The following is a 56992-nucleotide window of genomic DNA, read 5'->3' as shown; positions in this document are numbered from 1 at the left end:
AAGGACGTCGCGCCGACGGTGTTCGTGAAGGGTGCGCGCTACGACAGGATGATCGAGGCGTTCGGCGGCATCGGACACCACGCAACGACACCCGAGGAATTGACGAAGGCCCTGCTCGAAGCAATCGCATCAGGCAAGCCGACGCTCATCAACGCAGTGATCGATGAAGCCGCCGGCACCGAAAGCGGTCGTTTGACGAATCTGAATCCGCAAAGCGCGGCAATGAAGAAATAACATCCATTTGGCAATCAGGAGATTTAAAGGTGAGCAAACCCCTCGATGGCATCAAGATCATTGACTTTACTCACGTGCAGGCGGGTCCGGCATGCACGCAGATGCTGGCATGGTTCGGCGCCGACGTAATCAAGGTCGAACGCCCTGGTTCCGGCGACGTCACGCGTAGCCAGTTGCGCGATATCCCGGGCGTCGACGCGCTTTACTTCACGATGCTGAACAGCAACAAGCGTTCACTGACGCTCGACACCAAGAAGCCGGAAGGCAAGGAAGTACTCGAAAAGCTGATCCGCGAATCGGATGTGCTGGTTGAGAACTTCGGCCCGGGCGCACTCGACCGGATGGGTTTTTCGTGGGAACGGCTGAACGAACTGAATCCGAAGATGATCGTTGCTTCGGTGAAGGGTTTCAGCGACGGCCACCACTACGACGACCTGAAGGTTTACGAAAACGTCGCGCAGTGCGCGGGCGGCGCGGCATCGACCACGGGCTTCTGGGACGGTCCGCCGACAATCAGCGCGGCGGCGCTCGGCGACAGCAACACGGGCATGCACCTCGCGATCGGCATCCTGACCGCGCTGATCGGCCGCGACAAGACCGGCAAGGGCCAGAAGGTCGCGGTCTCGATGCAGGACAGCGTGCTGAACCTGTGCCGCGTGAAGCTGCGCGACCAGCAACGTCTCGATCGCGTCGGCTACCTCGAGGAGTATCCGCAATATCCGCACGGTGAATTCAGCGACGTCGTGCCGCGTGGCGGCAACGCCGGCGGCGGCGGCCAGCCGGGCTGGGTGCTCAAGTGCAAGGGCTGGGAAACGGACCCGAACGCGTACATCTACTTCACGGTGCAGGGCCATGCGTGGGAGCCGATCTGCCGCGCAATCGGCCGGCCGGAATGGATCGAGGATCCGGCGTACAAGACTGCTGAAGCGCGCCAGCCGCACATCTTCGAAATCTTCAAGACGATCGAGGAATGGCTTGCCGACAAGACGAAGTTCGAAGCGGTCGACGTCCTGCGCAAGTTCGATATTCCGTGCTCGCCGGTTCTGACGATGAAAGAACTCGCGAACGATCCGTCGCTTCGCGCAAGCGGCACGATCGCCGAAGTGCAGCACAAGGAGCGCGGCAGCTATCTGACGGTGGGCAGCCCGATCAAGTTCTCGGACATGAAGCCTGAAATCACCGGGTCGCCGCTGCTCGGCGAGCATACCGAGGAAGTGCTCGCGGGCCTCGGCTACAACCGGAGCCAGATCGATAATCTGCGAGAATCGAAGGTGGTCTGATTACGCCACAGGGGTCGCACGTGACGTTCGCAGCTTGCTGAAGTGCGAAACGTCAGTGAAACAGCGCCCCCGTGGGCGCTGTTTTCACAATGACACTGGCGGGCGCGATCATCGTGCTCGCCATCAACGGAGATTCGCTCGAACCATGCAGGCAGCCATCGATTATCAGCAACTTGTCACGGCGATCGGAGACGCGGTCGTCATTTCGGGCACCGACGGCAACATCACGCTGTGGAATCCCGCGGCGCAGCGCATGTTTGGCTTCACTGAAGAAGAAGCGCTTGGCAAGTCGCTCGATGTGATCATTCCCGAGCGTCTGCGTGGACGTCACTGGGAGGGTTACCAGAAAACCATGGCAACCGGCGAGACGCGCTACGGCAACGACGTGCTGCGCGTGCCCGCCGTTCACAAGGACGGCCGTGCACTGTCGATCGCCTTCACCGTCGCGCTGCTGTATGCGCCGGACAGGACGCTGACCGGCATCGTCGCCGTGATTCGCGACGAAACGAGCCGCTTCCAGGAGGAACGCGGTCTGCGCAAGCGTCTCGCCGAACTGGAAGCGAAGGCACAGGCGCAGGCAGGCGCATAAGGCTTCGCGGGCTTCAACGACGGGCTCTGTCAGGAGAGATTCGATGCGTGTAGAAACGCTCGGACGTTACCAGCTCGAACTGTCGGCGCGGCAGTTCATCCATAACGGCGGATGGGCCGCGTTCGCCGCGATCAGCACCACGGAAGACGACGCTGCGCCGGTCGACGTGCTGCCGCTGCAACAGGTCATGGAAAACGCGATCTTCGAGAGCGAGGCGGCGGCGATCGCCGCCGCGCGTGGCGTCGTGATCGCGCTGTTGAAGCGGCCGCAACCGCCCGCCACGCCGGCCATCATCTGAACGACGACGGGCGGCCGGCGACCGGCGACGGCGGGCAAGGCGTCAACTGGTCGACGCCTCGCGGGCTGCCCGTAGTTTGATCGCGGGCACGATCGTCACCGAGATCATCACGCCGAGCGAAATCACGAGAATCGACGCAAACGTGAGATGCAGCGACTGGTGCAGGACCAGCCGGGCGGCGTTGTCGCGCATTGTGTCGGCGGTCGAGTCGAGGAGTTGCCGCAACTGGTCGGACGAGACGGCGGCGGTGCCCGCCGAGTGGCTCAACCCGTAGTTGAGCACCGCGCCGAACATCGCTGCGCCGAGCGTGCTACCCAGATTGCGCGAGAAGAGATTCGATGCCGTTGCGCTGCCGCGCTCCGACGGCGTCACGATTTCCTGGATCAGGATCAGCGAGCTGACGCTCACAATGCCCATTCCGAACCCCATCACCAGCGAACCGATGCCCGCGAGAACCGGCGTGCTGCCGGGTGTCAGCGTGGTGAAGAACACGGCGCCAAGCGGCAGGAACACGCTGCCGGCGATCAGCGTGGGGCGCAGTCCGACCCGGTGAAACGTGCGCGCGGCGAGCGTGGCGCCGCTCGGCCAGCCGAGCATCATCATCGTCAGCGCAAGCCCCGCGATGACCGGCGAGCGGTGCAGCACGCCCTGCACGTACATCGGCAGAAACGTCGTCAGTCCCATCAATGCCATGCCCGAGAGCACGGTGGCGGCGTTGCACGCGGCGATCGGCCGGTGGCTCCACAGCGCGAATGAAATCATCGGGTCGGCGGCGCGCCGTTCCTGCACGACGAAGAGGAACCCGCATACGACGAACGCCGCCAGTTCCAGCGTGCCGCGCGAATAGCCCGACGTGCCGAAACCGGTCAGCGCCATCATGAGCGAGGCAATCGCGAGCGTGAACAGCGCCGCGCCCGCGATATCGATCGAGGGCTTGCCGTGCCGCTCGTGTTCGTGCAGATAGCGAACAAAGCCGATTGCCGACAGGATGCCGATCGGCACGTTGATCCAGAAAATCCACGCCCACGAGAGCTCGCGAATGATGAGGCCGCCGAGCATCGGCCCGATCACGGCGGCGATCGCCCATACGCTCGCGAGATACCCCTGAATCTTGCCGCGCTCGCGCGCCGGATACAGGTCACCGACGATCGTCAGCGCAACGGGCTGCATGGCGCCGGCGCCGATACCCTGAATCAGGCGAAACGCGATCATCGCCGGCATCGACCACGCGAAGCCGGCCAGCACCGAGCCCGCCAGGAAAATCGCGATGCCGGTCAGCATGACTGGCTTGCGTCCGTACAGATCGGCAAGCTTGCCGAACACGACGGTCATCGCCGTCTGCGCAAGCAGGAACGACGAGAAGACCCAGCTGTACAGATGCAGTCCGCCGAGTTCGGTCACGATCTGCGGCATCACGGTGGAGACGATGGTGGCCTCGATCGCGACCATCGCCATCGTTGCCATCACCGAGGCAATCACCAGCGGTCGTACGGTTTTTGTGTGTTGTGACATGGGGCTCGTTTCAGGGACCGGCCGGCGGCGTCGGGTCCGCAATGGGCATGGTACGCAGGGTGGTGTGCGTTACTGTGACGCAAGCGCTCGATGTTATCACCGGAGATAAAGCACCGTGCGGTGCGCTCGACGCCTGGAAACGGACGGCGTTCGATCAGGACCTTGCGGTCTCAAGCTGCGCGGGTGCGTGAATGCAGAAGGACAGTGCCGATACCGCCCAGTGCGATCACGCTCATGCCGAGCGCGGTCCACAGATCGGGTATCTGGCTAAACAGCGCCCAGCTGAAGAGTGTGGCGAAGGCGAGCTGCGCGTAACCAAACGGCGTGAGCAGCGCGAGCGGCGCGCGGCGCAGCGCCTGGAGCATCAGCACGTGCCCGAACGTCGCGAGCGATGCCATCAGCAGCACGAGAACCCAGCTTCCAGTCCGGACGCGTCCCATTTCCGGAAGCAGCGTCGCCTGATCTGCCCAGAGCAGAAGCGCAAGCGTGACGGTGGCGACGAGCGCCGTCAGAAAATTCGTGGTGATAGGGTCGCCGCTTTTCGATAGCTTGCTGGATGCGACCTGAAAGCAGGCGAAGGTTGTCGCAGCGCCAATGGGAAAAATCACGGTCCAGCTGAATTGACCGCCGCCGGGGCGCACCACCATCAGCATGCCGATGAAACCCACCACGACCAGCGCCCACTTGCTTCGCGGCACGTCTTCGTTGAGCACGGTTGCAGCGAGGAGGGTGGTGATGAGGGGCGCCATCATCGCGAGCGAGGTCGTGACGGGCAGCGGCAGATAACGCAGGCCGGCGAACGTGCAGGCCGAATTGGACAGCAACAGGAATGCGCGCAGAAACTGCAGCTTCAGCTCGCCGGTGTTGCGAAAGTGCCTGGCGCCGCGCCGTGCCTGCCACACGCCGAGCACGAGCGCCTGGAAGAAGTAGCGCACGAGCAGCAGTGCCAGCAGCGGTACTGCCGTGCCGATCACCTTGACGGTTGCATCGCTGGCCGCGAACGTCGCGGTCGTCGCGACCATGACGAAAATGCCCGCCTCGACGGTGACCGGTAGCGAAAAGCCGCGCATGCGGGCCAGAACGTCCATCGGGCTCTCTTGTTGTGGGCGCGGATTCTTCAGGTTTGCGTTCGAACCCGATTTGCCCTGTTTGTTACGCTGGGGTCAATTATGACTATTAAAGTGAAAGATGAACCCATGCAGGGCAAAAAATGAACGCTGGAGGTCCAGCTGGTCGGGATAGCGCCAGCGAAGCCGAGGCAGAAGCCGGCTGCTGTTCGCAGGGACAAAGTGGAAGGTGAACTTTCTGGTGGTCGTCAAAGCGGATGCGAACTGCCGCCCCGGGCCGTGATGTTCGTCCAGTTGCGGCTGCCGGGTCATGCCACGCGGCGTCAGGGCAACAGCGCGCCCGTGGCAATAACGAAACGGCGATCCGCCTGCCGCGCGCATCGCCTGTTGACTCACATCCTGTTATCGCGGCGTGCCGTCCAGCCGCACGATCCAGTCTTCAGTTTCCCTGCTTTGCGCGGGGAAGCGCCTGAGTACATCGGGATCGTGACCCGGAATGACGTGCTGGGCGGAATCGGCGAGCTGATAGACCGTCTCATAGCCTTCGAGCATGTCCCCGACGTTGTACACGGTTGGAAACGGGCGGCTCTGCTCCATGTTCGCGTACAGATGCGATGCGTCGGACGCGAGCACGACCCAGCCGCGCTCAGTGTGCACACGCACGACCTGCAAGCCGTTTGTGTGGCCGCCGACCCGATGCACGCTCAGACCCGGCGTCAGATGCGACGTGCCGTCATGGAACTGCACGCGGCCTTCGAAAATCCGCCCAACCATCGATTTGACGTCTTCCGCGTCGAATGGATGGTTTAACGCGCCGTGGCACATGCAGCGGCCGGTGCAATACGCCATCTCGCGATCCTGCACGTGATAGCGCGCTTTGGGAAACAGCGAGCGGTTACCGGCATGGTCGTAATGCATGTGCGTGATGATGACGTCTTCGACGGAATCCGCACGGATGCCGATCTTGCCCAGCCCTTCCTCCACTGTCCGCGTGATGATGCGGCGGCGCTTCGCGCCGACTTCCGCGTCGAAGCCCGTATCGACAAGAAACGTGCGGCTTTCACCGATCACCGCCCAGACAAAGTAGTCGAGCGGCATGTTCGTGTCGTGCGGATCGCCGCCTATGAAGTTATCTCGCGCCGGGCGGTCGTGATGTGCGTATTTGATCGCGTAGACCTTGTAGTTCTCGGGTGCAGTCGTCATCTGGCTGTCTCCTTTCATGCCGTATGAGAGCGCTATCATAACAAAGCAGTCCCATCTTGTGTTGCGTGCCTGAAGGTGGGTTGGCGCACGACGGCCGTGCGCTACAATCCAGCGTCGAATTGAACATCTGGATAGACGAGTGAAAAAGCGTGGGGCGCCCGCCGCCGACGGGAAAATCGTACTAACCGAAGGCAAGACGCGTACGGGCGGGCAGGCTGTGCGGATGATCGACGTCGCGAATGCGGCGAACGTATCGTTGATGACCGTGTCGCGCGCCCTGAATGAGCCGTCGAAGCTTTCGGAAGAAACCCGCAAGCTTGTGCTGGACACGGTCCGGCGGATTGGCTACGTGCCGAATCACATCGCGTCCAATCTCGCATCCGCGCGCTCCAACGTGGTCGGGCAGATCGTGCCGAGTATCCAGAATTCGCTGTATTCCCACACGATCCAGGGCAGCTCCGATGTGCTGCGTGCAGCGGGCATGCATCTGCTGCTGGCCGACAGCGGCTATTCGCTCGACGAAGAAGAGGCATTGATCGGTGCGTTTCTCGCGCAGCGTGTGTGCGGACTCGTGCTGCACAACACGGCCCACACACCGCGCGCGGTGCAGATCATTCGCCAGGCCGGCATCCCGATCATCGAAACCGGCGACCTCGTGCACAACCCGCTCGACATGGCGATCAGCTATTCGAACTTCAATGCGTCAAAGGAAATGACGCTCTATCTGGCTGCCCGCGGCTACAAGTCGATCGGTTTCGTCTGCCTCGCGACCCGCAACAACCTGCGCGCGAAAGAGCGCCTGAAAGGTTACAACGCGGCGCTAACCGCACTCGGCCGTGCGCGCAACCCGGCATTGGTGCGCGAGGTGGAGGGAGGACTCACGTCGGGCGCTCATGCGATGACCGACATGATGCAGCGTGCGCCGGAAGTCGACGCGATCTTCTTCGCCGGCGACGTGCTGGCCGTCGGCGCACTGTTCGAAGCACAGCGGCGCAACTGGAAGGTGCCGGAGCGCATCGCGATTGCCGGCTTCGACGATCTCGACATTCTCCGGCATACGGTGCCGCGGCTGACCTGTCTGAACCTGCCGCGCCTCGAAATCGGCCGACGCAGCGCCGAAGCAGTACTGCAACGGCTGCGCAACGACGGACCTGTCATGCCGGGCCGGCTCGATCTGGGCTTCGAAATCATCCAGCGCGAAAGCACCTGAGACGCGCCTGGCAGGAACGGGTGCGGCGCGTCAGCGGTTTCCATCCCCCATTTCGTACCGACGGCGTCGTCCATTGCCGTCACTTGCCGACTGGACGATCCGCGCGCTGCGCATCCGTCGTCGCTGGCGATCGTCCGGCCCCCGTCAGATTCCGCTTTCCCTCCTTGCTTTTCTCCTGGTTCTCGCAACGACCTATGTTGCAGCCGCTAGTCTTTTCAGATAAGTTAGCGCTATCATAGATAACGTGAGAGAGACTTTCCGCGAAAGCGCGCGATGCGCAGAGGCGATCGCGGCAAGACCGTCAACCGCCAGCGCCCTTTTTCAGGGCGGCGTCAGTCAACAGGGAAAATTGCAGAATGAAGGGAAAGACCGCGCTCGTTACAGGTTCCTCGCACGGACTGGGCTTTGCGATGGCCGATGCGCTTGCGCGCGCCGGATATCACGTCGTGTTGCACGGGCTCGAACCGTCATCCGACGTGGAGTCGGCGCGAGCCGCGTTCGAAGCGCGTCATGGACAGCAGACGCACTATCTGCAGGCGGACCTTGCCGGGGCGCGCGCGGTCGAACAGCTTGTCTTCGATACGATCCAGCGCGTTGGCCCGATCGACGTGTTGATCAATAACGCGGTGGTCCGGCATTTCGCGCCGATTGAATCGTTTCCCGCCGACATGTGGGACCGCGCGCTCGCGGTGAACCTGAGCGCCGCGTTCCATGCGATCCGCCTCGCGCTGCCGGGCATGCGCGAGCGCGGCTGGGGACGCATCTTTAACATGACCTCGGTCTATGGCGTGCGTGGCACGGCGAACCGCGTGGACTACGTGACCACCAAATCCGCTCTGCTGGGCCTGACACGCGCGGTAGCCGCCGAAACGATGGGGCAGGGCATCACCTGCAATGCGATTTGCCCCGGTGCGGTTCACACGCCGACCAGCGAGGACCGCATTCAGTCACTAATGGAAGCCAGAGGGCTGGATCGCGAGCCCGCAATCAAGGCATTTCTCGCCGGCAAACAACCCACGGGGCGCTTCGTCGAAGCCGCGCATATCGCTGAACTCGTGGTGTTCATGTGCGGCGCCGCGGCCGGCGAAATAACGGGGGCGATGTTGCCGCTCGAGGGCGGCTGGCTTGCGACCTGAATGAAAGGACCGGCGGCCGGGATATCCCTGACGCGCCACATCGCGAAGAAACACTCGACGGAGACCAATAACGTCTTGCCAGATTGTATGACAGGAATATAATCGTATTCATTGATAGCGCTCCCATAACCTCGGGTCGCCGAACTACGAACGCATCAAGAAAAATCGCCGGAGACAGCCTTATGCAGAGCGAAGCGAGCATCGGATTCCGACTGGACAGGTTGCCACTGTCCGGTTATCACTGGCGGCTGCTTGGCCTGATCGCCGCTGGCATGTATTTCGATTCGTTCGATATCTACATCGCGGGCACGGTGCTTGCAGCGATGATCCACAACGGCGAATCGACGCTCAAGCTGAACGCGATGTTCGTCTCCGTCACATTCCTCGGCATGATGGCGGGTGCCTGGTTGTCCGGGCTGCTGGGCGACCGTTTCGGCCGGCGTTTTTCCTACCAGTTCAATCTGGGCATCTACGGTTTTGCATCGATCGCCGCGGCACTCGCGCCGTCGATCTACTGGCTGATCTTCTTTCGCCTCGTGATGGGCATTGGCATGGGCGCCGAAATCGTGGTCGGCTACGGCACGCTGAGCGAGTTCATTCCCGCCCGGTGGCGCGGCCGTTTCGGCACGATCCTCAATCTGGTCATCAACACGTCGCTGTTCCTGTCGACCTTCCTCGGCTGGCTGATCGTGCCGCAATACGGCTGGCGCTGGATGTTCGCGATTGCCGGCTGCGGCGCGCTCTTCGTCTGGTTCCTGCGCAAGTCGATGCCTGAATCGCCGCGCTGGCTGGCGGCGCGCAATCGCGGCGACGAAGCGAACCAGATTGTGTCGCGTATCGAGGCCGCATGCGGTGTCGATTCCACCACCGCCATCGCCGCCGCCGCGCAGCAGCCTGCCCGTGCGAGCACGGCCGGCAAGGGAAGACTCGCCGATCTGTTCTCGAGTCGCCTGCGTATCCGCACGATCATCGGCATCACGGTGCTGGTCGCACTCTTCACAGTCAATTACGCGTTCGTCAGCTGGATTCCGACGTTTCTCGTCAAGCAGGGTCACAGCGTATCGAACTCGCTTGGCATCACTGCGATCATGTTCGCGGGTGGGCCGATCGGTTCGCTGATCGCGTTCGCGCTTGCCGAACACGTCGGCCGCAAATGGGGCATCGTGCTGTTTTCGCTGATCTGTGCCGGCTTTGGCATCGCATATCCGTTCGCGCAGTCGGCAGTGGCGATCACGGCGCTCGGTTTTGCGATTACCTGCTGCATCTATGTGCTGTCCTCGTTCAGCGTGGCGACGTATGTCCCCGAACTGTTTCCAACCGACTTGCGCCTGCGCGGCTCGGGCGTGTCGAACACGGTGGGTCGCGCGGTCAGTATCGTGGTGCCGTATGTGGTCGCGGCGGCGTTCACCGGCTTCGGCATCACGGGCGTGCTGACGCTGATCGTCGGAACGTTGCTGCTGCAGGCGCTGATCGTCGGCGTACTGGGCCCGGAGACCAGGAACCGTTCGCTCGAGGCAATCGCCGCCGAGGCGGCGGGCGAACCGGGCTGCACGCTCGAACATGATGCTGCCGCGGCGGCGAAGTAATGCGATCTGCCTCACGCGACATGACAGAACGGCAAAAGGGAATAACGAGGGAAATCGCCCGACATGACATTGCCCGCTGAAAACCATCGAACTCACGAAGCCGCCGGCCTGACGCGACGGCTCGCGGATTTCGTCGAGCGCACACGCTGGGCCGATGTGCCCGCCGTGGTGCGTCACGAGGCGAAGCGTTCGCTGGTCAATTACTTTGCGGTCGCGTTGGCCGGTTGCTCGGATCCAGCCATCGACAAGGCCGTCAGCGTGTACGACCGCTTTCGCGCCGGCGACGACGCAGGCGTGATCGGCCGCCGCGAACGCACCGACATCCTGAACGGCGCGGCGCTCAACGCGATGAGCGCCAACGTCTTCGATTTCGACGACACGCATCTGCCCACCATCATCCATCCGACCGCACCGGTCGCCGCTGCGTTGTTCGCGCTCGCCGAAGCGCGGCAATTGAGCGGCGAGGCGCTGCTGCTTGCGTTCGTCGTGGGCGTTGAAGTGGAGTGCCGGATCGGCAACGCGGTGTCGCCGGAACACTATCAGCGCGGCTGGCACATCACGTCGACGTGTGGTGTGTTCGGCGCGGCCGCCGCGGTCGCGAAGGCCGTGGGACTCGACGCGCAGCACATCGTCTGGGCGTTGGGCAACGCGTCCGCGCAGGCATCGGGTCTCGTCGAGACGCTCGGCACGATGTCGAAGAGCATCAGCGTCGGCAACGCTGCGCGTAACGGCTTGCTGTCGGCGCTGCTCGCGGCGGATGGATTTTCCGGGCCCGACGCGCCGCTCGAAGGCGAACGTGGCTTTCTGCGTGTCACCGCACAACGGCCCGATTTCAGTGCGATCAGCGAAGGGCCAGGCCGTGAATGGGCGCTGCTGTCGAATACCTACAAGCCGTATCCATGTGGCGTCGTGCTCAATCCGGTGATTGACGCATGCCTCGATCTGCGCCGCGATGCACGGTGGCGCTTCGACGAGATCGAGCGTGTCGAACTCACGGGTCATCCGTTGCTGCGTGAACGGACCGACCGGCCTGGCATCCGCTCCGGACGCGAATCGCAGGTCAGCGCGCAGCACGCGGTTGCGGTGACGCTTGCGCGCGGCAAGGCCAGTCTCGCGGAATTCAGCGACGCTGCCGTGACCGATCCGTCGCTTCGCGCGTTTGCCAGCCGTCTGCGTTTTATCGACGACGCCTCGTGGCCCGTCGAGTCCGCGCAGGTGACGATCGTGTTGCACTCGGGCGAACGCGTGTCACGTCGCGTGCAGGCTGCCCGTGGCAGCCTTGCCGCGCCGCCCGGCGATGTGGAGCTGGCTGCGAAGCTGCGTGAGCTGGCGGCGTATGGCCGCTCGGGCGTCGATCCGCAGGCACTGCTCGATGTGCTTTGGCAGCTGGATCATGAGCCTGACAGCGCCGCACCGATGCGCGCCGCGCGTCGGGTGGCCTGACAGCCGGCGCATGATGGCGAACAGATAGCGAAGTTATTGCAAGCAGTTTTTCAGACGCGTGAGGGAGTTATGTCGGAAAGTCAGAAAATCGGTTTTATCGGTGTGGGCGTGATGGGGCGTCCGATGGCGCGCCGTCTCATCGAAGCGGGGCACGCGCTGGTCGTGTTCGATCGCGACGAAGCGGCGCTCGCGGAACTGTCGGCGCTCGGCGCGAGAGCAGCGAAGTCGGTGCGCGAAGTGGCGGACACGGCGCGCATCATCTTCACGAGCCTGCCGACGCCCGCAGTGTTCAGGCAGGTTGCGACTGGTGACGACGGTATCGTTAGCGGCAGCGCCGTGAAGATTCTCGTCGATCTGTCGACTGTCGGCTCGCGTACCGAAAAGGAAGTGGCGGCCAGCCTGCTCGCGAAAGGCATCGAGACGGTCGATGCGCCCGTCAGCGGTGGCGCCGCGGGCGCACAGAAGGGCACGCTGGCAATCATGGCGGCCGGCAAGCCTGCCGCGGTCGACGAGATCCGTGGCCTGTTCGAGGTGCTCGGCAAGGTCTTCGTCGTCGGTGACGAGGCAGGGCAGGGGCAATTGCTGAAACTGCTGAACAACATGCTTTCGTCGACGGCCTTCGCCATTACGTCCGAGGCATTCGTCGCGGGCGTGAAAGGCGGGCTCGATCCTGAAGTCATGATGTCGGTGTTCAACGCCGGCAGTGGCAAGAACGGCGCGACGCTCGACAAGTTTCCCAAACAGGTGCTGACGCGCACGTTCGACTTCGGCTTTCCGATCGGCAGCGTCTGCAAGGACATCGGCCTCGCGGTCGACGAATGCCAGGCGCTCGGCGTGCCCATGTGGGTCGGCAACGCCGCGCGCCAGGTCTGGAACTACGCGGCGATGCAGGACGGCACGCGGCGTGACATGACCGAACTCGTCGAATACGTCGAGAACTGGTCGTCGGGCAAGGGTCCGGCCGTCTGATCAATCAACCGGCTGTTCGCGACGCACGCCGTCGCGTTGATGCCCTCGCAGGAGAACAACATGATCGTCGAATTGCGCATCTATCACTGTGCCCCCACTCGCCTGCCGGCGCTGCTGGACCGTTTCACGAGCACCACGCTCGGCTTCTTCGAGAAGCACGGCATCCAGCAGATCGGTTTCTGGACCACGCTGATCGGGCCGAGCAATCACGCGCTCACCTACATGCTGAAGTGGGAAAGCCTCGCTGAACGCGAGCAGAAGTGGAATGCATTCCAGGCAGACGCCGACTGGATCACGAAGCGCGCGGCGACCGAAGCGGACAGGCCGATCGTCGAGCGCATCGAAAACCACTTTCTGACGCCGACGGCTTTTTCGGCGTTGCGCTAGAACCCGATCCCGCATTGACTGGAGTGTGTCATGTCTCATGCAGCACAGTTCTATATCGACGGACGATGGGTCGAGCCCGTGTCCGCCACGTGGTTCGACATCGTCGATCCAGCGACAGAAACCCCATTCGAGCGGCTCGCGCTGGGCGGCGCGGAGGACGTCGATCGCGCGGTGGCCGCCGCGCGCCGCGCGTTTCCCGCGTGGTCCGGGACCGTCGTCGCTGAGCGCGTCGCGCTGTTGAAGCGCGTTCTGCATATCTACGAGCGTCGCTACGACGAATTCGCCGAGGCGATGCGCCACGAAATGGGCGCGCCGATCACCTTCGCGCGCAACGGCCAGGCGGTGCGCGGTCCGGCGCATCTGAACGCGCTCATCGACGTGCTCGAACGCTTCGAATTCGAGGAGCAGCGCGGCAGCACGCGAGTGGTGCTGGAACCCGTCGGCGTATGCGGACTCATCACGCCCTGGAACTGGCCCGTCAACCAGATCGTCGTGAAGATCGCGCCCGCGCTCGCGGCCGGTTGCACGATGGTGCTGAAGCCGAGCGAGTATTCGCCGCTGAGCGCACTGCTGTTCGCCGAGGTGCTTCACGAAGCCGGTGTGCCGGCCGGTGTGTTCAACCTGGTGAATGGCGACGGCCCTGGCGTGGGTGCGGCGATCGCGAGCCACCCGGACATCGACATGGTGTCGTTCACGGGCTCGACGCGGGCGGGCGTACTGGTTGCAAAGGCGGCGGCGGAGACAGTGAAGCGCGTTGCGCAGGAGCTGGGCGGCAAGTCGGCCAACATCCTGCTCGACGACGTGAACCTCGACGAGGCCGTCACGCGCGGCGTGGCGGCGTGCTTCACGAACTCGGGCCAGTCGTGCTCGATTCCGACGCGCATGCTTGTGCCGCGCCATCTGATGAACGACGCCGCGCAGATCGCAAAGCGCGCGGCGGAAGCCTATTGTGTCGGCCCGACCGACGATCCTGCGACGCAGCTCGGCCCGCTCGTCAACCGTAACCAGTTCGAACGCGTGCAGATGCTGATCCAGACGGGCATCGACGAAGGCGCGCGTCTCGTGACGGGCGGCATCGGCTTGCCGGCGGATGTCGACAGGGGCTACTACGCGCGCCCGACAATCTTCGCCGACGTCACACCGCAAATGACGATCGCGCGCGAGGAGATTTTCGGACCCGTGTTGTCGATGATCGCGTACGACACGGAAGACGAAGCGATCGGAATTGCAAACGGAACGGAGTACGGCCTCGCCGCGTACGTGCAGTCAGGCGACGTGCGGCGCGCCCGCAAGATCGGGCGTGCGTTGCGCGCGGGCGGTGTGCATCTGAACTATCCGCCAGCGGATTTCGGTGCGCCGTTCGGCGGCTACAAGCGCTCGGGCAACGGTCGCGAATGGGGTGAAGCGGGGTTGCGCGAATATCTGGAGACCAAGGCGATGGTGGGCTACGGCGCGGACTGATCCGTTCGGATCGGGTTGTCGCCGTAAAAAATTTTCCTTTTATAAATTGTCGGACAATCATCTGGTCAGGCAGTAATAGCATTGACGGATATGAACCTGCGAGGAACGCACGATGGACAAGAGTGAACGCTTTGACAGAGGTTTTGAGAACCGCAAGGAGGTGCTTGGCGCCGCGCACGTGGAGAAATCCTGGGCGAATGCCGACGACTTCAACAGGCCGATGCAGAAATTCGTCACTGAAAGTTGCTGGGGCGACATCTGGGGCGATACGACGCTGTCGTTCAAGACGCGCAGCATGCTGAATCTCGGCATGCTCACCGCGATGAGCCAGCACCACGAACTCTCTGTACACGTGAAGGGTGCGCTGCGCAACGGCGTGACGACCGGGGAAATCCGCGCGGTGCTGATGCAGGCCGCGGTCTACTGCGGCGCGCCGCTTGCACTGGCGGCGTTCCGCGTCGCCAGCGAAGCGATCAAGGCCTACGAGGCGGAGACTTCGACGGCCTGAATACGCCATCCGCAGCGTACGGAGAGATATGCACCGCTGCGCGGTGCGCACAACGAACTGGAGACACACGATGAAGGCATTGACTGCAGATGAGGTCGTAAGGTCGGAGGGCGAGCAGTCGGTTGAAACGAAGAGACGCAACGCGATCAAGGGCGCGTTCTTCTCTGAGTTCATCGACATGTTCGATATTTACCTGCCAGTGGTGGTGCTGTCACCGGTGCTGGCGTTTTTCCAGCCGGCGCATCTGTCGAGAGGGATGGAGACGATTCTGGCGTCGCTGGTGTTCATCACGACACTGCTCGGCCGGCCGGTCGGCGCGCTGCTGTTCGGCATGGTGGCCGATCGCATTGGACGCCGCAAGGCGTCGATCTGGTCGGTGTCGGGCTTCGGCGTCGTCACGTTGCTGATCGCGCTGCTGCCCGGCTACGAGAGTATCGGGATCATGTCGTACTGGCTGCTGGTGCTGCTGCGTTTCGTCGACGGGATTTTTCTCGGCGGTGGCTACACCGGTGCGATGCCGCTCGCGATCGAGTATTCGAAGAAGGAACAGCGCGGCTTCGTGGGCGGTTTCATCATCGCCGGTTTTCCGGCAGCGTACGTGACGATCAATCTCATCGCGATGCTGATGTTCGCGCTCTTTCCGCTGAACGGCACGCATTCACCCTATGCGCAATGGGGCTGGCGTATTCCGTTCGTGCTCGGCGCGGTGCTGGCCGGCGCGCTCGCGATGTACTACGTGCGCAAGGTCGCCGAATCGGAAATCTGGGAAAGCGAAACCGCCGACAAGACCGGCGCGGCGGAGAAGCTGCCGCTGTCGGACCTGATTCGCGGCAAAAGCGGACGCAATCTGCTGCAGGTGCTGGTGATGATGACGGGCTTCTGGCTCACGCAGAACATCATCACGATTTTCCTGCCGACCGGTCTTCTGGTTCGCCAGCTCCATCTGACCGGCTTTCAGATGACGTCGACGCTGATGCTCACGTATTTCGTGCTGTTCTTCACCTACATCGGCTCCGGGATGATCGCGCAGAAGATCGGGCGGCGGCGGTTCTTTGCGATCGTCGGCCCGCTGATCGCCACGGTGGGCGCCGCGCTGCTGTATGTGCTGGCCAATGTCGACGGGCTGTCGCTGCCGGCCATCATGTTCATCGTCTGTGTGCTCGCCGTGCTTGTGACATCGCCGTGGGGCGTGATCGTCACGTACATCAACGAACGCTTCGTGACCGACGTGCGCGCGACGGGATTCGGCGTGGGTTTCAGTCTCTCGGTGATCATTCCGTCGTTCTACGCGTTCTATATGAACTGGTTGAGCGCGTTCATGCCGCTCGCGCTGACGTCAGTGGTGCTGCTGTGCGTCGGCGGATTGATCGGGACGGTCGGTGCGCTGATGGGGCCCGAAACGAAGGACGTCGATTTCTAGCCGGATGGTTATTTTTGTGATTTTCGTGGAGGAATGGGATTCATGAACAAGGAACGGATCGGTTTCATCGGTCTTGGCAACATGGGCGGCCGCATGACCCGGCGTCTCGTCGACTCCGGCATCGCGGTGCTCGGCTACGACACGGCGCCTGGGCGCATCGCGGCGGCCGGTGCGCAACCCGCCGGTACGCTGCGCGACGTGTTCGCGTATGCGGACGTCGTGATGATGTCGCTGCCGGACAGCAACGTGGTCGAAGCGGTTGTCGAGGGCGAGGGGGGTGTGCTCGCGCACTGTCGCGAAGGCCAGACGGTCGTGGATCTGAGCACGGCTGCGGCCAGTTCGACGATCCGGCTCGCGAAGCTGTTCGCCGATCGCGGCGTTCACTATATCGATGCCGGTATTTCGGGCGGCGCCGCGGCCGCGGAGAAAGGCACGTTGACGCTGATGGTGGGCGGCGACGCCGGCGCGGTCGACGCGCTGAAGTGGGCCTTCGCGCCGATCAGCTCAAAGGTCGCGTATATGGGCGGGAGCGGGGCCGGCCACACGACGAAGCTGCTGAACAATTTCCTGAACGCCGTGAGCCTCGCGGCGAGCGCGGAGGTGATGGTGGCCGGCAAGAAAGCCGGGCTCGACCTGCATGTGCTGCTCGATGTGCTGAACAGCAGCAGCGGAGTCAACTTCGCGACGCTGAACCGCTTTCCGAAAATCGTCGACGGCGATTATCTCGAAGGCGGCCTGACCGGCAAACTGATGACGAAGGATGTCGTGCTGTACGTGGACCGCGTGCGCGAACTCGGCGTGATGTCGCTGAATGCTGCCGGTCCGCTCGCAAGCTTCGGTCTCGGCACGGCGCTCGGCTATGGCGACGTGATCAGCAATCGGGTCGTCGATGCGATCGGCGACGTGTCGGGCGGCGTGCGGCTGTTCGACGGTCAACAGAAGCAGGAGAAAAGCGCATGAAGGTCTTTCACGGCAGGGCGGACGGCGCAATGTCGGAGCGTCGCGGCGAAACGTTCTCGGGCACGGTGTGGGCCGACCCGGTGATGCCGGCGACCAGCGGCGTCACGATCAACACGGTGTTCTTCGCGCCGGGCGGCCGTACCTACTGGCACACGCATGAGCAGGGCCAGGTATTGCAGGTAACGGCTGGCAAGGGCTGGATCTGCCTTGACGGCGAGGAGCCGCAGGAGATCCGCCAGGGTGACATCGTTTTTATCGGTCCAAACGAGCGGCATTGGCACGGTGCGAGCGCCGGCAGCTACATGGTGCATATCGCGACGTCGATCGGTAAAGGGACGTGGCAGGAAGAAGTGGCTGAACGGGACTATCCGTCAGGCACTGCACGCTGATCGTGCAGGCGTCCGGTGCGCGTGATATCGCGCGCCCGGAAGCACGTATCGATCACCGGCAATCGCGGGCGGGGCCCTCTGCTTTCAACAGGAACGATGCAATGAGTCTGACCGGACAGGAACTGCAGCAACGTGACGCGCAGCGTATCAAGGAAAAATTCGTCCGTGTACACGGCGCATGGAACGCTGCGTGGGACAGCATGTTGCGCCTCGACGCCGGCTTCGTTGACGCGTACCTCACGTTTTCCGAAGTGCCGCAGCGCAAGCGTTATCTCGATGACAAGACCCGGGAGTTCATCGCGCTCGCCGCCGATGCGTGCGCGACACAGCTTCATGCGCCGGGTGTCGCGCATCACCTGGAGCGCGCGTTGTCGTTTGGCGCGACGCGCGAGGAGTTGATGGAAGTGCTCGAACTGATCAGCACGATCGGCATTCATACGAGCAACGTTGGCGTGCCGGTACTGCTCGAAGTGCTTGAAGAGGAGGGCATGCGCGCGGGGCCGCCGCCACTTGATGAACGTCGGCTCGCACTGAAGGCGGGGTTCGAGAAGAATCGCGGCTACTGGCATCCCTCGTGGGACGGTCTGCTCGAACTCGACCCCGATCTGTTCGATGCGTATCTCGCGTTTTCATCGGTGCCGTGGCGCACGGGCCCGTTGAGCCCGAAGGTCAAGGAACTGATCTATTGCGCGTTCGACGCGTCCGCCACGCACCTGTACGTGCCGGGTCTGAAACTCCATATGCGCAACGCGCTGCATTACGGAGCAACTGCCGAAGAGATCATGGAAATGCTGGAGATCGTCAGCACGACCGGCATACACGGTGCCGAGCTTGGCGCACCGCTGCTCGAAGCCGCGCTGGCGCGAACAGAAGCGCACACCGATGCGTAACGTGACGTCGCGGTATTCGATGATGCCGGGCGAGGCCATGTTGCCCGTGCGGGCCGCCGCGATACCCGGCTACAACTAGCGAGCCATACGGACATGCCGGATCACGCTACGCTCGTTGTACTTCGCCACGGACAGTCGGTGTGGAATCATGCGAACCGCTTCACTGGCTGGACCGACGTCGGGTTGTCGGAGGCGGGCGTCGAACAGGCGCGGCGCGTTGGCGAGCAGTTGCGCGACGCGGGTTTTAACTTCGATCAGGCGGTTACGTCGACGCTACAGCGGGCCGCGGTGACGCTTCAGCACCTTGTGCACGCACTCGGCGAGCCGGACCTGCGGACGACGCACTCGTGGCGTTTGAATGACCGGCACTACGGCGCGTTGACCGGCATGGAGAAAGCGGCGGCTGCGGCTGTGTTCGGCGTGGCGCGGGTGCGCGAATGGCGGCGTGGGTTCAATATCGCTCCGCCGCCGCTCGATCCCCCCGCACAGCGTGAATTGCTTGACGCGCTCCACGATGCGTCGATGCCGGACCTCGACACGCTGCCGCGCACCGAAAGCCTGCGCGATACGCTGGTGCGCGTACTGCCGTTGTGGGAGGAATGCGTGGCGCCGGCTCTGCAAAATGGGGAGTCGGTGCTGATGGTTGCTCACGGGAATTCACTGCGTGCGTTGTTCAAGCATCTGGACGATATCGACGACGTGGCGATTGCGTCAATCGAGGTCGCGCACGCCCAGCCGCTGGTGTTGACGTTCGACGCGATGCTTCGCGTCACATCGCGCACGCCGCTCGACAAGTGGCGGACGATTCGCGCAAAAAATGCAGGCAATGTGCGTTGAGGACTTGATCCAGACGACTTGAGACTCAGAAAACGGTCCGCGATGAAGTATCATGAACGCCATATCTTGTCGGACAGGAAGACAATAATGCTAGCTGATATTGGCGTGGTGCGACCTGAGACACTGCGTCATCAAGTCGAAAATGTGTTGCGGCAGGCCATCGTGACCGGACGTTTCGCGCCGGGCGCACGGCTTATCGAGCGCGAACTGTGTGAGACGCTGGGCGTGAGCCGCACGTCGATACGGGAGGCGTTGCGCAAGCTCGAGGCCGAGAAGCTGGTGCGCAACGTGCCGCACAGGGGGCCGATTGTTGCCGTGATGTCGAAAAAGGAAGCGAGCGAACTCTACGCGCTGCGAGGCTTGCTCGAAGGCTTTGCCGCGCATGAATTCGCGCGGCTGGCGAGCGATGCGGCGATTGTCCTGTTCGGCGAAAAGGTGAAGGCGTTGCGTGTCGAGGCGATGGCGCAGAATCAGGCCGGTGTGCTGGGAGCGAAGACCGCGCTATACGATGTGCTCCTCGATAACTGCGGCAATGCGCTGGTAAAGGAAGTCCTGACGAGCCTGTATTCGCGCGTTAACCTGTTGCGGACGACGTCGTTGATGCATCCGGACCGGTTGCCCACCAGCCTGCGTGAAATCGACAGGTTGTATAAAGCGCTCAAGGCACGCGACGCCCAGGCAGCGCAGGAGCTTGCGAGCCTGCATGTTGCGAATGCGGAGAAGGCGGCGTTGCGGATGCTGGAGCAGGCGGGAGCGGAAAAGGTCGAGCTGTAGGTTCGCCCGATGCCATCTACCATCCGCAACTCGCTCGTCTGGATCTTCGAGGCATTCGAGCGGGAGGCCACCTACATTCGCAAGCCGATGTTCGGCTGCGAAGCCGCCTATGTCGACGGCCTGTTATGTCTGGTCGCGGCCGATCGCGACGAGCCCTGGAGTGGCCTGCTGGTGTGCACGTCGCGAGAGCGCCATGCGGCGCTCATCGAGGAAATGCCCGCCTTGCGGCCGCATCCTGTCCTTGGGAAATGGCTGTATGTATCGCAAGCCGATCCTGCGTTTGAAGACATCGCGGAAAGGATGACGTCGCTCGTGCTTGCGCGCGACTGGCGTGTCGGTGTCGAGCCAAAGCTACGCCGACGTGGCGGAAAATCTCCGCTTCCGAAGGCATAAGGCATCATTGACGGGCGTGAACGGACACCCGGCGCAAGAGACCCGGCGAGCTACGGGAATCCCCGCTCAGTGCCCGTGTCGCTCTTCGACCGCGACCGGTGTCCGTTTCGATTGCCGGCTCAGCATCAGCGTGACGATCGCGGACACGGCCAGCGTCGCACCGACTACGTACAGGCCCGCTGAATAACCGCCCGTAACGTTCTTGAGCCATCCGATCGCGAATGGACCGACGAAGCCGCCCAGATTGCCGACCGAATTGATCATCGCGATTCCCGCAGCCGCACCGGCACCTGACAGGAACATGCTGGGCATCGCCCACAATGGCGCCGCCGCGCTGATCCCGATGTTCACGATCACGAGCGCGTCGCTTAAAACGGAGGCCGTGCGTATCAACGGGTCGCTGACGACGAACGATGGCGAAATCGCGGTGAAGTGGGCGCTCGAAGGGCACGGCATACTGATGCGGGCCGAGTGGGACATCAAGCAGTACCTCGCCGATGGTTCACCGGTTCTGGTATTGCCCGGGCACGACACGCCGAACGCCGATATCTTTGCTGTCTATTCGCAACGACACCAGATGTCCAACCGGATTCGCGCGTTTGTCGATTTCATCGCACACGATCTTCGGAGCGAAGATGCGCAGAACTAATGGTTTCCATTGTTGCGTTGCGGACTTCGCCGAGGCGACAATGAAGATGGGGTGAACGGGGCAAGAAGTGCCTAAGCAGTCAGATGACTGTCGAATCAAGCGTAACCCGGACAATTTAAATGAGAAATCGAACGGCAGGTCGTGGCTAAACTTTGGTGCCAGCGCGGCCATCCAGATCAGAAGACGGCGGAAGTTAGCGGAAGCTAACCAAAAAGCGAATGTACTTCCGCAGACCTTCATGTCGACCACTATCAGGTCGAGGGGTTGCTTCTATCTCGACCCGGCCCTCCGCGCTTCTCGTCGCGAAGTTTCAAATCCGCTACATGACTATCAACGCTGCTAGAGCAGACCGATGTTAGCGCGCGGCCGGGTTCGAGCGCCGTCCGCGCGGCGGCTTCGTTTGATTTCAATGTCCACGAGAGAGCAGATTGTTCACCGAGGTGACGCCGTCCACCCCGTTCGCGCTCTGTTCGGCCAGCGCGACCTGCTGGCGCTCAGGTACCCATCCGATCAGTGTGACTTGTCCTGATCGTGAGAAGACGAATACGTGAGACGTATCGACACCGCTGTGCGCAAAGGCGACGCGGACGTTATGGGCGAGTTGCGGATCGGTTGCGCCCGAACCGGTGTCGGCGTGAACCGCAGGCGCGATTGCGCTGGATATCAACACTGCGAGTGTGGAAGCAATGGCTGTTTTCACGGTACCTCTCCTTACAGATAGGCAGATGTGCCGGCGGACTCCGGCAGCAGGTCTTCCGGTCCGACTCCAGGAGGGGCCGCGGAAGTGGATGACAGAATCCCCATGCGGTTCTTGCTCGCCCATCTCTATCGATGGAGCGTCCAGGGTTTTATCTGTCGGGACGGTTGGCGGGTTTTTATCATTGCCCGGCGAAAAGCCTGCGCGTTCATCGTGCCGGAACGCGACGTAGGGCTGTCCAGCGCCTGTTGATCGATCATAGTCCCGAATGCCGGCGCGTGCTGGAAGCGTGCAGGAACAGCCGTCTGGCTGTCCCGCAAGCACCCGCCTCCCCCCCGAGACCTGGAAATTCCAGAAACGCAGATCAAAAAATCCGGCACATGCACGTCAAGCTGAATGCCGGTCGTTGCATTTGCGCAACATCCAGATTTGATTCACACACGTACCCGAACGGTTCGATACGAGTCGCGAAACGCCAGAGAGGCGACGCATGCGTTTCCTGCAGTTTTTCAGTGTATGGATTCAAGCGGATTTGCCAGGCAGGTGACCACGACGTCATGGTCACGAAGCGCGTGCTACTTCGCCATTGAATCGTGCGCAACAGCTATGAATAACAGCGTTTTCCCTGACACGGAAGATCGATACGCAGCGCAACGGCGGTCCCTATAATCGCCTCGAAATGTGAAGCAGGCATTTCAGCAAAGCGGGGAGTGTACGGAGTCAGTACATGTCCTGAGCGGCTCGGAGACGCCAAAATTAATATAGGATATCTAATGAAAAAGACGGTTCTTGCTTTGTCAATTATGGCAGCCGCGACGGCGGCCCATGCGCAGAGCAGCGTTACGCTATACGGTCGTATCGACAATGGCTTTCAGTTCGAAAGCGGCATTCCAGGCGGTCACGCGTGGAGCGCTCAGAGTGGCGACTGGGGTTGTTCGTGGTTCGGCCTGGAGGGTGCTGAGGATCTGGGCGGCGGCACAAAGGCGGTCTTCCAGCTGGAAGGGCAACTGAACACGATGACGGGCGCTTCGGCGGGCAACCTGTTTGGCCGTCACGCTACTGTCGGCTTTACCAATGACCATTACGGCCTGTTCAAGGTGGGTAACCTCGGCGCCGGCGAACTGTCACAAGACAGTTGGGGCACGGACCCGCAGCTGATGCAGCGTTACGCCATTTCGACGCTGGTGCGCGGACGGAACTGGGCAAGTGCCAGCAACGGCGCGGAATATGACTCGCCCGTCCTGTTCGGCGGCCTTGTCTTCAAAGGACAATATTCGCTCACTAACAACACGAGCTGGAACTCGGCGCCGGTTAACTCCGCGGGCGTTCCCACCGGCCAGGGCCGTACCGATGCGCTCGAAGGTATCTATACGTTCGGCAGCGGCCACATCCGCGTGATTTATGACGAAGTCCGCGGCGCTGACGGTTCGTTCAACAACGTCTACTCGGCCTCACGTTCGATTCTGGCCGGCGGCACGTATGTCATTGGCCCGGTGAGGCTGTACGCCGGCTACCAGCATCTGAGCGCGCCCGATGCGACCAACGCGAGCATTGGCGTCAGCAACGCATCGCAGCCGGGTGGCGTGAGCGCGCCTACCGGGGTCGATCATGAGTGGCTGGGTGCCGCGTGGCAGGTGAGCGATGCCACGGCAATCACCGGTGCCGTGTTCCACGCGAACGCGAACAACGGCAACGGTAACGCAACGCTGTTCACGCTCGGTGCGACGTACGCCCTGTCCAAGCGTACGTTCCTGTACACGGAAGCGGGCTACGTGCATAACAGCTCGACGTCGAATATCAACCTCGGCAACGGCCCGTACGGCAACAACAACTACGACCCATCGACCGGCACGTCGTCCAACGGCAACCCGGACTACGGTCACAGTCAGACGGGCGTCTTCGCCGGCGTCATGACGATGTTCTAGGTTGTTGCCTGACCGGCAATCGTAGTGATCTCTGTGTTTCCAGTACTGCTTATATCTCTTTCGTAGAGAGGCCGGTGCGACGCTTCCTCCACCCTCGTCGCACTGGCTGTTTTTTCAGCGGCCCCATCCTGGATGGGTAGGGACATAGGGTTTACTCACGTTTGAAAGCGCTTTCAAGGACAGTATTCTGCGGACCATGATCGAAGATGCCGTCAACCCACCTAATGTGACACTCGAGGAAATCGCCCGGGCAGCCGGCGTTTCTCCCAGCACGGTGTCGCGCATCCTGAACGGCACGGCGCGCGTATTGCCGGCCAAGCAGAAAGCGGTGGAGCAGGCTATCGCGCGGTTCAACTATCGGCCGAACGTGCTTGCGCGCAGCCTCGCGAGCGGGAAGACCGACACGATCGGCGTGCTGACGCAAACCGTGTCCAGTCCGTTTTACGCGGAGTGGCTGCGCGGTATCGAAGACGGGCTCCAGGAGCCGGGTTTTACGCCGCTTTTCGTCAGCAGTCGCTGGAATGTAAAGGATGAAGTGTCGCGTATGGAGCAGTTCATCGCGCGCCGCGTCGACGGCGTCATCATGCTGCATAGCCAGCTCGACGAGCCATCCCTGATTGGTTACTCGCGGCATGCCCCGTTGCTCGTGCTCGGACGCTCCCTGCAAATCAGCGCTTCGCTCGCGAGCCTGGCGCTCGACAACCTGCAGGGCGCGCGTGACGCTACCCGGCACCTGCTCGAGCAGGGCCATCGCGAGATTGCTTTCATCGCCGGGCCGCCCGATCACGAGGATGCTATCGAGCGGCTGAACGGTTACCGGATGGCGCTCGAGGACGCGGGTATCGGCTTCGACGTCGATCGCGTCGAGCAGGGCGACTATCTCGAGACAGGTGGCGAGGCCGCCATGGAGCGGCTGTTTGCGCGCGGCGCATCGTTCAGCGCGGTGTTCTGCGCGAACGACCAGACTGCCTATGGCGCGCGTCTCACGTTATTTCGTCGTGGGCTGCGCGTGCCGGAGGATATCTCGCTGGTCGGTTTCGACGATTTGCCCACCTCGTCGTATATGACCCCGCCGCTGACGACGGTTCGCCAGCCGACCTATGAAATCGGCCGCCTCGCAGCTCAGGGGATCGTGCAGATGATCCGCAGGCAACCCGTCACCCTGAGTCCTGTTTCGCTCACGCTCATGACCCGGGAAACGACACGGCGAATCGTACCGTCGTCCAGACCGGGAGATTCGCCCCTCTAGCCGTCAGGCAGTTCCAGTACCGATGACACCCCCACGGGGCGTTTTTTTACTTTGTCATGAAAGCGCTTTCAAGCGACAAGGTGCAGCAAGCAGGTCGTAGTCAGATCGCAAGAAAAAGCAACGAAGTAACCAGGAAGTAACCGAAAGCAATCTACAAACGGTTCAACAGGAGACGATTAATGAAATTTCGCTTTTCAGGGCCCGCGGCCGCAGTTCTGCTCAGCCTGGCGGCCACCGGCGCGCATGCCAACACCACGTTGAGGGTCGCGGTTTTTCCGAAGCTGGATCAGGAAATCAAGGATGCGCTTCCCGCATGGAAGAAGCTCCATCCTGATGTCGATGTCAAGGTGTCGGCGCTGGCGATCGCCGACCATCACAACGCGATGACCACCGCGCTCGCGACCAGCTCCGACCTGCCCGACGTGATGGCGGTCGAAGTCGGCTTCATCGGCCGGTTCGCGGCGGGCGGCGGCCTGGAAGACCTGTCGAAGCCGCCGTACAACGCGGGCCAGTACAAGAGCCAGTTCATTCGCTATACCTTCGCGCAAGCCACCACGCAGGACGGCGTGATCGTCGGCATGCCGGCGGATATCGGCCCGGGCACGCTGTTCTATCGCAAGGACATCCTCGACAAGGCGGGCGTCACCGAAGCTGATCTGAACAGGTCGTGGGACTCGTATCTCGCTGCTGGACAGAAGATCAAAAAGGCCACGGGCGCGTACCTGATGGCGTCGTCGCGCGACATCGAAGATATCTACATTCGTGCTGATCTGAAGGAAGGCGACGGGGTGTACTTCGACAAGGCCGGCAACCCGGTTGTCACATCGGAGCGCTTCGTCAAGGCATTCCAGCTCGCGAAGAAGGCGCGCGACCTCGGTCTAGACGCGAAGATCACGCCGTGGTCGAACGAATGGGCTGAGAGTTTCAGGCGCGGCACCGTTGCAACGCAGATGATGGGCGCATGGCTCGGCGGCCATCTGTCGTCGTGGATTGCGCCGGACACGAAGGGTCTGTGGCGCGCGGCCAATCTGCCGAACAACGCGTACGCCTCTTTCGGCGGCACGTTCTACTCCATTCCGGTGAAGGCGACGCAGAAGGCGATGTCGTGGGAATTCATCAAATTCCTGACGACGCGCAAAGACACCCAGCTCGCCTCGTTCCGCTCGATCGATGCGTTCCCGGCGCTGCTCGCGGCCCAGGACGATCCGTTCTTTGCCGAGCCTGTTGCGTTCCTTGGCAATGAAAAGGCGCGCCTGATCTGGCGCGACGCAGCCGCCCATATTCCGTCGATCCAGCGCAGCAAATACGACCAGGTGGCTGAGGAAGCGGTCCACTCCGCGCTCGACAAGGTGGTCGACAGCAACGAGGACATCGGAACGGCGCTCAAGGAAGCGCAGGACGAGATCACGCATCGCATCCGGCGTTGAGGAAACAGCACGGCGCTGCCCGCGCCGTGTTGAAGTTTGCAATAGCGTAGCCGGCGTCGGTCGCCGGTTACGCCAGACTGGACGGAACTATTGATGAGCCTTTCCCTGCCCACCCCCGAGCCGGGCGTCCGCGACGCACGCGTGAGCGATGTGCGCCCGCCGCTGACGGCGCCGCGCAGAAAATCGCTGGTCAATCCAGTGAAGATCGCACCGTACCTGTTTCTCTGTCCGTTTTTTCTGCTGTTCGCGTTGTTCATCGCTTTTCCGCTGCTGTTCTCGCTGTATCTGTCGTTCCAGAGCTGGGACGCGACCGCGGGACTCGCCAGCATGAAGTGGGTGGGCCTGTCGAACTTCGCTTTCACGCTGACCGACCCGTGGTACTGGAAATCGCTCTACAACACGGCGTGGATGGCGATCATGTCCGGCTTGCCGCAACATCTCATTGCGTTGCCGCTCGCCTTTTTCCTGCAGACCGCTTTTCGCCGCTGGCGCAATTTCGTCGTCGGTCTGTACTTTCTGCCGTTCATCACGTCGAGCGTCGCAATCGCATTGATCTTCTCGTCGCTGTACTCGACGGACTACGGCATGATCAATCTCGCCATTGCCGCGATCGGCAAGTTGCCGGGCCTGCACTGGATCGTGCCGACCCATCCCGTCGAATGGCTATACAACCCGGCGAACGTCAAACCGGCAGTATCGGTGGTGATTTTCTGGCGCTATGTCGGCTGGAATGCGGTGCTGTATCTGTCGGCGCTGCAAACCATTCCGAAGGATCTGTACGAGGCTGCGAGGATCGACGGCGCTAACGGCTGGCAGCAGTTCACGCGCATCACGATTCCCCTCATCAAACCGATGATTTTCTTCGCGGTGACGCTGTCCATCATCGGTGGCCTGCAATTGTTCGAAGAGCCCTTCATCCTGCTGCCGAACGAGGGTATGGGCACGAGCCAGTCGGGTTTGACCACCGCCGTCTACATGTACCGCACGGCGTTCCACGACGGCGATTTCGGTACGGCGAGCTCGATTGCGTGGCTGCTTTTCATCACGATCGCCGCGCTGATGTGGCTCAACACACGCATCTTTCACCGCAGCGGCATGAACGAGGAGGCACAGCGATGAAACTGTCGAACAACAAGGCCCGCTATACCGGCTATGCCGTCGTGCTGGCGGGCGCGGTGCTGATGTTCTCGCCGTTTTATTTCATGTTCGTATTCGCGACGCACACCAGTTCCGAGATCTTCTCGATGCCGCCGCCGTTGTGGTTCGGCAGCGCGTTTCTGGACAACATGGCATCGCTGATGCGGCACATCCCGTTCTGGCGCAACCTCGGGTGGAGCTTCTACACGGCGACGATCCAGACCGTGCTGACGCTGCTGGTCACGTCGATGGCGGGTTATGCGTTCGCGATGTACGAGTTCCGCTTCAAGAAGGCGCTCTTCGCGGTCGCGTTGACGGCGATGCTGGTACCGCCGTTCCTCGGCATGATTCCGACCTTCATGACGATGAACCTGCTGGGGTGGATCAATCAGCCGCGCGCGTTGTACGTGCCCGGTGCGGCCGCCGCACTCGGCGTGTTCCTGATGCGCCAGTACGTTGCGTCGGCGATTCCGTCCGATCTCATCGAGGCGGCGCGCATCGACGGTTGCGGCGAATTCCGCATTTACTGGAGCGTGGTGCTGCCGCTGCTGGGACCGGCATTGGGCACGCTTGGGCTCATCAGCTTTATCCAGGCGTGGAACAACTTTCTGTCGGCACTCGTCGTGCTGCGCTCGCCGTCGATGTACACGCTGCCCCTCGCGCTGCGCATCTTGCAGAGCCCGACCAATTCGGACTGGGGGGCGGTCATGGCGGGTTCGGCGGTCGCGGTGCTGCCGCTCCTCGTGCTGTTCGCCTTCACCTCTCGCCGGCTGATCGACGGTCTGACGACCGGCGCAGTCAAGGCCTGATTCTGTTCCGTTTCTCTTTTTCCAGGCCCTCGCGGGCATGATTATTCGAGGCAACATCATTCATGTCGACATATCGATTTAAAGAAGACTTCGTTTGGGGCGTCGCTACCAGTTCCTATCAGATCGAAGGTGCAGCGCATGAAGACGGCCGCGGCCCGTCGATCTGGGACGCGTTCTGCAACGTGCCGGGCAAGGTCGTGAACGGCGAGAACGGAGACGTCGCCTGCGATCACTACCATCGTATCGAGCAGGACCTCGACATGATGGCCGGACTCGGTGTCGAGGCCTATCGCTTTTCGATCGCATGGCCGCGCGTTCAGCCGGATGGCCGTGGTGCGTTCAACGAGAAAGGTATCGCGTTCTACGAACGGCTCGTCGACGGCCTGCTCAAGCGCGGCATCCAGCCGTTCGCGACGCTGTATCACTGGGACCTGCCGCTCGCGCTGCAGGAGACGCAAAACGGCTGGGAAAACCGCGATACGGCTTATCGTTTCGCTGACTATGCACGCAAGATCGGCAGCGTGCTCGGCGACCGCGTGGCGTCGATCTCGACGCACAATGAGCCGTGGTGCACCGCGTGGCTCGGCAATGCAACGGGCTATTTCGCACCGGGCAACGAAAGCCTGAAGAAGGCGGCGCACGTCTCGCACCATCTGCTGCTTTCGCATGGTCTCGCGTTGCAGGCGCTGCGCGCCGATGGCGTCAAGGCGCCGCTTGGCATCGTGCTGAACCAGTCGCCGGCGGATGGCGCGACCGGTTCACCCGAAGATCAGGCGGCCGCGTCGCTCGAATATGCCAAATTCGTCCGCTGGTACATGGACCCGCTCTTCAAGGGCGAGTATCCGGCAGAGGCGCTGCAGTGGTACGGCGAGAACGGCCCGCAAGAGGTGGTTCTCGACGGTGACTTCGACATCATCGGCACGCCGATGGACTTTCTCGGCGTCAACTACTACACGCGGATCTTCGCGAGCGCGTCGGGTGAAAAACGGCCGCCGGGTGTACTCGGCTTCACCGACATGGACTGGGAAATCTATCCGCAGGGCCTGACCGACCTGCTGACCCAACTGAACGCCAGCTACACGCTGCCGCCCATCTACATCACCGAGAACGGCTGCGCAACGAAGGACGTGCTGGACCACGGACGGGTGCGCGATATCGAACGCATCAGGTTCTACGACCTGCACCTGACCGCGTTGTCGGATGCGGCGCAAAAAGGCGTCGACATCGCCGGCTATTTCGCATGGAGCCTGATGGACAACTTCGAATGGGCGTCGGGCTACGACAAGCGCTTCGGCATGGTGCACGTCGACTACGCAACCCAGCAGCGCACGCCGAAGGATAGCGCTTACTGGTATCGCGACGTGATCGCGCAGCATGCCGGCGTGACCACGCCACGCTAGAGCGAAGTCATCGGCACCGCGACCCGCGCGACGCGCCAGAGCGCAACGTCGCGCGGGGAGTGCAGGCATAAGGATTCAGGAGAAGCTATAAATGGGCGAACTCGTATTGCGCAACGTCGCGAAGACGTATGGTGAAGGGCCACAGGTCATACAGGGCATCGATCTTCACATCCCGGACGGTCAGTTCACCGTCTTCGTCGGACCATCCGGGTGCGGCAAGTCGACCATGCTGCGCATGATCGCCGGACTCGAATCGGTGAGCGGGGGCGACATTCTGATCGACGGCGTGCGTGTCAACGAACTGCAGCCCGCGGACCGTGGCATCTCGATGGTGTTCCAGAGCTACGCGCTTTATCCCCATATGACAGTCGCGGAAAACATGGGCTTTTCGCTGAAGCTGTCGGGTAAATCGAAGCAGGAAGTGCGTGAAGCGGTCGAACGGGCCGCCGGGATCCTGCAGATCAACCACCTGCTGGAGCGCAAACCCAGGGCGCTCTCGGGCGGCCAGCGGCAACGCGTCGCGATAGGACGGGCGATCGTGCGCAAGCCGCGCGTGTTCCTGTTCGACGAGCCGTTGTCGAACCTTGATGCGGCACTGCGCGTGCAGATGCGAATCGAGCTCGCGAAGCTGCACCGCGAGCTCGGCACGACGATGATCTACGTCACGCACGATCAGGTCGAGGCTATGACGCTAGGCGAGAAAATCGTCGTCTTCAACAAGGGAAATATCGAACAGATCGGCGCGCCGCTCGACCTGTACGACAGGCCGGCGAACCGCTTCGTCGGCGGCTTTATCGGTTCGCCGCAGATGAACATGCTACCGGCCGTGCTGGTGTCGCAAGGCGAAACGCAAACCGTCGTCACGCTCGCAGGCGGGAGCGGATCCATCGTGTTGCCTGGCTGTCCGGCTCGCTCGATCACGAGCAAGTTGACGCTCGGGGTGCGTGCCGAGCATCTCGGCATCGGGGCACCGGGTGAAGGACTGCCCGCCCGTGTCGAACTGGTCGAGCATCTGGGTGACGTATCGATTCTGCATGCGCATCTCGACGGCGTGGGCCAGGCGATCTCTCTCAAGCTCGACAAGAAGGACGCGCAGCTTCCGGTCGGTGCGCGCATCGATGTCAAGGTGGCGTCCTCGTCGGTCACGCTGTTCGATGCGAACGGCATCGCGGTGGCGTTTGAGCACAGTGAAGCTGCAGCGCGTGTTCAGGCAGTCGTTTGACCTTTTACGGGAAACACTTTGGCCATTTTGCCGCGCCTGATTTTGACTGAAGCCAGCTTGTACCGTTTCCATGCTGGCTAGCCATTATTTGCCTGATCAGCCCATCGAGACGGTTCAGGAGACCAGGTTAACTCCGCATGGCGGCGGCTCCGATACGATACTAACATTTATTAACGTTAAGGATAACGTTAGGCGATTGATAAAGAATATCCTGCCGGGAACCGCAACCGTTTCGGCCCGATTCAAAAAATAGTTATACGAATTATCTGGGTGGAGATTGCAATGGAAAAGAGAGTATCGAAGGCCATTTTCAAGTCCAGGGCATGCGAACTGTTCCGGCAGGTTGAGATGCTGGGGGAAACGGTTGTCGTCACGGACCGGGGGCAACCCACCATCGAAATCAGGCCTTACTGCAGCAAGCATCAAAATCCGCTTGAACTCCTGCGTGCTTCGATCGTGCATTTCGATGCGATGCACGCAGCAGCTCCGGTCGCATCGGAGCCGGAAGGTCGATGATTACGCTCGATACGCTTGCGCTGGTCTGCTGGCTGGGCAGGCAGAATGCGTTGAGTCAGGCGGCGCACGATGCGATCGATCGGGAACTGAACGGAGGCGAGATCCTGATTTCGGCGATCAGTGCGCTCGAAATCGCGGATTTCGTCAAGGACGGCCGGCTCGGCCTGTCGATGGATGCGCGAAGCTGGCTCTCGACCGTGGTGTCGATGGAGGGCGTGCGGCTGGTTCCAGTGGACACCGAAATCGCCTTTCGCGCGGCCAGGCTGTCACCCGCGCTAACGTCCCACCAGAGGCTGATCGCCGCCACTGCTCGCACCTTCGGCAGTGCGCTCGTTACCTCGGATGCGAAGGTTCGCGCCTCGACTTACGTCGAAACGATCTGGTGATGTGCGCCGCTCTGCTTCGTCCGGACCTGTCCGGTGGAGTCGCGCACGACAAGTTCCGCCGGCAGTGTGATGCGTTGCGAGGCCGCGTCGATACCCGCTATCTGCGCGAGCAGCGTATTGATCGCCGAGCGCGCCATTTGCTGGAACGGCTGGCGGATCGTGGTGAGGGCGGGATGGAATTGCTCGGACATCGGAATGTCGTCGAAGCCGATCACCGAAATGTCATCCGGCACACGCAAGCCCGCTTCCCTGACTGCCGCGATGACGCCGAACGCACTCTGGTCATTCGCCGTGAAGATCGCGGTAGGCGGATCGGGGAGGTTCAGCAGATCGAATGTGACATCGAACGCCATCATCTGCGAGAGGTCGCCCGCGGCGACGAGCGCGTCTTCGCGCGGCAGCCCGAGTCGCGCGAGCGTGTCGTGGTAGCCGCGCTGCCGGTCGCGCACCCCTTCGATCGTCTCGTCACCCGCGAGGAAAGCGATCCGCTTGTGGCCGAGTTCCGCAAGATGTTCGACCGCGAGACGGGCGCCTCCGTAGTTGTCGACCGACACCGATGGAAAATTGGTCAGCGTGCCGCCGCGCTGGTCGACGACGACGACCGGCACCCTGGCGTTCGACAGCGCTTCGAGACAGAGCGATTCGCGAGGCAGGATCGCGAGGATCCCATCCGAGAACTGCTGGATCAACCCGAGCAGATCGTGATGCGGATGACGGTCCTCGTCGAATACGGTATAGACCAGGATCTCGCAGCCCGCGCCGCGCGCCGCGCGCCCCGCGCCGAGAATCAGCTCGCTGGAGAACTGGGTATCGAGTGTCGGCGTGATGATGCCGATGATGCCGTTGCGCCCGCCCGAGAGCTTCTGTGCGGTACGGTTGACGACGTAGCCGATGTCCGACGCGATTCTCAGCACTTCGTCGCGGGTCTCGCGCGACACGCCGGAACGGCCGTTGAGCGCGCGCGAGGCGGTCATCTGGGACACGCCGGCGAGCTTCGCAACGTGCTCGAGCGTGGGGGTCTGCCTTGCCATGCGTGACGAGGGGGGGCGAGAGGTCATGTCGGAGTTCACTCACTAACAACGTTAGCGGTACCGTTTGTATGAAGACTATTCTACCAGAACCGGCTATGACCGCAGCTTCCATCGGTGGACCAACCTTTCGCGGCATGCGATATGTCGTAAAAGCGACCAGGTAAAATCCCGCATAGCACTAGTTCGCACACGAGTCTAACATCAACTAACGTTATGGCTAACGTTAGACGTTTGGGCTGATATTCCAATATCCATAAGAGGGGACATAAATATGGCGTACCCGGCTTTTTCTAAAGCGCGGTCAATGGTCGGCGCCACGGCGCTCGTATGCTCGCTGGCCGCAGTCGCATCGACAGCAGCATTTGCGCAATCTGGCAAGACGATTACGGAGTGGGACCAGCAGACTAACGCGACGTCGAGCAAGGTGCTGCGGGATGCGGCAGATCGCTTCGAGAAGCAGAATCCCGGCTATAAGGTCGAAGACTCGCACGTCCTGAACGAGGCGTACAAGACCAAGCTGAAGGTGGCGTTCGGCGCAGGCGAGCCGCCTTGCGTGTTCGAGTCGTGGGGCGGCGGTCCGTTGCATGAATATGTGAAAGCCGGCCAGATTGTCGACCTGACGCCGTATCTCCAGAAAGATCCGGCTTATCGTGACCGATTCCTGCCGACCTCGTGGCATGCGGTCACGTTCGACAACAAGACGTATGGCGTAGCGGCGGAAAATGCATCCGCCGCCGTGATTTTCTATAACAAGGACCTGTTCAAGGAATACAACCTGAGCCCGCCGACGAATTGGGATCAGTTGATGCACGTCGTGCAGGTGCTGACCTCGCATGGTATTGCGCCGTTTGCGCTGAGCAACAAGAACAAGTGGACCGGTTCGATGTACTACATGTACCTCGTCGACCGGATCGGCGGGCCCGAAGTGTTCCGCAAGGCAGTGGATCGCGCGCCTGGCGGCAGCTTCGCGGACCCGGCCTTCGTCGAAGCCGGCAAATACATTCAGGAACTCGTGAAGGCGGGTGCTTTCGCGAAGGGTTTCAACGGTCTCGACTACGACGTGGGCGCCTCGCGTCGCCTGCTGTATTCGGGGCGCGCCGCGATGGAATTGATGGGCGGCTAGGAAGCGTCGACGATCCAGAACGAGAATCCCGGCTTTGCAGGCAAACTCGACTTCTTCCCGTTCCCGAGCGTACCGGGCGGCAAGGGTGATCCGCGCGATGTGATCGGCACGGTCGGCGACGGCTTCATGAGCATCTCGACGGAGTGCAAGGACCCGCAGGCGGCGTTCAGGCTGATCCAGACGATGACCGACGATACGTCGATGCGGGGTCGCGTTCTCGACAAGAAAATTCCGCCGGTCAAGAACATCACCATTACGGATCCGTTCCTGAAGCGCCTGCAGGCGTTGATCGCCGACGCGCCGAACGTGCAGCTCTGGTACGACCAGGAGTTGCCGCCGAAGCTGGGCGAGCTGCACAAGGATACGTCGCAGGAGCTGTTCGGCCTGTCGATCACGCCTGAAGCCGCTGCGCAGCAAATGGAAGCCGCCGCGAAGGCGGGAAGCTAACCCGTAGTCCGAAGAGGAGCCCGGCCCGCGTCGTTTTTCGATGCGGGCTGGACACACGATCTGTGAATATTGCAATTTCCACTGCGCCCGCCGCGCGGGCGCGCATTTCGTCACAGTGGCTGGTTATCACCGTCTTTCTCGCCCCCGCGGTGGTGCTGCTGGCGATATTCCTGCTGTATCCGTTGCTCTCCAGTCTGCGGCTTTCGCTGGTCGACTGGACCGGGCTCGGTACGCATTCACGCTTCGTCGGGCTTGCCAACTGGGCGCATCTCGCGCAGGACACGGTTTTCTGGCGCTCCTTGTGGAACAACGTCATTCTCGCGCTCGCGTCGATCGTGATCGAGCTGCCCATCTCGCTGGCGCTGGCGGTGCTGCTGGAAAAGGCGGGGCGTGGCTCGCGCATTCTCAAGATTCTCTATTTCCTGCCGCTGCTGATGTCGAGCGTCGCGATCGGCGTGCTGTTCAAGAACATCTACGATCCGAACTTCGGACCGCTGAACGTCGCACTGCGCGCCATCGGCCTCGACATATTCGCGCAGGACTGGCTCGGCGACACGCGCTTCTCGCTCGCTTCGACGATTGCGGTGATCTGCTGGCAAAACGTGCCGTTCTACATGATCCTGTTTCTCGCCGGACTGTCGTCGCTGCCCGCGGAGTTGAACGAGGCGGCCCGCCTGGATGGCGCCTCCGAATGGACCATCTTCTGGCGCATCAAGCTGCCGCATCTGCAAGGCGCGATCCGCACCGCGGTGCTGCTGGCGGTGCTCGGCTCGCTGCGGTATTTCGATCTGATCTACGTGATGACGGGCGGTGGCCCGGAAGGCTCGTCCGAGCTGATGGCGACGTATATGTACCGGACCGTGTTCAGTTCTTTCCAGCTGGGCTACGGCAGCACGATCGGTTCCGCGATGTTCATCATCGTCTCGCTGGTTGCGGCCATCGCATTGCGCATGACGCGTCGTTACGAAACGGAAGTTTGAGCATGGCCACTGAAACAAATCGTCTTCATTTTCCCAGGATTCGCATCGGTGTGCCGTTGCTGGGCTTGATCTGGCTCGCCGTGACGACGTTGCCGTTCCTCTTCGTCGTGGTGACGAGTCTGAAGACACAGGAGGAAACGTTCTCCGCGCCGGTCTGGGCGCTGCCCTCCCATTTTTATTTCGGGAACTACTGGGCGGTACTGCACGGTCCCTACCTCACTTACTTTGGCAACAGTGTCTTTGTCGTCGGACTTTCGGTTCTGCTGATCGTGCTGTTGAGCGCCATGGCGGCCTATGTATTCGCCCGCTTGCGTTTTCGTTTGAACAAACTGCTGTTCGGGCTGGTGATCGCAGGGATGATCGTGCCGCTGCACGCAACGCTCGTGCCGATCTATCTGCTGACCCGCAACCTGGGGCTGTACGACACCCAGTTCGCGCTGATCGGGCCGTATGTGGCGCTCAGCCTGCCGATCTCGATCTTCATCCTGACGGAGTTCATGCGCCAGATTCCGCATGAACTCGAGGAAGCCGCGCAGCTCGACGGCTGCGGTCCATTCAGGATTTTCTGGCGCATCTTTTTCCCGCTCTCCACGCCGGGGCTGGCCACAGTCGCGATCTACAACGGAATCGCGCTCTGGAACGAGTTCATTTTCGCGTACATGCTGACCTCGACTCCGCCGCACCGTACGCTGCCGCTTGCCGTGTGGGATTTCCAGGGGCAGTACTCGTCGAACATTCCGGCGATGCTGGCGGTCGTCACGATGACGTCGTTGCCGCTCATCGCGGCCTACGCATTCGGTCAGGAGCGTCTGATCAAGGGCATGATGGCCGGCTCCCTGAAGGGCTGACGGGCGGATGGCGAACCGGGTCCAGCCAGGCAGGGCAGGGTTGCGGCCCGCACTGCCGGCCGGATCAGTCGGGCTGAAGCGAACGCCCGGTAATTTAACTGCGAACACAACGAGCTATGGCAAGCATTACTCTGACTAAAGTACAGAAGGCGTACGAAGGCAATCCGCCGATTATTCGCGACGTCCATCTCGAGGTCGGCGAGAACGAGTTTTGTGTGTTTCTCGGGCCGTCGGGATGCGGGAAGTCGACGTTATTGCGCATGGTCGCCGGACTCGAATCGATCACCGGCGGCGAGCTGCGCATCGACGCTCAGCTGATGAACAACGTGCCGCCCGCGGAGCGCCGTGTCGCCATGGTGTTTCAGAACTACGCGTTGTATCCGCACATGAGCGTCTACGAGAACATGGCTTTCGGGTTGCGTCAGGCGAAGATCGACAAGGCGACGATCGACAGCAAGGTGCGCCGCACGGCTGCCACGCTGCAACTGGACGGGCTGCTGGAGCGTCGTCCCGCTGCGTTGTCCGGGGGGCAGCGGCAGCGTGTGGCGATCGGCCGGGCGATCGTGCGCGAGCCGGGCGTGTTTCTGTTCGACGAGCCGTTGTCGAATCTCGACGCCGCGCTGCGCGTGCAGACCCGCACTGAGATTGCCCGCCTGCATCGGGAATTCCACCAGGCAAGCGCGATTTACGTCACGCACGATCAGATCGAAGCCATGGCGCTGGCGGACAAGATCGTGCTGTTGCACGCCGGCGCGGAAATGGAGAAGCACGGCAGCATCGCGCAGATCGGTGCCCCGCTGGATCTGTATCACCGGCCCAAAAGCCGCTTCGTGGCGGGCTTTATCGGATCTCCGAGGATGAACTTCCTGCCGGGCGTCGTGACGACGATCGACGCCCGGGGTGTCGAGATCCAGCTGACGAGCGGTGAGCGCGTGCGGGCACAGGTCGATGGCCGCAATACGCGCCCTGGCATGCGGGTCACGCTGGGCATCCGGCCCGAACACCTGGGCCTGCCCTCCGGCCAGCCAGGTACTCAGACCATCCGTCGCGCGGTTCGCCTCGTGGAGCGGATGGGAGAGCACAGCTACATCCATATCGACGGTGGCAGCCGGGACGGCAACACGCTGATCGCCAAATTGCCTGGCGATGGGGGTGTGGCACGCGACGAACATATCGATCTTGCGCTGGCGCCAGACGCATGCCATGTGTTCGACGAACAGGATTTCGCGCTGTCGCGTCTGCACTGATCCTGGCATTCCAGCTGAACGGGCCGCGCCGGACAGTCGGCGCTTCCAGCAGCGAAACGGCGCCGCCTCGTCACGCTATCGAGGTAGTGAATTTCCAGCCCTTCAGGTATTCGTTCAATTTAAAGGACTGCGAAGTTAAGAAAGGAATATCGAATGCAAGGCGGGGTTGCGGATGAAGCAGTGCCTTCCCTGCGTTTGTGATGAAAAGCGGATTTGCCGGCGCCATTTGCGCCCTGTATACCCGGATCATTTAAAGGAGTTCTAGATGTTGCTTCGCCAAAGTGAAGTTCCGCTCTACCGCGATCCCACCGCGGCTGTCGACGAGCGTGTTTCCGACTTGCTGGCGCGTATGACAGTGGACGAGAAAATTGCCCAGTTGCACGCCGCGTGGCTGAAGCTGTCGTCCGATGGCAATCACGAAGCGCGTACTGTGGATTTTGCGCATGGCGATGCCGGCATCACGGTGGAAACGATTCTTCAACACGGGCTGGGTCAGATCACGCGCCCGCTCGGCACGCATACGGTCGACCCGAAGGAAGGCGTGCGTGCGCTCAACGCGCTGCAGCGGCAGATGGTGGAGGATACGCGCCTCGGTATTCCCGTGATGTCTCACGAAGAATGCCTGGTCGGCCTGATGATCAAGGACGCCACGCTGTTCCCGTCGCCGCTGAACTATGCGGCCACGTGGAATCCGGGGCTTGTCGAACACGTGGGGCAGATCATCGGCGAGCAGGCGCGTTCGATCGGTTGTCATCAAGGGCTCGCGCCGGTGCTGGACGTGTCGCGCGATCCGCGCTGGGGCCGCACCGAGGAAACGCTCGGCGAGGACCCCTATCTGGTCGGCGTGCTCGCCTGTCACTACGTCAGGGGGCTGCAAGGGGAACGCCGCGACCTGCTCGCGACCCTCAAGCATTTCGTCGGACATTCGGCGAGCGAAGGCGGCCGCAATCACGCGCCCGTGCATGTCGGCCCGCGCGAACTCAACGACGTTTTCATGCTGCCGTTCGAGATGGCGGTCAAGCTGGCGAATGCCGGCTCCGTCATGCCTGCCTATCACGACATTGACGGTGTGCCCTGTCATGCGGACCGTACGTTGCTTCAGGAAACGTTGCGCGAGAAGTGGGGTTTCGATGGACTGGTTGTCGCCGACTACGCTGGCGTCGATCTGCTCTACGGTCACCATGCGGTCGCGCGCGACAGCGCGGCTGCCGCGGCGCTCGCGTTCAATGCCGGACTCGACGTCGAGTTGCCCGGACACGAGTGCGCGCTGCATCTGAAAGAAGCGCTGACGCGCGGCGAGATCAGCGAAGAAACGATCGACGCCGCTGTATCGCGCGTGCTGCGCACGAAGTTCCGTCTCGGCCTGTTCGAAAATCCGTATGCGGATCCGGAGCGAGTGGATGTGAAAAGCGAATCGGCGAGCGACGTCGCGTATCAGGTGGCGCTTGAATCGGCCGTGCTCCTGCGCAATGAAGGCGACGTGTTGCCGCTGGATGTCGAGGCGACGGCGAAGGTCGCGGTAATCGGGCCAACTGCCGACGATCCGCTGGCGTTGCTGGCCGGCTACAGTTTCCCGGTGCATCTGATCAACGCCGGCGAGCAGTCGGTCGCGTCGATCGGTACGCCGCTGCAGGCGCTGCGCGCACTACTTGGCGATCGACGCGTGATCCATGCGCGTGGCTGCGACATCATCGCGGAGCGCCACGCGGGCGCGCCGGTGTTCCCCGGCGACGTGTCGCTGGATACCACGGCGCACGCCAGCCGCGACGAGCTGATCAGCGAGGACACCAGCGGTATTGCAGCGGCGGTTGACGCCGCACGGCAGGCAGGTGTTGCGATCGTCTTCGTCGGCGATCTGTCGGGGCTGTTCCAGTCCGGCACGGTAGGCGAGGGATCCGATACGGACAGCCTGGACCTGCCTGGCGTGCAGCAGGCCTTGCTCGCAGCGGTGGTCGACAGCGGTACGTCGACGGTCGTCGTGATGACGGGCGGACGTCCGTATAACCTGGGAGGCCTCGAGGACCGGATCGCGGCGCAGATCATGGCTTTCGCACCGGGCGAGCGCGGCGCGCAAGCGCTCGCCGATCTGCTGGTGGGCCGCGCGAACTTCACCGGCCGCCTGCCGTTGTCGGTGCCGAAAAGTGCCGGAGCAGTACCCTATACCTACAACCACCGGTTGAAAAGCGCGGGTACGCCGGTCGCTTACCATTTCGGTTGCCGCTACCCGTTTGGATTCGGACTCAGCTATACGCAGTTCCGTTACGGCAGTCTCGCGGTGGCGCGACGCGAAGTCCCGATTGCCGACGGGACGATCGAACTCAGCTTCGTGGTCGAGAACATCGGCTCGCGCGAAGGCAGCGAGATCGTGCAGATCTATGTGCGGGACCGGCTGGCATCATCGGCACGACCGGTACGCGAATTGAAGGCTTTTGCCCGGGTGCCGCTAGCGGCGGGCGCTTCTGCGCGGGTTCGCGTGAAGATGCCCGTCGATATGCTCAATTTCACCGATGGACGCGGCGAGCGTATCGTCGAGCCAGGCGACTTCGACCTGATGGTCGGAAGCTCGAGTCGCGACCTTCATCTGGGCGACGTGGTGACTGTCACCGGTGGCGCGGCGAGAACACTCGAACGCGAATGGCGTATGGTGAGCGAGGTCGACGTACTGCGGTAACCCGCATGATGGGGCGCGCCAGCCGGGGCGGCTGGGCGCCATGGATTTGTTGTCGTACCCGTAACAAGTGGAATATTCGATGTCGTACGCAATCTATCCCAGCCTTTCAGGCAAAACGGTTGTTGTCACCGGTGGTGGCAGCGGTATTGGCGCCGCGATAACCGGGGCATTCGCACGGCAGGGTGCGCGGGTCTTTTTTCTCGACGTGGCGGAAGGCGATTCGCTTGCGTTGCAGGAATCACTGAGCGATGCCGTCCATCCGCCCGTGTTCCGCCGATGCGATCTGCGCAGTGTCGAGGCGATCCAGAGCACCTTCGCCGGGATCGCCGATATTGCCGGGCCGGTCGAGGTTCTCGTCAACAACGCAGGCAATGACGACCGGCACGAACTGGGCACTGTCACGTCGAGCTACTGGGACGCGTGCATCGCCGTGAACCTGAAGCACCAGTTCTTTTGCGCTCAGGCCGTAGCGGCCGGCATGCGCAAGCTCGAACGCGGCGTGATCCTGAATCTTGGCTCGGTGTCGTGGCATCTGGCGTTGCCGAACCTGGCTATCTACATGAGCGCGAAGGCCGGTATCGAGGGACTTACCCGTGGACTCGCGCGCGAACTCGGGGACGCCGGCATCCGCGTGAACAGCATTATCCCGGGCGCGGTTCGGACCCCGCGTCAGATGCAGCTCTGGCAGTCACCCGAGAGCGAAGCGAAGGTCGTCGCGAGCCAATGTCTGCGCCTGCGTATCGAGCCCGGGCACGTCGCCCGCATGGCCTTGTTCCTCGCGTCCGACGATGCGTCGCGCTGCTCCGGTCGGGACTATTTCGTCGATGCAGGGTGGTACGGAGAATGAATTTCCGCATCCCTGTCTGCGTATGGCCGGTCGGTGCCGAACTGGGGGAAGGCCCGGTGTGGCAGGCCACGGAGAACGCTGTCTATTTCGTCGATATCAAGGGTCGCCATATCCATCGTCTGACCATCGCCACGGGTCAGACGCAGACATGGAGCGCGCCCGATCAGGTCGGCTTTGTCGCACCGCTTGCGGATCGTACTTTTGTCTGCGGGTTGCCGGATGGTCTGTATCGCTTCGACGCCGGCAGCGGGCAATTCGGCAAGCTCAAGGACGTCGAGGCGCATCTGCCGGGCAACCGGCTCAACGATGCCTTTGTCGATGCCAGCGGGCACCTGTGGTTTGGATCGATGGACGACGGCGAGGAGCAGCCAGACGGCACCCTTTATCGCGTCAGTGACGACGGCGAAGTGGTGGCTCGGGACGACGACTATGTGATCACGAACGGACCGGCAATGAGCCCGGACGCACGCACGCTCTATCACGGCGACACCGTGCGGCGCGTGGTGTATGCCTTCGACGTGAGCGAAGACGGCGCGTTGTCGCGCAAACGCATCTTCGCCACTATTTCCGGCGACGGATACCCGGATGGAATGGCGGTCGATGCGCACGGATTCGTGTGGATCGCGCTTTTCGGCGGATGGCGTATCGAACGGTACTCGCCTCTTGGCGAGCTTGTGGAGCAGGTACCTTTTCCCTGCGCCAACGTGACGAAGCTGGCTTTCGGTGGAGACGACCTGCAGACTGTTTATGTCTCGACGGCGTGGAAGGGACTGTCGTCGGCGGAGCGCGAGCGGCAGCCGCATGCCGGTGGCCTGTTTTCGTTTCGCTCGCCGGTGCCCGGCCAACCCCAGACGCGCTGTAAATGGGGTTTCTCGCAATGATTTCAGACGGTTCAACCATCCCCATGACAGAGAGGTAAACAACATGTCAGCATCCACCCCTCGCAGGCTGAGAAGCCAGGAATGGTTCGACGACCCGTCGCACGCGGATATGACGGCGCTCTACGTCGAGCGTTTCATGAACTACGGCCTGACGCGCGAAGAGCTTCAGTCGGGCCGTCCCATCATCGGCATCGCGCAGACGGGCAGCGACCTCGCGCCTTGCAACCGGCACCACATCGAGCTCGCCGAACGTACAAAAGCAGGCATTCGCGACGCGGGCGGTATTCCGATGGAATTTCCGGTTCACCCGCTCGCCGAGCAGAGCCGCCGGCCGACCGCCGCGCTCGACCGCAATCTCGCGTACCTCGGTCTGGTCGAAATCCTGCACGGCTTTCCGCTCGATGGCGTCGTATTGACCACGGGCTGCGACAAGACCACGCCCGCCTGTCTGATGGCCGCGGCCACCGTCGACATGCCCGCCATCGTTCTGTCGGGCGGTCCGATGCTCGACGGCTGGCACGAGGGCAAGCGCGTGGGTTCGGGGACCGTCATCTGGCATGCCCGTAATCTGCTTGCCACCGGGGAAATCGACTACGAAGGCTTCATGCAGCTAACGACTGCGTCGTCGCCCTCGATCGGCCACTGCAACACGATGGGCACGGCGCTCTCGATGAACAGTCTGGCCGAGGCGCTCGGCATGTCGCTGCCCGGCTGCGCGAGCATTCCCGCGGCGTATCGGGAACGCGGCCAGATGGCTTACGCCACGGGCAAACGCATCGTCGACCTCGTACGCGAAGATGTGCGTCCGTCGCGCATCATGACGAAGGCGGCGTTCGAAAACGCCATCGTGGTGGCCTCCGCGCTGGGTGCGTCGAGCAACTGCCCGCCCCATCTGATCGCGATTGCACGGCACATGGGCGTCGAACTGAGTCTTGACGACTGGCAGCGCGTGGGCGAGCAGGTGCCGCTGATCGTGAACTGCATGCCCGCGGGCGAATATCTCGGCGAGAGTTTTCACCGCGCGGGCGGCGTGCCCGCCGTCTTGCACGAGCTGATCCAGGCGCAACTCGTACACGGTGAATGTCTGACCGTGTCGGGCCGTACCATCGGCGAGATCGCAGCGGATGCGCCTTCCGCGGATCGCGACGTCATCAAGACAACTGAAGATCCGCTCAAGCACGGCGCAGGCTTCATCGTGCTGTCGGGCAATTTCTTCGACAGCGCGATCATGAAGATGTCGGTGGTCGGCGATGCTTTCCGGCAGACCTATCTGAGCGAGCCCGGCTCGGAAAATACCTTTGAGGCGCGGGCAATCGTCTTTGATGGCCCTGAGGACTATCACGCACGTATCAATGATCCGTCGCTTGAGATCGATCAGCGTTGCATTCTGGTGATTCGCGGCGCAGGTACCGTGGGCTATCCGGGGAGTGCCGAGGTGGTGAACATGGCGCCGCCGGCAGAACTCGTGCGGCAGGGTATTACGTCCTTGCCGACGCTCGGCGACGGACGGCAAAGCGGTACCTCCGCGAGCCCGTCGATTCTCAACATGTCACCCGAGGCGGCGGTTGGCGGCGGACTGTCGCTGTTACGCACGAACGACCGCATTCGCGTGGATCTGAATTCGCGCAGCGTGAACGTGCTGGTCGACGAGGACGAACTCGCGCGGCGCCGTGAGACGGCTACCTTCACGATTCCGCCGGCGCAGACACCGTGGCAGGAGCTGTACCGCCAGACGGTTGGCCAGCTTTCGACCGGCGGCTGTCTCGAGCCGGCGACGCTCTATCTCAAGGTGATTGCCGAGCGTGGCAATCCGAGGCATTCGCACTGACGTGCCGGTTGCGGGACCGGGCTTCATGTTCACATCGAGTCCGGTCCCGCAGGTCTTCCAACCTTCCCGAAAATATCCATTCCCATGTCCGCAACTACTCAATCCAGTTTCTTCCCGGACGACATCGACCAGGCGCTGCTTGTGGGGCGCGTATGGCGCAAGACGGACCAGCATGAAGGCCCGTGTGTCGTTGTCGTGCGTCACGGCGAGGTGTTCGACATCACCGCGACCGTGCTGACGACTGCTGACCTGTTCGATCGGGAGAACCCCGCACAGGTCGCGCGTACAGCAACGGGCGTCCCGCTTGGCACAGTGGCGGAGCTCATCGCTTCCAGCCTTCCTGGCGTGGCCGGGCCCGCCGTGCGACTGCTCGCGCCGTGTGACGTTCAGGCCATCAAGGCGTGCGGTGTCACGTTCGCCGTGAGTTTGATCGAGCGCGTCATCGAGGAACAGGCGGGCGGTGATCCGGCGAAGGCGAAGGCCGTCCGCGAGACCATCGCTTCGATAATCGGCACGGACCTCTCGAAAATCGAGCCGGGCTCGGACGCTGCCATGAAGCTGAAGGCCGAACTGGAACGACGCGGTGCGTGGTCGCAATACATGGAAGTGGGCATCGGCCCCGATGCGGAAGTGTTCTCGAAGTCGCAGCCCATGTCGGCGGTCGGTTTCGGGGCTGATGTGGGACTGCTCGCTGCTTCGACCTGGAACAATCCGGAACCGGAAATCGTACTGGCTGTGAATAGTCGAGGCGGCATCGTCGGCGCGACGCTCGGCAACGACGTCAACCTGCGCGATATCGAAGGCCGCTCGGCGCTCCTGCTGGGTAAGTGCAAGGACAACAACGGCTCATGCGCCATCGGCCCGTTCGTGCGCCTCTTTGACGAAACCTTCTCGCTCGACTCGGTGCGCACGGCCAGTGTCGCGCTGCGGGTGGAGGGCGCCGACGACAGTTTTGTGCTCGAGGGCGTGAGCCACATGAGCGAAATCAGCCGCGACCCGGCGAACCTCGTCGAGCAGACGTGGGGACGGCATCACCAGTATCCGGACGGCTTCATGCTGTTCCTTGGCACGATGTTCTCGCCGATCAAGGACCGTGACGCACCCGGCGCAGGGTTCACGCATCACCTGGGGGATCGGGTGACGATTTCGACGCCGCAACTGGGTGCGCTGACTAACACGGTCCGCCTGAGCACTGAAATCGAACCGTGGACGTTCGGTGTGCGTGCGCTGTATCGGAATCTGGCCGCTCGCGGTTTGCTTGTCGCCGCTTGAGCAGTCAGGATTGTCACGTGCCGTTTGGCGGTCGCAAGGGTTCGAGTTACGTCCGCGCGGGCAACGCGGGCTGTGCCCGTTCAGGCGAAGCCGCCGGGAACCTGGGGCGCAGGTTCTGATATATAAAACAAACTCGCGATCGCCAGATAGCGATCGCGAGTCAGTGATTCAACGCGGCTGGACGCAACGAGCGCACGCGTTCCGGCCAAAAACAGCTTCCTGGCCTGACGAAGCTTACTGGGCTACTGCTGCAGGACCGTGTTGCGACGAACCGCTCGCAACGCCGCCCACAGCGCTGTTCTGCGCGGCAACACGAGCTTCAGCAGCCTGGATGTTCCCCGGATATTCATTCGGGTTCGAGCGAACCGGGTTGTAGCCCGCCTTTTCGATTTGAACCAGCTGTTCGCGCACTTCCGCACGGGTCAAGGGTTGGTTCGACTGGGCGAAAACGGCAACCGGAGCAGTAAGGGTGGCGGCAACAACGACAGCGTGAATGAGCGACTTCATGATTACAACCTCCAGAGATTGTCTTATTGGGCTGCAAGCATCTTTATTTGCAGCAGTGAGGACAGTGTAAGAGGCGATGAAATAAGGGTAAATACCTAATTCTGAAATCACTGTTTCTAAAAACAGGACAATCGGGGTAAGAGCAGCGGTTGTGGCACCGACTTTTCTGCGCATCACGCACCGGTGCCTGCTGTTGCTGCAGCCGAACTAGCTGTACCTTCACGCCGAATTCGTACGGTGTACGGGCTTTATCCTTGTTCTGCGTCAACTATTGCTTAAATGGTCAATTACGGACGCAGCGAAACCCCGCATACACGTATTGATAACGCGGCTGGAACCAGTTGCGGAACGTCGGGCGCAACATGCATGCCGCGGTGCGCGCCGAGCCGCCCTTGAGCACGTAATGCTGGCCGTCGAAAAAGTTCGCCGAATAGCCGAGGTAAAACGGAAACGCGTCGAAACCCGGTAGTGCATCGAACGCGGTCGACGTCCATTCCCAGCCGTTGCCGAACTGCCCGACCACGCCGAACGCGCTGACGTTATCCGGATGCGCGTGGACGTTCTGCGGATCCCAGCTACGAAAATCGAAATTGCCCGATGCCGCGTGTGGCGCGCCGTGCGCCGCGCGCTGCCACTGCGCTTCGGTAGGCAGGGCCTTGCCGGCCCAGCGCGCGTATGCGCTGGCTTCGGCGTGGCTCACATAAACCGGCCAGGTTTCGGGCAGGGCGATGTCGTCGAACATCGTGCGCAGTTTCCACGCCTGCTCGCCGTTCTGCGTCGCCAGCGACCAGCCTGCAGGATGCTCGATATGTTCGGCTTCCCGCCATGCCCAGTCCTTGCCGGTCCACAGCGACGGGTCGCGATAACCGCCCGCTTCGACGAACGCGCGATACGCACCGTTCGTCACCATATGACGGTCGATCTCGAACGCCGGCACATCGACATGCAACGCGCCGAATTCGTTGTCCCAGCCGAAAGCGCCATCCTCGCGCACCATGCCGAGCACGGTCGGGCCCGCGGGCACGCTGACCATGCCGTCATCGGGCTGGCTGGTCTGGGGTTCGGTGATGGACAATCGCGGCGCGACTTTCTGTTCGAAAGGCAACTGGTGCAGCATGTACGCGAGCGTTTCGGCATGCATCAGCCGATGTTCGATCGCGACGTGCAACAACTGTTCGGCCGAAGCGGTGCGCATACCTTCGCGCACGAGTTCAAGCGTGGCGAGTTTCTGGTCGATCTGCGCGCGCGCCTCCGCGGCGTATTCGTTGACCACTTCGAGCGACGGCCAGTCAGACGGCGCGTCAGTCGGAAAGTCGCCGTCGACCGGATCGATGCCGAAGGCGAACAACTGGTCGAGTTCAGGGCTGAGCGCGGGAAGGTCGAACAGACGCCGGTCGAACAGGTTCCGGTCGAATGCTTCGAGATGGCCGATATAGAACACGATCCGGTGCCGTTCGCGGATCGGACGCTCGTAAAGAAATTCAGGTTTAACGACGGCAAACAACGCGTCTGTGACGCTGCGGGCTTCGATAAGACGATGGATGAGCGGGTGCTGCAAGGCGGGTTCGCGATTCATTGCACCGGGTCTCCTGGTAGGGGACAGTCTGAAACTGTACCTGCTTGCAGAAGGCATGCCAAGGCTAAATGTATCGCAATCAGGTGGCCGGCTTGACGCCATGCCAGCGTGGCGCGCGGCCACGCGCCGGAGAATTACGGTGCGGGCCGGCAGCGGCGGCTTTATAACTGACGCAAACCGTCGAAATCGACGATGCGGATGAATTTGCCCTGCGTGTCGATCAGACCACGCTTTTGAAATCTTGACAGCGTACGGCTGACCGTTTCAAGCGTGATGCCGAGGTAGCTACCCATTTCCTCACGCGTCATGCGCAGGTTGAATTCGTTCGACGAATAGCCGCGTTGCGTGTTGCGCCCTGAGATATCCAGCAGGAACGCGGAGACGCGTTCGTCGGCGCTCTGTGAGCCGAGCACCATCATCTGCCTGGCCTCGCTCACGATCTGCTCGCCCATCAGTTTGTGCAGGCGGTCCTGCATCGTGCCGATTTCGCGGCACAGACGCTTCAACGCAGGATAGGGCACGATGCACACGGAACTGTCCTCGAGCGCGATCGCGCTGCATGCGTGCAGATCGGTACTGATGCCGTCGAGGCCGAGCGGTTCGCCCGCGAGTTTCAGCCCGGTCACCTGTTCGCGGCCGAGGCGATGCGACATCACCGTTTTCAGCGCACCCGACCGGACGGCGTACAGGTTGTCGAACGGGTCGCCGGTGCGAAAGAGCACCTCGCCGCGCCGCACGGTGCGCGCGTTGCAGATGAGCGCTTCAAGTTTCGGCAGGTCTTCGGCGCACAGGCCCTGCGGCATGCAGAGTTGTCGCATCGCGCAGGTCGAGCAGCGGGCGACATCGCGCCGCGTACGTACGGGCGCGATGGCCCGGACAGGTCGCTGTGCGACAGACGGGGAAAGCGCGATGGGATTGAGCATGATCGGTTAGCCCGGAAAGTAATGTTGCGCTGATTGTCCCACCGGCCTTTGCGCGACCTGAGTGACAAAAGGACGCGCGGTCATGTGAGAGTTGTGTCTTGAAAAGATAAGCAGCTCCGCTGCACAAGGATCTGCACGCCATGCGCAATGACCCGGGGGGAAAGGAGCGACGCACGTGGACCAGACATCACCAGATATGCGCTGAATCAAACGTCGGCTTAAATAATCGCTGAAAAGCGTCGACACTGCCTTGATGTAAATCAAGTCGTCAGGTCATTTGTCCTGGTTGGGAGAGAGGGGAGAATCAAGACCTGGCAAGGCTTTTCGCTGACAAAAGGCTTGCCGTCAATCAGAATCAGACCGGTAATTTGTCCAGTTTGCCTTACAATCATGCTCTATTCAGACAAGCTGCGACATCGACGATGAACGAGCGCAAATCTCTCGGTCTGCCCGACAAGATCTACGGCGATATCCTGAACCAGATTCTGGAAGGCGAGTACAAGGAGGGCGAGCGGCTGCCTACCGAGCACGCGCTGGCCGAGCGTTTTGAAACGTCGCGCCCGACAGTGCGTGAAGCGCTGGCCCGTCTGCGCGCCGACGGGATCATCGTGACGCGCCACGGTTCGGGTACCACGGTCGCGCGCCGTCCCGATCCGGACGTGCGCCGCTTCGCGCCGCTCGAAACGCTGTCCGATATCCGTCGCTGCTATGAATTTCGCATCGTCACCGAAGCAGGCGCGGCGGCGCTCGCCGCACAGCAGGCCGACAGCGACGATGTCGCCGCCATCCAGCACGCGTGGGACGAGCTCGAACGCATCATCGAAACGCAGGGCATCGGCGCGCGCGACGATTTCTCGTTTCATCTGGCCGTGGCGCGGGCGTCGAAGAACCAGTTTTTCATCACCGTGATGTCGTTCATCGAAGAGCAGATCGTGTTCAGCATGAACCTCTCGCGCAACCTGTCGCTCGTGAAGACGGTGGAGCGGCAGCGTCTCGTGCAGCGCGAGCATCTGGCCGTGCTGGAAGCGATCCGCAGCAAGGATTCCGCCGCCGCGGGGCAGGCCATGCGCGCCCATCTCGAAAACGCGCTCGACCGGATGTTCGGTTCGTAACCGCCGCGCGAACCGGACCGGCGTTAGCCTGAATCCGGCTCGAACCCGGCGGCGTGAACCGGCAATCCCTCAGGCCGCCACGGCCATCGGACCAAACAGCGCGGCCCGCGTCTGCGGACTGACCGCGATCTCCAGCGCCACCGCATTTTCGACGCCGATGCGCAGCGGCGACCCGAGCCGTCGCAGTTCGATACCGGTTTTGCGCAGCAGCCGCTCGATGGGCGTTGTCGTCACGGTCACGTAGCGCGTGATGCCCATCTGGTCGGCGAAGGTCACCAGTTCGTGGATCGCGTGCATCGTCAGATCGGCAAAGCCAAACGTTTGCTCCTCGCCGCCGGTATCGACGACAAAACGGCTCAGTTCCCAGATATGCCGGCCGACCGGCGCCGCATCGCCATGCAGCAGTTGCGGGAACGTGTCCTTCAGCATGTTCGGCCCTTCGGTCGGCATCAGGCGCCAGCAGCCACGCACGGCGCCCGCCTTGTCCTGGATGAGCATGTAATGCGGCCCGAGTGCGTCGTAGCCGTCGATCTCCATGCCGGCGATGGTCGGGATATCCCACCCGAGCCGCCCGTGAAACACACGGGCGCGCAGCCGGTACATTGCGTTGATGTGATCGTTGTCGAATTCCTGACGCAGGCCAATCCGGATTGCTGCTTGCATGTCGTTCTCCCTCACGTGTTGGTGAACCAATACGCATGGAAACTTATGCATTTCGGGTAGAAATTCCACCTACCCACCTGGATAGGTGTGCCCGGTTCCGGAGTCCGTGGAGAATCGATTTATCGATCCCGGCGATAGCCAGTCAACCAGGCGGACATCATGGAACTACTTGAAAATTATTGGCAACCGGCACGTCGCGTGAGCACTCCGGAGCGAGTGCTGGAGCCAGCGTCGCCCGTGGACCGCGTGTTCATCATCGCGTTCCGCAAAAAGAAGAAAGAGAGTCAGCGGCGCTTCTGGGCACGCTTTGGCGTCACGCAGTCGCGTGGCAGCCGCTTCGAATCCGGCTCGGAAATTCCGGCGCCGGTGGCGATCCTGCTTGGACTTTATTTCACCAGGGCCATCTCTGACAGCGATCTCGGCCGGGCGGAGCGTGCGTTGCACGACAGGGCCTTCGACGCCGTCAGTCAGGATCAATGACGCCGAGTTGCGTTGCGATGACCGCGGCCGCGCGCCGCGAGTTCACACCGAACTTCGCGCGAATGTTTTTCATGTGAAAGTTCACGACTGCTTCCGAGCAGTTCAGGATGTGTGAAATCTCCCACGTGGACTTGCCGCGCGCAGTCCACTTCAAACATTCGCGTTCACGCGGCGTGAGCCTCGGAATCAGTTCCTGCGTATGCGCGCTCACGTAACGCTGGCTTGTATCGATCACCAGATCGCGCAGCAACACCAGATTCGGTAGCGCGACGTCCACATGCCGCCAGAATGCATCGCCTGGCATGCTGTCGTTCACGAAGCACAGCATGCCTGCTTCCTGTCGCGGCCCGTGGACCGGCAGCGTGACGCCGGCGCGCAACCCGTACGCGCGGGCTTCCTCATACATCGATTGCTGCGGTTCGGTCGTGAAGATCTCGGGCGACCACACGAGCGGCGAGGCGCGCGTCGCGCAGTGCGAGACGGTGGGATCGATGTGCATGAGGCCCTGCTCGTCGTAGGCGCGCCGCCAGGACACGGGGTATGTGCTGCGCACGTACGCGTCCTCCAGACGGAGGGTCGGGCGTGGCAGCATCGCCAGCAGAACCTGGTTGAAGCCCCATCCGTCGGCGAGACGGGTAATGGCGTCGAACCATGCGGTTTCATCAGGGGCCTCGAGCAACGGTGACATCTGCTCGATGAAATGTAGTGACACGGACGGCTCCCCTCGGATCGCGGCAGGCCAGGCCGCTAATAAAGACGACGCGAATACCTGGTTTGCGCCTGTCTGCTTCACTAATCTATCACCATTTTTTTATTCTGCCCGGCAATTCGTATGAACATTATGCCAATCAAAAGCGGCGAGTTGAGTTGATTTTTTGCGTTTTGCCGCGCCCCCAACCGGCGGGCGTCCCCGTCGATGGGCCCTTGTGCGTTATATGGATTGAAACCTGGCCGGATAACGTCGGCATTTTGAATCAACATTAATCCCTGCCCGGATTGATATGAGGCTGAAAAACCCTTCTGGCGTAATTGACAAAAACACGGACCTGCCGCGCCGAAAAACATCTACGCATTCAGATACGCAGGATCTTGTTGTCATACGAGAATGGGGCACCCAAACAGCATGAGCACAACTGAAAGAGCCTGATTTTCGACAAAAATAGCCAAAAACCCGGCCGTTATGCTGCGTTGCGATGCGAATGGCGTCGATGCATCACATGCATGGCAACGGCAAATTTGTTTGACAACATTTGCCGCGCGATGCTACCGTGAAGATCAATCATCGAATTGATCCGTCTGCCGAGGTGCCATGAACGTCTCTCCGATTTCCGGCAGTGAGTTCGCTGCCAGCGTGATGGCGGTGCCGCCGCTCGCCCGCCGCGCCGATTATTCGCTCGACGCCGCGGAGAACCAGAAGCTCATTCGGCACATCGAGGCCGGCGGCGTGCGCACGCTGCTTTATGGCGGCAACGCGAACCTGTATCACGTCGCGGTCAGCGAATATCGCGATCTGCTCGATCTGCTCGCCGCGAGCGCCGCTCCCGAAACGCGCGTGATTCCGGCCATCGGCCCCGATTACGGCAAGATGCTCGATCAGGCGCGCATCCTCGCGCAGACGAACTACCGCACCGCGATGGTCCTGCCGCTCGCCGGCTTTACCACGTCTGGGGGCGTCGAAGAAGGCCTCGCGCGCGTCGTCGACGTGGCGGGCATGCCGCTTACGCTCTATATCAAGAACGAGAACTACGTCGATGTCGATGCGCTCGCGCGTCTCGTCGATCGCGGCACGCTGGTCGCCGTCAAATACGCAATCGTTCGCGATAACCCGGCCGACGATGTCTACCTGAAGCGCCTCCTCGAAAGAGTGAACCCGGCGAAGGTGATCTCGGGCATGGGCGAGCGTCCCGCGCTCGTGCACGTGCGCGACTTCGGTCTCGCTGCATGGACGACCGGTTCGGGCTGCATCGCGCCGCACGCGGTCATGGCGCTTCTGCGCGCCGCGAAAGAAGGCCGCACGGACGAAGCGCAGCGCATCCGCGACGCGTTCATGCCGCTTGAAACGCTGCGCGACGACATCTCGCTGATCCGTGTGCTGCACGATGCAGTGACGTTTTCGAAGATCGCCGATATGGGCGCGATTCTGCCGCTACTCAGTTCGACGCCGGTCGAGGATCATGCGAAGATCGCGGCTGCAACCGAAGCGCTCCTCACGTTCGAGCGTCAGAACGCCGCCAGGCCGGAGCAGGGCTGACAGCGCTTCTCACTATCTGATTTTCGCTGCGCGGTGAATGCAGGCCGACGCCCGCAGCGCCCAACTGGAGTTTCAAGATGCAGATCACAGGAGAGATGCTCGTTGGCGCATCCGCCGTGCGCGGCGCCGAGGGCACGCTGTGCGCGTTCGACCCGGTCCGCAATGCGGAAATCGAGCCGGTTTTCGGTGCGGGCAGTGCGGCCGACGTCGACCGGGCATGTGAACTTGCCGCGCTCGCGTTCGATCCGTATCGCGGCGCGCCGCTTGAAACGCGTGCGCGCTTTCTCGAAGCGATTGCCAGCAACATCGTCGCGCTGGGCGATGAACTGATCGAGCGCGCGCACATCGAAACGGCGCTGCCGAAAGCGCGTATCGAAGGGGAACGCGGGCGCACCGTCGGTCAGTTGAAGCTCTTTGCCTCGCTCGTGCGCGAAGGCCGCTGGCTGGGCGCGACGATCGATTCCGCCATGCCGGATCGCAAGCCCCTGCCGCGTTCCGATCTGCGTCTGCGGAAAATTCCGGTTGGGCCCGTCGCCGTGTTCGGCGCAAGCAACTTTCCGCTCGCGTTTTCAGTTGCCGGCGGCGATACGGCCTCGGCGCTCGCGGCGGGTTGTCCGGTCGTCGTGAAGGCGCATCCGGCGCATCTCGGTACGTCGGAACTGGTCGGTCGCGCGATCCAGAAAGCGGTCGCTGAAACCGGTCTGCCGGAGGGCGTGTTTTCGCTCATCGTCGGCGCGGGCAACGCGGTGGGCGAGGCGCTTGTCGCGCATCCGGCGATCAGGTCGGTCGGCTTCACAGGATCGCGGCGCGGCGGGCTTGCGCTGGTCGACATCGCGTCGAAGCGTCGCGAGCCGATTCCCGTGTTCGCCGAAATGAGCAGCGTCAATCCGTTCTTCGTGCTGCCTGGCGCGCTTGCCAAACGCGGCGAAGCGATCGCTTCGGCATTCGTGGATTCCGTGACGCTCGGCGTCGGCCAGTTCTGCACGAACCCCGGGCTCGTGATCATGCTGGAAGGCCCGCATACGCAGACGTTCATCGACACCGCCGCGCAGGCGCTCGCAAAGAAAGAAGCACAGACCATGCTCTCGCCGGGCATCGCTTCGGCGTACCAGTCCGCCGTCGAGCGGCGCGCGCAGGCCAGCGGCGTGCAGAGCGTCGCGCAGGGCACGCAGTCGGGCGCCGCGTGTCCGGCGATGCCCGCGCTTTTCCTGACGCAGGCCGCGCAGTTTCTCGCCACGGCCGAGCTCGAAGATGAAATCTTCGGACCGACTTCGCTGATCGTCACGTGCCGCGATGTGGACGAAATGATCAAGGTGGCCGGTTATCTCGAAGGCCAGCTCACGGCGACGCTGCAACTCGAACCGGACGATTACGCGCTCGCGCGCAAACTGCTGCCGACGCTCGAACGAAAGGCCGGCCGCATTCTTGCGAACGGCTTCCCGACGGGCGTCGAGGTGTCGCATGCGATGGTGCATGGCGGACCGTTCCCGGCCACGTCGGACGCGCGCGCGACGTCGGTTGGCGCGACCGCGATCGATCGCTTCCTGCGGCCCGTGTGCTATCAGGATCTGCCGGCGGAATTGTTGCCTGAAGCGCTGCACGACGACAATCCGCTGAAGCTGTGGCGTCTGCTCGATGGTGAGCTGGGCAAGCATTGAACGGCTGTTAAGCTTCTAGAGCGTCACGCCGCCGCATAGCCAGCCGCGCGGCGTGATCCGCCTGAGGCGGCCATGATCCTCTCTGACCTGACATCATCGCGAGGGCCATGACGCGCCGCATGCGGGCGCCGTTCGCCGTATCCGGTACAACCGCAAGGAGTCTCATGACAGACAACAGCCGTCGCTATCCCGATCCCGCCATCCGCGTTCTCGACCATCGCTTTAACGCGCTGCGTATCGCGTCCGCCTCGGTCGAATGTCTGTATCAAGGCGCGCGCTGGTCCGAGGGCCCGGTGTGGTTCGGCGACGGGCGCTATCTGCTGTGGAGCGACATTCCGAACAACCGCATTCTGCGCTGGGACGAAGAGACCGGCGCGGTGACGCCATTCCGTCAGCCGTCGAATAATGCGAACGGACATACGCGCGATCGCGAAGGACGTCTCGTCAGTTGCGAGCATCTGACGAGACGCATCACGCGTACCGAATATGACGGCACGATCACGGTCCTTGCCGATCGCTACCTCGGCAAACGCCTGAATTCGCCGAACGATCTCGTTGTGAAGTCGGACGGCTCGATCTGGTTCACCGATCCGAGCTTCGGCATCGACGGTTTCTACGAAGGCGAAAAGTCCGAGGCCGAATTGCCGCAGTGCGTGTATCGCATCGACGGGCAGACGGGCGAGATCACGCTCGTCGCCGACGATATCGAAGGCCCGAACGGTCTCGCGTTCTCCCCCGATGAATCGCGGCTGTATGTGGTCGCGTCGCGTGAGTCGCCGCGCACGATCCGCGTGTTCGACGTCGCCGCCGCCGGCCGCACGCTTGAGAACAACCGCATCTTGATCGACGCGGCTGCCGGTACGCCGGATGGCTTTCGAGTCGATATTCACGGCAACCTCTGGTGCGGTTGGGGCATGGGCACGGAAGAACTCGACGGCGTGCGTGTATTTACCCCGCACGGCGAAGCGATTGGCCATATCGCGTTGCCGGAGCGTTGCGCGAACGTGTGCTTCGGCGGGCGGCACCGCAACCGGCTTTTCATGGCGGCGAGCCACGGGCTCTATTCGCTGTATGTGAACACGCAGGGCGTCAAAGGCGGTTGAGCATGCCCAATTCGCTGCGCGAAGTTGCCTGACAAGTATCGGGCTAAACCCGTAGAGCGGCGCGCTCCCGCGGACGTGAATATGGCATCGGATCGTTTTCTGCAAAGGGATTGATGGAGATTGCGCCGTGCGCCGCGGCGCAATCGGTCATTGATGATTTGCTTGACGTCAGATGTGCGCGTTGGCAATGTTCGATAACGCGGGACGTGTACCGTCGGCAGCGCACCTGAACCGGCGGACTTCCATACCAAAGAAGCGAGGAGATACGATGACTTTATCTGGCAGGTTGTCTGTAAGGGTGGCGGCGGTCTGTGTAGCGGTCGGCGCGGCATTCGCGCCCGCGGCGCGCGCGGCGGATCCGGTGACATTGAACATCGTGGACGTAGCGGGGGATCTGCAACTGACGCAAAAGGGCTTCGAGGCGTTCAAGGCGAAGTACCCGAACCTGGTTTCGAACATCACGTTCACCAATGCGCCCGCGCCGCAGCTGCCGGGCAAGATCAAGGCGATGCAGGCCGCAGGGCGCTCCGATATCGACCTCGTGCTGACGGGCACCGACGCGCTGGCGGCCGGCATCGAGCAGAACCTGTGGGAGAAGCTGCTGCCCGATCATGCGGCGGTGTTCCCGGGCGTGCTCGACAACTACGCACCGGGCCCGCGCAAGATGCAGGACCTGGCACAGGGCTACGGACTCGAAGTGGCGTACATGCCGGCCGGGCCGCTGCTCGAATACAACCCGGCCAAAGTCACCGATCCGCCGAAGACGCCTGAGCAGCTGCTGCAGTGGTGCAAGGCGCACCCGAACAAGCTGATCTACGCGCGTCCGGCCAACTCCGGCCCGGGCCGTACGTTCCTGATGGGTCTGCCGTATGTGCTCGGCGACAAGGACCCCCAGGACCCGATTCACGGCTGGGACAAGACCTGGGCGTTCCTCAAGCAGCTGAACGACTGCGTTCCGTACTATCCGGGCGGCACGTCGGCGGTGATGAAGGAGCTGGGCGAAGGCACGCGCGACATGACGGTCACGGTGACCGGCTGGGACATCAACCCGCGTGCGCTGGGCATCGTGCCCGCGGAATTTCGCGTGCAGGCGTTCGACAACATGACGTGGGTGAACGACGCCCATTACATGGTGATCCCGAAGGGCGTGCCGAAGGACAAGCTCGACGTGCTCTACAAGCTGATGAACTTCATGCTGGAGCCCGCGCAGCAGGCGCTGACCTATGACGACGGGTATTTCTATCCGGGCCCGGCGATCAAGGGCGTGACGGTCGAGCAGGCACCGGCGCAAAGCCAGGCGGTGTTGAAGAAGTTCGGCCGCCCGGAATACGCGAAGCTGCTGGCGGACCATCCGCACGTGCTGCCGCTGAGCGCGGCGGCGATGGTGGCCGCGTTCCAGAAGTGGGACCGTGAAGTCGGCGCTGCAAAGACGAAATAGCGCTGTTTCCGGCTCGCCCCCTGTGCGTCGCGGGTTCGCGCAGGGGGGCGGCTACGTTGTGAACGCTCGTCTCTATGACTTGCGCGGCGGGGGGCGCGCCCAGCGGCCCCCCCCCCCCCCCGGGAGGGAATATTTAATAAATT

The 56992-nt window shown here is 62.2% G+C and carries 54 protein-coding genes and 2 pseudogenes (1 of these 56 cut by a window edge); 45 read left to right on the top strand and 11 right to left on the bottom strand.

Going from position 1 to position 56992, the window contains the following annotated elements; all coding sequences use genetic code 11:
- From oxc to LPA34_RS15525, 4 genes are all read left to right on the top strand, one after another.
- A protein-coding gene (oxc, locus tag LPA34_RS15540) for an oxalyl-CoA decarboxylase (RefSeq protein ID WP_228979626.1) crosses the window boundary here: on the top strand, positions 1-234 show its 3' end. 1509 nt of this gene lie to the left of the window's left edge; the window shows 234 of its 1743 coding nt (coding positions 1510-1743); its start codon lies beyond the left edge, outside the window; its stop codon occupies positions 232-234.
- A 29-nt stretch (positions 235-263) separates the two neighbouring features.
- A complete protein-coding gene (frc, locus tag LPA34_RS15535; protein ID WP_228979625.1) occupies positions 264-1514 on the top strand; it encodes a formyl-CoA transferase in 1251 nt (416 codons plus the stop codon).
- 145 nt (positions 1515-1659) lie between these two features.
- The gene (locus LPA34_RS15530; RefSeq protein ID WP_228979623.1) at positions 1660-2103 is read left to right on the top strand and encodes a PAS domain-containing protein; all 444 of its coding nucleotides are present in this window, start codon (positions 1660-1662) and stop codon (positions 2101-2103) included.
- A gap of 43 nt (positions 2104-2146) precedes the next feature.
- Complete coding sequence (locus LPA34_RS15525) at positions 2147-2401, top strand: hypothetical protein (protein WP_228979619.1); 255 nt, start codon at positions 2147-2149, stop codon at positions 2399-2401.
- Positions 2402-2443: 42 nt separating this feature from the next.
- On the opposite strand, the gene LPA34_RS15520 is transcribed toward LPA34_RS15525, so the two are convergent.
- The 3 genes from LPA34_RS15520 to LPA34_RS15510 form a co-directional block, all read right to left on the bottom strand.
- Complete coding sequence (locus tag LPA34_RS15520) at positions 2444-3913, bottom strand: MDR family MFS transporter (protein ID WP_228979617.1); 1470 nt, start codon at positions 3911-3913, stop codon at positions 2444-2446.
- A gap of 170 nt (positions 3914-4083) precedes the next feature.
- Entirely contained in the window at positions 4084-5001 is a 918-nt protein-coding gene (locus tag LPA34_RS15515) for a DMT family transporter (RefSeq protein ID WP_228979615.1), read from the bottom strand.
- A gap of 381 nt (positions 5002-5382) precedes the next feature.
- A complete protein-coding gene (locus tag LPA34_RS15510; protein ID WP_228979614.1) occupies positions 5383-6183 on the bottom strand; it encodes an N-acyl homoserine lactonase family protein in 801 nt (266 codons plus the stop codon).
- A 139-nt stretch (positions 6184-6322) separates the two neighbouring features.
- On the opposite strand from LPA34_RS15510, the gene LPA34_RS15505 reads away from it, so the two are divergent.
- From LPA34_RS15505 to LPA34_RS15435, 15 genes are all read left to right on the top strand, one after another.
- Positions 6323-7393, top strand: a complete 1071-nt coding sequence (locus tag LPA34_RS15505; RefSeq protein WP_228979611.1) for a LacI family DNA-binding transcriptional regulator — start codon at positions 6323-6325, stop codon at positions 7391-7393.
- A 356-nt stretch (positions 7394-7749) separates the two neighbouring features.
- Positions 7750-8529, top strand: coding sequence for an SDR family NAD(P)-dependent oxidoreductase (locus tag LPA34_RS15500; protein WP_228979610.1), 780 nt, complete (start codon positions 7750-7752; stop codon positions 8527-8529).
- Between the two features lie 182 nt (positions 8530-8711).
- Positions 8712-10115, top strand: a complete 1404-nt coding sequence (locus tag LPA34_RS15495) for an MFS transporter (protein ID WP_228979608.1) — start codon at positions 8712-8714, stop codon at positions 10113-10115.
- Between the two features lie 63 nt (positions 10116-10178).
- A complete protein-coding gene (locus tag LPA34_RS15490; RefSeq protein ID WP_228979605.1) occupies positions 10179-11558 on the top strand; it encodes an MmgE/PrpD family protein in 1380 nt (459 codons plus the stop codon).
- A 69-nt stretch (positions 11559-11627) separates the two neighbouring features.
- Positions 11628-12527, top strand: a complete 900-nt coding sequence (locus LPA34_RS15485) for an NAD(P)-dependent oxidoreductase (protein ID WP_228979604.1) — start codon at positions 11628-11630, stop codon at positions 12525-12527.
- Between the two features lie 60 nt (positions 12528-12587).
- Positions 12588-12914, top strand: coding sequence for an NIPSNAP family protein (locus tag LPA34_RS15480; protein WP_228979602.1), 327 nt, complete (start codon positions 12588-12590; stop codon positions 12912-12914).
- Between the two features lie 30 nt (positions 12915-12944).
- Positions 12945-14375: an aldehyde dehydrogenase family protein gene (locus tag LPA34_RS15475; RefSeq protein WP_228979600.1), complete on the top strand. Its 1431-nt coding sequence runs from the start codon at positions 12945-12947 to the stop codon at positions 14373-14375.
- Between the two features lie 112 nt (positions 14376-14487).
- Positions 14488-14883 carry a carboxymuconolactone decarboxylase family protein gene (locus LPA34_RS15470; RefSeq protein WP_228979599.1) on the top strand — a complete coding sequence of 132 codons (396 nt, stop codon included), beginning with the start codon at positions 14488-14490 and terminating at the stop codon, positions 14881-14883.
- 70 nt (positions 14884-14953) lie between these two features.
- Positions 14954-16303 (top strand): MFS transporter, encoded by a 1350-nt coding sequence (locus LPA34_RS15465; RefSeq protein WP_228979596.1) that lies wholly within the window; start codon positions 14954-14956, stop codon positions 16301-16303.
- Between the two features lie 42 nt (positions 16304-16345).
- Entirely contained in the window at positions 16346-17263 is a 918-nt protein-coding gene (locus tag LPA34_RS15460) for an NAD(P)-dependent oxidoreductase (protein WP_228979594.1), read from the top strand.
- Positions 17260-17652, top strand: coding sequence for a cupin domain-containing protein (locus tag LPA34_RS15455; RefSeq protein ID WP_228979592.1), 393 nt, complete (start codon positions 17260-17262; stop codon positions 17650-17652). The genes LPA34_RS15460 and LPA34_RS15455 overlap by 4 nt, the downstream gene beginning before the upstream one ends.
- Before the next feature lie 101 nt (positions 17653-17753).
- A complete protein-coding gene (locus LPA34_RS15450) occupies positions 17754-18542 on the top strand; it encodes a carboxymuconolactone decarboxylase family protein (protein WP_228979590.1) in 789 nt (262 codons plus the stop codon).
- Between the two features lie 93 nt (positions 18543-18635).
- Positions 18636-19379, top strand: coding sequence for a 2,3-bisphosphoglycerate-dependent phosphoglycerate mutase (locus tag LPA34_RS15445; RefSeq protein ID WP_228979588.1), 744 nt, complete (start codon positions 18636-18638; stop codon positions 19377-19379).
- Positions 19380-19466: 87 nt separating this feature from the next.
- The gene (locus LPA34_RS15440; protein ID WP_228979585.1) at positions 19467-20153 is read left to right on the top strand and encodes a GntR family transcriptional regulator; all 687 of its coding nucleotides are present in this window, start codon (positions 19467-19469) and stop codon (positions 20151-20153) included.
- 9 nt (positions 20154-20162) lie between these two features.
- Positions 20163-20546 carry a hypothetical protein gene (locus LPA34_RS15435; protein ID WP_228979583.1) on the top strand — a complete coding sequence of 128 codons (384 nt, stop codon included), beginning with the start codon at positions 20163-20165 and terminating at the stop codon, positions 20544-20546.
- 66 nt (positions 20547-20612) lie between these two features.
- Here LPA34_RS15435 and LPA34_RS15430 read toward each other — a convergent pair.
- Positions 20613-20912, bottom strand: a pseudogene (locus LPA34_RS15430) (MFS transporter); the annotation flags it as partial.
- Here LPA34_RS15430 and LPA34_RS15425 point away from each other — a divergent pair.
- Positions 20908-21195 (top strand): annotated as a pseudogene (locus LPA34_RS15425) (LysR substrate-binding domain-containing protein); the annotation flags it as partial. The pseudogenes LPA34_RS15430 and LPA34_RS15425 overlap by 5 nt on opposite strands.
- 406 nt (positions 21196-21601) lie before the next feature.
- Here LPA34_RS15425 and LPA34_RS15420 read toward each other — a convergent pair.
- Complete coding sequence (locus LPA34_RS15420) at positions 21602-21895, bottom strand: BON domain-containing protein (protein WP_228979581.1); 294 nt, start codon at positions 21893-21895, stop codon at positions 21602-21604.
- Between the two features lie 770 nt (positions 21896-22665).
- On the opposite strand from LPA34_RS15420, the gene LPA34_RS15415 reads away from it, so the two are divergent.
- The 9 genes from LPA34_RS15415 (at position 22666) to LPA34_RS15375 (ending at position 31963) form a co-directional block, all read left to right on the top strand.
- Positions 22666-23817, top strand: coding sequence for a porin (locus LPA34_RS15415; RefSeq protein WP_228979579.1), 1152 nt, complete (start codon positions 22666-22668; stop codon positions 23815-23817).
- 196 nt (positions 23818-24013) lie between these two features.
- Entirely contained in the window at positions 24014-25066 is a 1053-nt protein-coding gene (locus tag LPA34_RS15410) for a LacI family DNA-binding transcriptional regulator (RefSeq protein ID WP_228979577.1), read from the top strand.
- 179 nt (positions 25067-25245) lie between these two features.
- Positions 25246-26493: an ABC transporter substrate-binding protein gene (locus tag LPA34_RS15405; RefSeq protein ID WP_228979575.1), complete on the top strand. Its 1248-nt coding sequence runs from the start codon at positions 25246-25248 to the stop codon at positions 26491-26493.
- Between the two features lie 93 nt (positions 26494-26586).
- A complete protein-coding gene (locus LPA34_RS15400; protein ID WP_228979573.1) occupies positions 26587-27612 on the top strand; it encodes a carbohydrate ABC transporter permease in 1026 nt (341 codons plus the stop codon).
- A complete protein-coding gene (locus LPA34_RS15395) occupies positions 27609-28439 on the top strand; it encodes a carbohydrate ABC transporter permease (protein WP_228979565.1) in 831 nt (276 codons plus the stop codon). Before LPA34_RS15400 ends, LPA34_RS15395 begins: the two co-directional genes overlap by 4 nt.
- A 62-nt stretch (positions 28440-28501) precedes the next feature.
- A complete protein-coding gene (locus LPA34_RS15390) occupies positions 28502-29839 on the top strand; it encodes a GH1 family beta-glucosidase (RefSeq protein WP_228979563.1) in 1338 nt (445 codons plus the stop codon).
- A 91-nt stretch (positions 29840-29930) separates the two neighbouring features.
- A complete protein-coding gene (locus LPA34_RS15385; RefSeq protein WP_228979562.1) occupies positions 29931-31061 on the top strand; it encodes an ABC transporter ATP-binding protein in 1131 nt (376 codons plus the stop codon).
- Positions 31062-31343: 282 nt separating this feature from the next.
- Positions 31344-31577, top strand: a complete 234-nt coding sequence (locus LPA34_RS15380; protein WP_228979561.1) for a type II toxin-antitoxin system Phd/YefM family antitoxin — start codon at positions 31344-31346, stop codon at positions 31575-31577.
- Positions 31574-31963, top strand: a complete 390-nt coding sequence (locus LPA34_RS15375; protein WP_228979557.1) for a type II toxin-antitoxin system VapC family toxin — start codon at positions 31574-31576, stop codon at positions 31961-31963. The genes LPA34_RS15380 and LPA34_RS15375 overlap by 4 nt, the downstream gene beginning before the upstream one ends.
- Here LPA34_RS15375 and LPA34_RS15370 read toward each other — a convergent pair.
- Entirely contained in the window at positions 31942-33021 is a 1080-nt protein-coding gene (locus tag LPA34_RS15370) for a LacI family DNA-binding transcriptional regulator (protein WP_228979555.1), read from the bottom strand. The genes LPA34_RS15375 and LPA34_RS15370 overlap by 22 nt on opposite strands.
- 277 nt (positions 33022-33298) lie before the next feature.
- On the opposite strand from LPA34_RS15370, the gene LPA34_RS15365 reads away from it, so the two are divergent.
- The 10 genes from LPA34_RS15365 (at position 33299) to LPA34_RS15320 (ending at position 45138) form a co-directional block, all read left to right on the top strand.
- Positions 33299-34117 carry an extracellular solute-binding protein gene (locus tag LPA34_RS15365; protein ID WP_228979553.1) on the top strand — a complete coding sequence of 273 codons (819 nt, stop codon included), beginning with the start codon at positions 33299-33301 and terminating at the stop codon, positions 34115-34117.
- Positions 34118-34243: 126 nt separating this feature from the next.
- A complete protein-coding gene (locus tag LPA34_RS15360; RefSeq protein ID WP_228979551.1) occupies positions 34244-34564 on the top strand; it encodes a type 2 periplasmic-binding domain-containing protein in 321 nt (106 codons plus the stop codon).
- A 62-nt stretch (positions 34565-34626) separates the two neighbouring features.
- Complete coding sequence (locus LPA34_RS15355; protein WP_228979550.1) at positions 34627-35544, top strand: carbohydrate ABC transporter permease; 918 nt, start codon at positions 34627-34629, stop codon at positions 35542-35544.
- A gap of 2 nt (positions 35545-35546) precedes the next feature.
- A complete protein-coding gene (locus LPA34_RS15350; protein ID WP_228979547.1) occupies positions 35547-36392 on the top strand; it encodes a carbohydrate ABC transporter permease in 846 nt (281 codons plus the stop codon).
- A gap of 116 nt (positions 36393-36508) precedes the next feature.
- Positions 36509-37639: an ABC transporter ATP-binding protein gene (locus LPA34_RS15345; RefSeq protein ID WP_228979546.1), complete on the top strand. Its 1131-nt coding sequence runs from the start codon at positions 36509-36511 to the stop codon at positions 37637-37639.
- A 265-nt stretch (positions 37640-37904) separates the two neighbouring features.
- On the top strand, positions 37905-40310 hold the full coding sequence (locus LPA34_RS15340) for a glycoside hydrolase family 3 N-terminal domain-containing protein (protein WP_228979544.1): 2406 nt from the start codon (positions 37905-37907) through the stop codon (positions 40308-40310).
- Positions 40311-40389: 79 nt separating this feature from the next.
- A complete protein-coding gene (locus tag LPA34_RS15335; RefSeq protein ID WP_228979542.1) occupies positions 40390-41157 on the top strand; it encodes an SDR family NAD(P)-dependent oxidoreductase in 768 nt (255 codons plus the stop codon).
- On the top strand, positions 41154-42038 hold the full coding sequence (locus LPA34_RS15330) for an SMP-30/gluconolactonase/LRE family protein (RefSeq protein WP_228979540.1): 885 nt from the start codon (positions 41154-41156) through the stop codon (positions 42036-42038). Before LPA34_RS15335 ends, LPA34_RS15330 begins: the two co-directional genes overlap by 4 nt.
- A gap of 43 nt (positions 42039-42081) precedes the next feature.
- On the top strand, positions 42082-43866 hold the full coding sequence (locus LPA34_RS15325) for an IlvD/Edd family dehydratase (protein WP_228979538.1): 1785 nt from the start codon (positions 42082-42084) through the stop codon (positions 43864-43866).
- Positions 43867-43950: 84 nt separating this feature from the next.
- The gene (locus LPA34_RS15320; RefSeq protein WP_228979536.1) at positions 43951-45138 is read left to right on the top strand and encodes a fumarylacetoacetate hydrolase family protein; all 1188 of its coding nucleotides are present in this window, start codon (positions 43951-43953) and stop codon (positions 45136-45138) included.
- Between the two features lie 234 nt (positions 45139-45372).
- Here LPA34_RS15320 and LPA34_RS15315 read toward each other — a convergent pair whose 3' ends face one another.
- The 3 genes from LPA34_RS15315 to LPA34_RS15305 all read right to left on the bottom strand — a co-directional run bounded on the left by LPA34_RS15315 (position 45373) and on the right by LPA34_RS15305 (position 48144).
- Positions 45373-45645: a DUF4148 domain-containing protein gene (locus LPA34_RS15315; protein ID WP_228979746.1), complete on the bottom strand. Its 273-nt coding sequence runs from the start codon at positions 45643-45645 to the stop codon at positions 45373-45375.
- A gap of 283 nt (positions 45646-45928) precedes the next feature.
- Positions 45929-47221 (bottom strand): SUMF1/EgtB/PvdO family nonheme iron enzyme, encoded by a 1293-nt coding sequence (locus LPA34_RS15310; RefSeq protein WP_228979533.1) that lies wholly within the window; start codon positions 47219-47221, stop codon positions 45929-45931.
- A gap of 161 nt (positions 47222-47382) precedes the next feature.
- Entirely contained in the window at positions 47383-48144 is a 762-nt protein-coding gene (locus tag LPA34_RS15305; RefSeq protein ID WP_228979531.1) for a helix-turn-helix domain-containing protein, read from the bottom strand.
- A 422-nt stretch (positions 48145-48566) separates the two neighbouring features.
- On the opposite strand from LPA34_RS15305, the gene LPA34_RS15300 reads away from it, so the two are divergent.
- Positions 48567-49256 carry a FadR/GntR family transcriptional regulator gene (locus tag LPA34_RS15300; protein ID WP_228979530.1) on the top strand — a complete coding sequence of 230 codons (690 nt, stop codon included), beginning with the start codon at positions 48567-48569 and terminating at the stop codon, positions 49254-49256.
- A 69-nt stretch (positions 49257-49325) separates the two neighbouring features.
- On the opposite strand, the gene LPA34_RS15295 is transcribed toward LPA34_RS15300, so the two are convergent.
- Positions 49326-49919 carry an acyl-homoserine-lactone synthase gene (locus LPA34_RS15295; RefSeq protein WP_228979528.1) on the bottom strand — a complete coding sequence of 198 codons (594 nt, stop codon included), beginning with the start codon at positions 49917-49919 and terminating at the stop codon, positions 49326-49328.
- Positions 49920-50078: 159 nt separating this feature from the next.
- Between LPA34_RS15295 and LPA34_RS15290 the strand changes: the two genes are divergently transcribed.
- Positions 50079-50399, top strand: coding sequence for a helix-turn-helix domain-containing protein (locus LPA34_RS15290; protein ID WP_228979526.1), 321 nt, complete (start codon positions 50079-50081; stop codon positions 50397-50399).
- Here LPA34_RS15290 and LPA34_RS15285 read toward each other — a convergent pair.
- On the bottom strand, positions 50383-51087 hold the full coding sequence (locus LPA34_RS15285) for a helix-turn-helix transcriptional regulator (protein ID WP_228979744.1): 705 nt from the start codon (positions 51085-51087) through the stop codon (positions 50383-50385). The genes LPA34_RS15290 and LPA34_RS15285 overlap by 17 nt on opposite strands.
- A 621-nt stretch (positions 51088-51708) precedes the next feature.
- On the opposite strand from LPA34_RS15285, the gene LPA34_RS15280 reads away from it, so the two are divergent.
- The 4 genes from LPA34_RS15280 (at position 51709) to LPA34_RS15265 (ending at position 56849) form a co-directional block, all read left to right on the top strand.
- Positions 51709-52650: a dihydrodipicolinate synthase family protein gene (locus tag LPA34_RS15280; protein ID WP_228979524.1), complete on the top strand. Its 942-nt coding sequence runs from the start codon at positions 51709-51711 to the stop codon at positions 52648-52650.
- Between the two features lie 77 nt (positions 52651-52727).
- Positions 52728-54308: an aldehyde dehydrogenase (NADP(+)) gene (locus LPA34_RS15275; protein ID WP_228979522.1), complete on the top strand. Its 1581-nt coding sequence runs from the start codon at positions 52728-52730 to the stop codon at positions 54306-54308.
- A 164-nt stretch (positions 54309-54472) separates the two neighbouring features.
- Positions 54473-55411, top strand: a complete 939-nt coding sequence (locus LPA34_RS15270; RefSeq protein WP_228979520.1) for an SMP-30/gluconolactonase/LRE family protein — start codon at positions 54473-54475, stop codon at positions 55409-55411.
- A 268-nt stretch (positions 55412-55679) separates the two neighbouring features.
- Complete coding sequence (locus LPA34_RS15265; protein WP_228979518.1) at positions 55680-56849, top strand: extracellular solute-binding protein; 1170 nt, start codon at positions 55680-55682, stop codon at positions 56847-56849.
- Positions 56850-56992: the final 143 nt, after the last annotated feature.

Source organism: Paraburkholderia gardini (assembly GCF_907164575.1).
GTDB classification, from domain to species: domain Bacteria; phylum Pseudomonadota; class Gammaproteobacteria; order Burkholderiales; family Burkholderiaceae; genus Paraburkholderia; species Paraburkholderia gardini.
The sequence above is the reverse complement of the archived record's forward strand: the minus strand, read 5'-3'. Positions and strand labels throughout refer to the sequence as shown.

Coding starts and splice junctions, on each gene's coding strand:
- LPA34_RS15490 (WP_228979605.1), top strand. CDS start 10,179: ATGACATTGCCCGCTGAAAACCATCGAACTCACGAAGCCGCCGGCCTG.
- LPA34_RS15325 (WP_228979538.1), top strand. CDS start 42,082: ATGTCAGCATCCACCCCTCGCAGGCTGAGAAGCCAGGAATGGTTCGAC.
- LPA34_RS15510 (WP_228979614.1), bottom strand. CDS start 6,183: ATGACGACTGCACCCGAGAACTACAAGGTCTACGCGATCAAATACGCA.
- LPA34_RS15365 (WP_228979553.1), top strand. CDS start 33,299: ATGGTCGGCGCCACGGCGCTCGTATGCTCGCTGGCCGCAGTCGCATCG.
- LPA34_RS15345 (WP_228979546.1), top strand. CDS start 36,509: ATGGCAAGCATTACTCTGACTAAAGTACAGAAGGCGTACGAAGGCAAT.
- LPA34_RS15500 (WP_228979610.1), top strand. CDS start 7,750: ATGAAGGGAAAGACCGCGCTCGTTACAGGTTCCTCGCACGGACTGGGC.
- LPA34_RS15330 (WP_228979540.1), top strand. CDS start 41,154: ATGAATTTCCGCATCCCTGTCTGCGTATGGCCGGTCGGTGCCGAACTG.
- LPA34_RS15320 (WP_228979536.1), top strand. CDS start 43,951: ATGTCCGCAACTACTCAATCCAGTTTCTTCCCGGACGACATCGACCAG.
- LPA34_RS15515 (WP_228979615.1), bottom strand. CDS start 5,001: ATGGACGTTCTGGCCCGCATGCGCGGCTTTTCGCTACCGGTCACCGTC.
- LPA34_RS15310 (WP_228979533.1), bottom strand. CDS start 47,221: ATGAATCGCGAACCCGCCTTGCAGCACCCGCTCATCCATCGTCTTATC.
- LPA34_RS15375 (WP_228979557.1), top strand. CDS start 31,574: ATGATTACGCTCGATACGCTTGCGCTGGTCTGCTGGCTGGGCAGGCAG.
- LPA34_RS15290 (WP_228979526.1), top strand. CDS start 50,079: ATGGAACTACTTGAAAATTATTGGCAACCGGCACGTCGCGTGAGCACT.
- LPA34_RS15400 (WP_228979573.1), top strand. CDS start 26,587: ATGAGCCTTTCCCTGCCCACCCCCGAGCCGGGCGTCCGCGACGCACGC.
- LPA34_RS15340 (WP_228979544.1), top strand. CDS start 37,905: ATGTTGCTTCGCCAAAGTGAAGTTCCGCTCTACCGCGATCCCACCGCG.
- LPA34_RS15445 (WP_228979588.1), top strand. CDS start 18,636: ATGCCGGATCACGCTACGCTCGTTGTACTTCGCCACGGACAGTCGGTG.
- LPA34_RS15270 (WP_228979520.1), top strand. CDS start 54,473: ATGACAGACAACAGCCGTCGCTATCCCGATCCCGCCATCCGCGTTCTC.
- LPA34_RS15460 (WP_228979594.1), top strand. CDS start 16,346: ATGAACAAGGAACGGATCGGTTTCATCGGTCTTGGCAACATGGGCGGC.
- LPA34_RS15525 (WP_228979619.1), top strand. CDS start 2,147: ATGCGTGTAGAAACGCTCGGACGTTACCAGCTCGAACTGTCGGCGCGG.
- LPA34_RS15350 (WP_228979547.1), top strand. CDS start 35,547: ATGGCCACTGAAACAAATCGTCTTCATTTTCCCAGGATTCGCATCGGT.
- LPA34_RS15315 (WP_228979746.1), bottom strand. CDS start 45,645: ATGAAGTCGCTCATTCACGCTGTCGTTGTTGCCGCCACCCTTACTGCT.
- LPA34_RS15390 (WP_228979563.1), top strand. CDS start 28,502: ATGTCGACATATCGATTTAAAGAAGACTTCGTTTGGGGCGTCGCTACC.
- LPA34_RS15455 (WP_228979592.1), top strand. CDS start 17,260: ATGAAGGTCTTTCACGGCAGGGCGGACGGCGCAATGTCGGAGCGTCGC.
- LPA34_RS15360 (WP_228979551.1), top strand. CDS start 34,244: ATGAGCATCTCGACGGAGTGCAAGGACCCGCAGGCGGCGTTCAGGCTG.
- LPA34_RS15410 (WP_228979577.1), top strand. CDS start 24,014: ATGATCGAAGATGCCGTCAACCCACCTAATGTGACACTCGAGGAAATC.
- LPA34_RS15530 (WP_228979623.1), top strand. CDS start 1,660: ATGCAGGCAGCCATCGATTATCAGCAACTTGTCACGGCGATCGGAGAC.
- LPA34_RS15485 (WP_228979604.1), top strand. CDS start 11,628: ATGTCGGAAAGTCAGAAAATCGGTTTTATCGGTGTGGGCGTGATGGGG.
- LPA34_RS15470 (WP_228979599.1), top strand. CDS start 14,488: ATGGACAAGAGTGAACGCTTTGACAGAGGTTTTGAGAACCGCAAGGAG.
- LPA34_RS15520 (WP_228979617.1), bottom strand. CDS start 3,913: ATGTCACAACACACAAAAACCGTACGACCGCTGGTGATTGCCTCGGTG.
- LPA34_RS15435 (WP_228979583.1), top strand. CDS start 20,163: ATGCCATCTACCATCCGCAACTCGCTCGTCTGGATCTTCGAGGCATTC.
- LPA34_RS15280 (WP_228979524.1), top strand. CDS start 51,709: ATGAACGTCTCTCCGATTTCCGGCAGTGAGTTCGCTGCCAGCGTGATG.
- LPA34_RS15480 (WP_228979602.1), top strand. CDS start 12,588: ATGATCGTCGAATTGCGCATCTATCACTGTGCCCCCACTCGCCTGCCG.
- LPA34_RS15415 (WP_228979579.1), top strand. CDS start 22,666: ATGAAAAAGACGGTTCTTGCTTTGTCAATTATGGCAGCCGCGACGGCG.
- LPA34_RS15405 (WP_228979575.1), top strand. CDS start 25,246: ATGAAATTTCGCTTTTCAGGGCCCGCGGCCGCAGTTCTGCTCAGCCTG.
- LPA34_RS15305 (WP_228979531.1), bottom strand. CDS start 48,144: ATGCTCAATCCCATCGCGCTTTCCCCGTCTGTCGCACAGCGACCTGTC.
- LPA34_RS15295 (WP_228979528.1), bottom strand. CDS start 49,919: ATGCAAGCAGCAATCCGGATTGGCCTGCGTCAGGAATTCGACAACGAT.
- LPA34_RS15440 (WP_228979585.1), top strand. CDS start 19,467: ATGCTAGCTGATATTGGCGTGGTGCGACCTGAGACACTGCGTCATCAA.
- LPA34_RS15300 (WP_228979530.1), top strand. CDS start 48,567: ATGAACGAGCGCAAATCTCTCGGTCTGCCCGACAAGATCTACGGCGAT.
- LPA34_RS15380 (WP_228979561.1), top strand. CDS start 31,344: ATGGAAAAGAGAGTATCGAAGGCCATTTTCAAGTCCAGGGCATGCGAA.
- LPA34_RS15495 (WP_228979608.1), top strand. CDS start 8,712: ATGCAGAGCGAAGCGAGCATCGGATTCCGACTGGACAGGTTGCCACTG.
- LPA34_RS15465 (WP_228979596.1), top strand. CDS start 14,954: ATGAAGGCATTGACTGCAGATGAGGTCGTAAGGTCGGAGGGCGAGCAG.
- LPA34_RS15395 (WP_228979565.1), top strand. CDS start 27,609: ATGAAACTGTCGAACAACAAGGCCCGCTATACCGGCTATGCCGTCGTG.
- LPA34_RS15475 (WP_228979600.1), top strand. CDS start 12,945: ATGTCTCATGCAGCACAGTTCTATATCGACGGACGATGGGTCGAGCCC.
- LPA34_RS15265 (WP_228979518.1), top strand. CDS start 55,680: ATGACTTTATCTGGCAGGTTGTCTGTAAGGGTGGCGGCGGTCTGTGTA.
- LPA34_RS15385 (WP_228979562.1), top strand. CDS start 29,931: ATGGGCGAACTCGTATTGCGCAACGTCGCGAAGACGTATGGTGAAGGG.
- LPA34_RS15285 (WP_228979744.1), bottom strand. CDS start 51,087: ATGTCACCGTTGCTCGAGGCCCCTGATGAAACCGCATGGTTCGACGCC.
- LPA34_RS15275 (WP_228979522.1), top strand. CDS start 52,728: ATGCAGATCACAGGAGAGATGCTCGTTGGCGCATCCGCCGTGCGCGGC.
- LPA34_RS15450 (WP_228979590.1), top strand. CDS start 17,754: ATGAGTCTGACCGGACAGGAACTGCAGCAACGTGACGCGCAGCGTATC.
- LPA34_RS15335 (WP_228979542.1), top strand. CDS start 40,390: ATGTCGTACGCAATCTATCCCAGCCTTTCAGGCAAAACGGTTGTTGTC.
- LPA34_RS15370 (WP_228979555.1), bottom strand. CDS start 33,021: ATGACCTCTCGCCCCCCCTCGTCACGCATGGCAAGGCAGACCCCCACG.